The organism is Pseudomonas sp. B424 (assembly GCF_055408345.1).
Map to the genome: position 1 here is coordinate 230,687 of NZ_JBUZTL010000001.1, position 57,671 is coordinate 288,357.

At 59.8% G+C, this 57,671-nt stretch carries 52 protein-coding genes and 2 pseudogenes (1 of these 54 cut by a window edge); 28 read left to right on the plus strand and 26 right to left on the minus strand.

Features of this window, described 5'->3' with window-relative positions; genetic code table 11:
* Positions 1-92: 92 nt before the first annotated feature.
* The 3 genes from ACZRMS_RS00870 to selO all read left to right on the plus strand — a co-directional run bounded on the left by ACZRMS_RS00870 (position 93) and on the right by selO (position 6,807).
* Positions 93-1,835, plus strand: coding sequence for a potassium/proton antiporter (locus tag ACZRMS_RS00870; RefSeq protein ID WP_463993712.1), 1,743 nt, complete (start codon positions 93-95; stop codon positions 1,833-1,835).
* Positions 1,836-1,870: 35 nt separating this feature from the next.
* Entirely contained in the window at positions 1,871-5,218 is a 3,348-nt protein-coding gene (gene mscK, locus ACZRMS_RS00875) for a mechanosensitive channel MscK (protein WP_463993713.1), read from the plus strand.
* A gap of 125 nt (positions 5,219-5,343) precedes the next feature.
* The gene (gene selO / locus ACZRMS_RS00880) at positions 5,344-6,807 is read left to right on the plus strand and encodes a protein adenylyltransferase SelO (RefSeq protein ID WP_463993714.1); all 1,464 of its coding nucleotides are present in this window, start codon (positions 5,344-5,346) and stop codon (positions 6,805-6,807) included.
* A 209-nt stretch (positions 6,808-7,016) separates the two neighbouring features.
* Here selO and ACZRMS_RS00885 read toward each other — a convergent pair.
* Positions 7,017-7,148, minus strand: a pseudogene (locus ACZRMS_RS00885) (transcriptional regulator); the annotation flags it as partial.
* A gap of 385 nt (positions 7,149-7,533) precedes the next feature.
* Between ACZRMS_RS00885 and ACZRMS_RS00890 the strand changes: the two are divergent.
* Together ACZRMS_RS00890 and trxC are read left to right on the plus strand one after the other, a co-directional pair.
* Positions 7,534-9,330 carry an SLC13 family permease gene (locus tag ACZRMS_RS00890; protein WP_463993715.1) on the plus strand — a complete coding sequence of 599 codons (1,797 nt, stop codon included), beginning with the start codon at positions 7,534-7,536 and terminating at the stop codon, positions 9,328-9,330.
* A gap of 55 nt (positions 9,331-9,385) precedes the next feature.
* Positions 9,386-9,826 carry a thioredoxin TrxC gene (gene trxC / locus ACZRMS_RS00895; RefSeq protein WP_463993716.1) on the plus strand — a complete coding sequence of 147 codons (441 nt, stop codon included), beginning with the start codon at positions 9,386-9,388 and terminating at the stop codon, positions 9,824-9,826.
* Here the strand turns inward: trxC and ACZRMS_RS00900 are convergent.
* Positions 9,823-10,596 carry a ParA family protein gene (locus tag ACZRMS_RS00900; protein ID WP_463993717.1) on the minus strand — a complete coding sequence of 258 codons (774 nt, stop codon included), beginning with the start codon at positions 10,594-10,596 and terminating at the stop codon, positions 9,823-9,825. The genes trxC and ACZRMS_RS00900 overlap by 4 nt on opposite strands.
* Before the next feature lie 304 nt (positions 10,597-10,900).
* Here ACZRMS_RS00900 and ACZRMS_RS00905 point away from each other — a divergent pair, with 304 nt between their 5' ends.
* The 21 genes from ACZRMS_RS00905 (at position 10,901) to ACZRMS_RS01005 (ending at position 29,523) form a co-directional block, all read left to right on the plus strand.
* A complete protein-coding gene (locus ACZRMS_RS00905; RefSeq protein WP_463993718.1) occupies positions 10,901-11,620 on the plus strand; it encodes a beta-ketoacyl synthase chain length factor in 720 nt (239 codons plus the stop codon).
* Positions 11,596-12,408 (plus strand): lysophospholipid acyltransferase family protein, encoded by an 813-nt coding sequence (locus ACZRMS_RS00910; RefSeq protein WP_463993719.1) that lies wholly within the window; start codon positions 11,596-11,598, stop codon positions 12,406-12,408. Before ACZRMS_RS00905 ends, ACZRMS_RS00910 begins: the two co-directional genes overlap by 25 nt.
* Positions 12,383-12,643: a phosphopantetheine-binding protein gene (locus ACZRMS_RS00915; protein WP_019825325.1), complete on the plus strand. Its 261-nt coding sequence runs from the start codon at positions 12,383-12,385 to the stop codon at positions 12,641-12,643. The genes ACZRMS_RS00910 and ACZRMS_RS00915 overlap by 26 nt, the downstream gene beginning before the upstream one ends.
* A gap of 9 nt (positions 12,644-12,652) precedes the next feature.
* Entirely contained in the window at positions 12,653-12,907 is a 255-nt protein-coding gene (locus tag ACZRMS_RS00920; protein WP_133076715.1) for an acyl carrier protein, read from the plus strand.
* The gene (locus ACZRMS_RS00925) at positions 12,904-13,449 is read left to right on the plus strand and encodes a COG4648 family protein (protein WP_463993720.1); all 546 of its coding nucleotides are present in this window, start codon (positions 12,904-12,906) and stop codon (positions 13,447-13,449) included. Before ACZRMS_RS00920 ends, ACZRMS_RS00925 begins: the two co-directional genes overlap by 4 nt.
* Positions 13,446-15,116 carry an ApeI family dehydratase gene (locus tag ACZRMS_RS00930; protein ID WP_463993721.1) on the plus strand — a complete coding sequence of 557 codons (1,671 nt, stop codon included), beginning with the start codon at positions 13,446-13,448 and terminating at the stop codon, positions 15,114-15,116. Before ACZRMS_RS00925 ends, ACZRMS_RS00930 begins: the two co-directional genes overlap by 4 nt.
* 92 nt (positions 15,117-15,208) lie before the next feature.
* A complete protein-coding gene (locus ACZRMS_RS00935) occupies positions 15,209-15,943 on the plus strand; it encodes a glycosyltransferase family 2 protein (RefSeq protein ID WP_463993722.1) in 735 nt (244 codons plus the stop codon).
* Positions 15,940-16,878: an LpxL/LpxP family acyltransferase gene (locus tag ACZRMS_RS00940; protein WP_463993723.1), complete on the plus strand. Its 939-nt coding sequence runs from the start codon at positions 15,940-15,942 to the stop codon at positions 16,876-16,878. Before ACZRMS_RS00935 ends, ACZRMS_RS00940 begins: the two co-directional genes overlap by 4 nt.
* On the plus strand, positions 16,859-18,403 hold the full coding sequence (locus tag ACZRMS_RS00945; protein WP_463993724.1) for an HAL/PAL/TAL family ammonia-lyase: 1,545 nt from the start codon (positions 16,859-16,861) through the stop codon (positions 18,401-18,403). The genes ACZRMS_RS00940 and ACZRMS_RS00945 overlap by 20 nt, the downstream gene beginning before the upstream one ends.
* Entirely contained in the window at positions 18,396-18,821 is a 426-nt protein-coding gene (locus ACZRMS_RS00950) for an acyl-CoA thioesterase (RefSeq protein WP_463993725.1), read from the plus strand. Before ACZRMS_RS00945 ends, ACZRMS_RS00950 begins: the two co-directional genes overlap by 8 nt.
* Positions 18,818-19,501 carry an outer membrane lipoprotein carrier protein LolA gene (locus ACZRMS_RS00955; RefSeq protein WP_463993726.1) on the plus strand — a complete coding sequence of 228 codons (684 nt, stop codon included), beginning with the start codon at positions 18,818-18,820 and terminating at the stop codon, positions 19,499-19,501. Before ACZRMS_RS00950 ends, ACZRMS_RS00955 begins: the two co-directional genes overlap by 4 nt.
* On the plus strand, positions 19,491-21,803 hold the full coding sequence (locus ACZRMS_RS00960) for an MMPL family transporter (RefSeq protein ID WP_463993727.1): 2,313 nt from the start codon (positions 19,491-19,493) through the stop codon (positions 21,801-21,803). The genes ACZRMS_RS00955 and ACZRMS_RS00960 overlap by 11 nt, the downstream gene beginning before the upstream one ends.
* Complete coding sequence (locus ACZRMS_RS00965) at positions 21,800-22,963, plus strand: sodium:proton antiporter (protein ID WP_463993728.1); 1,164 nt, start codon at positions 21,800-21,802, stop codon at positions 22,961-22,963. The genes ACZRMS_RS00960 and ACZRMS_RS00965 overlap by 4 nt, the downstream gene beginning before the upstream one ends.
* A 2-nt stretch (positions 22,964-22,965) precedes the next feature.
* Positions 22,966-24,198 carry an NAD(P)/FAD-dependent oxidoreductase gene (locus tag ACZRMS_RS00970; RefSeq protein WP_463993937.1) on the plus strand — a complete coding sequence of 411 codons (1,233 nt, stop codon included), beginning with the start codon at positions 22,966-22,968 and terminating at the stop codon, positions 24,196-24,198.
* Positions 24,195-24,950 carry a class I SAM-dependent methyltransferase gene (locus ACZRMS_RS00975; RefSeq protein WP_463993729.1) on the plus strand — a complete coding sequence of 252 codons (756 nt, stop codon included), beginning with the start codon at positions 24,195-24,197 and terminating at the stop codon, positions 24,948-24,950. Before ACZRMS_RS00970 ends, ACZRMS_RS00975 begins: the two co-directional genes overlap by 4 nt.
* 53 nt (positions 24,951-25,003) lie before the next feature.
* The gene (locus tag ACZRMS_RS00980; protein ID WP_463993938.1) at positions 25,004-25,474 is read left to right on the plus strand and encodes a hypothetical protein; all 471 of its coding nucleotides are present in this window, start codon (positions 25,004-25,006) and stop codon (positions 25,472-25,474) included.
* The gene (locus tag ACZRMS_RS00985; protein ID WP_463993730.1) at positions 25,471-26,658 is read left to right on the plus strand and encodes a beta-ketoacyl-[acyl-carrier-protein] synthase family protein; all 1,188 of its coding nucleotides are present in this window, start codon (positions 25,471-25,473) and stop codon (positions 26,656-26,658) included. The genes ACZRMS_RS00980 and ACZRMS_RS00985 overlap by 4 nt, the downstream gene beginning before the upstream one ends.
* A complete protein-coding gene (locus ACZRMS_RS00990; RefSeq protein WP_463993731.1) occupies positions 26,655-27,122 on the plus strand; it encodes a hotdog family protein in 468 nt (155 codons plus the stop codon). Before ACZRMS_RS00985 ends, ACZRMS_RS00990 begins: the two co-directional genes overlap by 4 nt.
* Positions 27,115-27,843 carry a 3-oxoacyl-ACP reductase FabG gene (gene fabG / locus ACZRMS_RS00995; protein ID WP_463993732.1) on the plus strand — a complete coding sequence of 243 codons (729 nt, stop codon included), beginning with the start codon at positions 27,115-27,117 and terminating at the stop codon, positions 27,841-27,843. Before ACZRMS_RS00990 ends, fabG begins: the two co-directional genes overlap by 8 nt.
* Positions 27,843-29,069 (plus strand): beta-ketoacyl-ACP synthase, encoded by a 1,227-nt coding sequence (locus ACZRMS_RS01000; RefSeq protein WP_463993733.1) that lies wholly within the window; start codon positions 27,843-27,845, stop codon positions 29,067-29,069. Before fabG ends, ACZRMS_RS01000 begins: the two co-directional genes overlap by 1 nt.
* A gap of 13 nt (positions 29,070-29,082) precedes the next feature.
* Entirely contained in the window at positions 29,083-29,523 is a 441-nt protein-coding gene (locus ACZRMS_RS01005; protein ID WP_463993734.1) for a hypothetical protein, read from the plus strand.
* A gap of 73 nt (positions 29,524-29,596) precedes the next feature.
* On the opposite strand, the gene ACZRMS_RS01010 is transcribed toward ACZRMS_RS01005, so the two are convergent.
* Positions 29,597-29,803 carry a helix-turn-helix domain-containing transcriptional regulator gene (locus ACZRMS_RS01010; RefSeq protein WP_463993735.1) on the minus strand — a complete coding sequence of 69 codons (207 nt, stop codon included), beginning with the start codon at positions 29,801-29,803 and terminating at the stop codon, positions 29,597-29,599.
* 416 nt (positions 29,804-30,219) lie between these two features.
* Between ACZRMS_RS01010 and ACZRMS_RS01015 the strand changes: the two genes are divergently transcribed.
* Positions 30,220-30,402, plus strand: a complete 183-nt coding sequence (locus ACZRMS_RS01015; protein WP_463993736.1) for a DUF6124 family protein — start codon at positions 30,220-30,222, stop codon at positions 30,400-30,402.
* Between the two features lie 65 nt (positions 30,403-30,467).
* On the opposite strand, the gene ACZRMS_RS01020 is transcribed toward ACZRMS_RS01015, so the two are convergent.
* Together ACZRMS_RS01020 and ACZRMS_RS01025 are read right to left on the minus strand one after the other, a co-directional pair.
* Entirely contained in the window at positions 30,468-30,800 is a 333-nt protein-coding gene (locus tag ACZRMS_RS01020; RefSeq protein WP_463993737.1) for a YceK/YidQ family lipoprotein, read from the minus strand.
* A gap of 133 nt (positions 30,801-30,933) precedes the next feature.
* Positions 30,934-31,833, minus strand: coding sequence for a LysR family transcriptional regulator (locus ACZRMS_RS01025; protein WP_463993738.1), 900 nt, complete (start codon positions 31,831-31,833; stop codon positions 30,934-30,936).
* Between the two features lie 168 nt (positions 31,834-32,001).
* Between ACZRMS_RS01025 and ACZRMS_RS01030 the strand changes: the two genes are divergently transcribed.
* The gene (locus ACZRMS_RS01030) at positions 32,002-33,234 is read left to right on the plus strand and encodes an MFS transporter (protein ID WP_463993939.1); all 1,233 of its coding nucleotides are present in this window, start codon (positions 32,002-32,004) and stop codon (positions 33,232-33,234) included.
* 123 nt (positions 33,235-33,357) lie between these two features.
* Here ACZRMS_RS01030 and gspM read toward each other — a convergent pair whose 3' ends face one another.
* The 21 genes and pseudogenes from gspM to ACZRMS_RS01135 all read right to left on the minus strand — a co-directional run.
* Positions 33,358-33,801 (minus strand): type II secretion system protein GspM, encoded by a 444-nt coding sequence (gene gspM / locus ACZRMS_RS01035; RefSeq protein ID WP_463993739.1) that lies wholly within the window; start codon positions 33,799-33,801, stop codon positions 33,358-33,360.
* Positions 33,798-34,892 carry a type II secretion system protein GspL gene (gspL, locus tag ACZRMS_RS01040; RefSeq protein ID WP_463993740.1) on the minus strand — a complete coding sequence of 365 codons (1,095 nt, stop codon included), beginning with the start codon at positions 34,890-34,892 and terminating at the stop codon, positions 33,798-33,800. Before gspL ends, gspM begins: the two co-directional genes overlap by 4 nt.
* Complete coding sequence (locus tag ACZRMS_RS01045) at positions 34,889-35,746, minus strand: type II secretion system minor pseudopilin (protein ID WP_463993741.1); 858 nt, start codon at positions 35,744-35,746, stop codon at positions 34,889-34,891. Before ACZRMS_RS01045 ends, gspL begins: the two co-directional genes overlap by 4 nt.
* Positions 35,746-36,306: a type II secretion system minor pseudopilin GspJ gene (gene gspJ, locus ACZRMS_RS01050; protein WP_463993742.1), complete on the minus strand. Its 561-nt coding sequence runs from the start codon at positions 36,304-36,306 to the stop codon at positions 35,746-35,748. Before gspJ ends, ACZRMS_RS01045 begins: the two co-directional genes overlap by 1 nt.
* The gene (gspI, locus tag ACZRMS_RS01055) at positions 36,299-36,667 is read right to left on the minus strand and encodes a type II secretion system minor pseudopilin GspI (RefSeq protein WP_463993743.1); all 369 of its coding nucleotides are present in this window, start codon (positions 36,665-36,667) and stop codon (positions 36,299-36,301) included. Before gspI ends, gspJ begins: the two co-directional genes overlap by 8 nt.
* Positions 36,657-37,145 carry a type II secretion system minor pseudopilin GspH gene (gspH, locus tag ACZRMS_RS01060; protein WP_463993744.1) on the minus strand — a complete coding sequence of 163 codons (489 nt, stop codon included), beginning with the start codon at positions 37,143-37,145 and terminating at the stop codon, positions 36,657-36,659. The genes gspI and gspH overlap by 11 nt, the downstream gene beginning before the upstream one ends.
* A gap of 3 nt (positions 37,146-37,148) precedes the next feature.
* A complete protein-coding gene (gspG, locus tag ACZRMS_RS01065; protein ID WP_463993745.1) occupies positions 37,149-37,589 on the minus strand; it encodes a type II secretion system major pseudopilin GspG in 441 nt (146 codons plus the stop codon).
* A gap of 3 nt (positions 37,590-37,592) precedes the next feature.
* Entirely contained in the window at positions 37,593-38,804 is a 1,212-nt protein-coding gene (gene gspF, locus ACZRMS_RS01070; protein ID WP_463993746.1) for a type II secretion system inner membrane protein GspF, read from the minus strand.
* A 2-nt stretch (positions 38,805-38,806) separates the two neighbouring features.
* The gene (gspE, locus tag ACZRMS_RS01075) at positions 38,807-40,267 is read right to left on the minus strand and encodes a type II secretion system ATPase GspE (RefSeq protein ID WP_463993747.1); all 1,461 of its coding nucleotides are present in this window, start codon (positions 40,265-40,267) and stop codon (positions 38,807-38,809) included.
* Positions 40,264-42,174 (minus strand): type II secretion system secretin GspD, encoded by a 1,911-nt coding sequence (gspD, locus tag ACZRMS_RS01080; protein ID WP_463993748.1) that lies wholly within the window; start codon positions 42,172-42,174, stop codon positions 40,264-40,266. The genes gspE and gspD overlap by 4 nt, the downstream gene beginning before the upstream one ends.
* A complete protein-coding gene (locus ACZRMS_RS01085; RefSeq protein ID WP_463993749.1) occupies positions 42,171-42,713 on the minus strand; it encodes a type II secretion system protein N in 543 nt (180 codons plus the stop codon). The genes gspD and ACZRMS_RS01085 overlap by 4 nt, the downstream gene beginning before the upstream one ends.
* Positions 42,714-42,770: 57 nt before the next feature.
* Entirely contained in the window at positions 42,771-43,283 is a 513-nt protein-coding gene (locus ACZRMS_RS01090) for a cytochrome b (RefSeq protein WP_463993750.1), read from the minus strand.
* A gap of 72 nt (positions 43,284-43,355) precedes the next feature.
* Positions 43,356-44,828, minus strand: coding sequence for an N-acetylglucosamine-binding protein GbpA (gbpA, locus tag ACZRMS_RS01095; protein ID WP_463993751.1), 1,473 nt, complete (start codon positions 44,826-44,828; stop codon positions 43,356-43,358).
* A 398-nt stretch (positions 44,829-45,226) separates the two neighbouring features.
* Positions 45,227-46,294, minus strand: coding sequence for a uroporphyrinogen decarboxylase (gene hemE / locus ACZRMS_RS01100; RefSeq protein ID WP_463993752.1), 1,068 nt, complete (start codon positions 46,292-46,294; stop codon positions 45,227-45,229).
* 230 nt (positions 46,295-46,524) lie between these two features.
* Entirely contained in the window at positions 46,525-47,943 is a 1,419-nt protein-coding gene (locus ACZRMS_RS01105) for an FAD-dependent oxidoreductase (protein WP_048360434.1), read from the minus strand.
* Positions 47,944-47,976: 33 nt separating this feature from the next.
* Positions 47,977-52,425 carry a glutamate synthase large subunit gene (gene gltB, locus ACZRMS_RS01110; protein WP_463993753.1) on the minus strand — a complete coding sequence of 1,483 codons (4,449 nt, stop codon included), beginning with the start codon at positions 52,423-52,425 and terminating at the stop codon, positions 47,977-47,979.
* Positions 52,426-52,756: 331 nt separating this feature from the next.
* The gene (locus ACZRMS_RS01115; RefSeq protein WP_463993754.1) at positions 52,757-54,328 is read right to left on the minus strand and encodes an AAA family ATPase; all 1,572 of its coding nucleotides are present in this window, start codon (positions 54,326-54,328) and stop codon (positions 52,757-52,759) included.
* 10 nt (positions 54,329-54,338) lie between these two features.
* Entirely contained in the window at positions 54,339-55,439 is a 1,101-nt protein-coding gene (gene aroB, locus ACZRMS_RS01120) for a 3-dehydroquinate synthase (protein WP_463993755.1), read from the minus strand.
* A 223-nt stretch (positions 55,440-55,662) separates the two neighbouring features.
* On the minus strand, positions 55,663-56,181 hold the full coding sequence (gene aroK / locus ACZRMS_RS01125) for a shikimate kinase AroK (RefSeq protein ID WP_463993756.1): 519 nt from the start codon (positions 56,179-56,181) through the stop codon (positions 55,663-55,665).
* Positions 56,182-56,185: 4 nt separating this feature from the next.
* Positions 56,186-57,424: pseudogene (locus tag ACZRMS_RS01130) on the minus strand (type IV pilus secretin PilQ); the annotation flags it as partial.
* A 111-nt stretch (positions 57,425-57,535) separates the two neighbouring features.
* On the minus strand, positions 57,536-57,671 hold the end of the coding sequence (locus tag ACZRMS_RS01135; protein WP_463993757.1) for a pilus assembly protein PilP. It continues 392 nt past the right edge of the window; only the last 136 of its 528 coding nucleotides appear in the window; its start codon lies beyond the right edge, outside the window — the gene reads right to left on this strand; its stop codon occupies positions 57,536-57,538.

Sequence of the window (57,671 nt, forward strand, 5' to 3'; positions counted from 1 at the left end):
ACAGCCCGCCAATCGCGCAGGTTAGAATCGCTGGCACGCAGACTGCATGTTCCGTCTGCATCCTGTCTTTTGAGCTTCCTGGAGTACTGCCTTTGAATGCGACGACCATCAACAGCCTGTTCTTGATCGGCGCGTTGCTGGTAGGTGCGAGCATTCTGGTGAGTTCCCTGTCCTCGCGCCTGGGCATCCCGATTCTGGTCATCATCCTTGCGGTGGGCATGGCGGCGGGGGTCGATGGCGGCGGCATTATTTTTGACAACTACCCCACCGCCTACCTGGTAGGCAACCTGGCCCTGGCGGTAATTCTGCTCGACGGCGGCCTGCGCACGCGGGTCTCCAGCTTTCGCGTGGCATTATGGCCGGCGCTGTCCCTGGCCACGGTCGGGGTCATGATCACCACCGGGCTGACCGGATTGATGGCCGCCTGGCTGTTCAACCTCAACCTGATCCAGGGCCTGTTGATCGGTGCCATCGTCGGTTCCACCGATGCGGCAGCGGTGTTTTCGCTGCTCGGTGGCAAGGGCCTGAACGAACGGGTATCGGCCAGCCTTGAGATCGAGTCCGGTAGCAACGACCCGATGGCGGTGTTCCTCACCGTCACCCTGATCGACATGCTCGCCAGCGGCGAAACCGGCTTGCACTGGAGCCTGCTGCTCAATCTGCTGCGCGAATTCGGCATTGGCGGCGCGGTCGGTCTGGCCGGCGGCTGGTTGATGCTGCAAATGGTCAACCGCATCAACCTGGCCAACGGCCTGTATCCGATCCTGGTGATCGCAGGCGGTCTGGTGGTCTTTGCCCTGACCAACGCCCTGCACGGCAGCGGCTTCCTGGCGGTTTACCTGTGCGGCCTGGTGATCGGCAACAGCCCGATTCGCAGCCGTCACGGCATTTTGCACATGCTCGACGGCATGGCCTGGCTGGCACAAATCGGCATGTTTTTGGTGCTGGGCCTGCTGGTCACCCCACACGACTTGCTGCCCATCGCGATCCCGGCACTGGTATTGGCCCTGTGGATGATCCTGTTCGCCCGCCCGCTGTCAGTGATAGTGGGCCTGCTGCCCTTCAAGGCCTTCCACGGTCGCGAAAAGGCTTTTATTGCCTGGGTAGGCCTGCGCGGCGCGGTACCGATCATTCTGGCGGTTTTCCCGTTGATGGCCGGCCTGCCCAATGCACAACTGTATTTCAACCTGGCGTTCTTTATCGTGCTGGTGTCCCTGCTGGTGCAAGGCACCAGCCTGCCGTGGGTCGCCAAGTTACTGAAAGTCACGGTACCGCCGGACCTGGCGCCGATCTCCCGCGCAGCGCTGGAAGTCCACGTCACCAGCGAATGGGAACTCTTTGTGTATCGCCTCGACGCACAAAACTGGTGCATCGGCGCAGCCTTGCGTGAACTGAAAATGCCCGAAGGCACCCGCATCGCAGCCCTGTTCCGCGACCAGAAACTGCTCCATCCGTCGGGTAGTACCACCCTCGAAATCGGTGATTTGCTCTGCGTGATCGGCCACGAACACAACCTGCCTGCCCTGGGCAAACTGTTCAGCCAGCCACCGAGCCGTGGTCTGGACCTGCGTTTCTTCGGCGACTTTGTGCTCGAAGGCGACGCCCAGCTGGGCGCGGTCTCGGCGCTGTATGGCCTGAAGCTGGAGGGCATCGACCCCAATACCCCGCTCAGCAGCTTTATTGCACACAAGGTGGGCGGCGCACCGGTGGTCGGTGACCAGGTGGAGTGGAACAACACCATTTGGACTGTCGCCGTGATGGACGGGAACAAGATAGCCAAAGTGGGCGTCAGATTCCCCGAAGGAAGTGCACCGGGGCCCGGGCTGTTCCTCTAAACTCCAACTTTCCGTCTCTTGTCTGACCGGTATCTATGCCAACTCTGCGCACGTTCTTCGCAACAGTCCTGCTCGGCCTGAGCCTTTGTGTCGGCACGCTCCACGCTGCCGAACCACCCACCACCGAGGCCGTGCAGCAAAGTCTGGACAAAATTGCTGACCGCAAGCTTCCGGACGCTGACCAAAAAGCCTTGCAGTCGGTGCTCCAGCAGACCCTCACCCTGCTGGACAACAAGGCCGATTACGAACAGCGCCTGAACGACGTCAAGCAGCAGCTCGCCAATGCGCCGCGCCAGACCGTCGACAACCAGCGTGAGCTGTCACGGCTCAAGGCCAGCAAGGTCTTGCCCATGGCGCAGCGTTACAGCGACCTGTCTGTGCCGCAGCTGGAGCAAATGCTCGCAGAGCGCACGACACAACAGGGCGAACTGCAAAAAGCCCTGGCCATTGCCAACAGCCAGAGCATTGCCGCACAGACCCGGCCAGAGCGGGCTCAAGCCGAAATCAGCAACAGCCAGACGCGCATCCAGCAGATCAACAACATCCTGAAAACAGGGCGCGACAATGGCAAATTGCTCACCGCCGACCAGCGTAACCAGCTCAATGCCGAAGCCGCCTCACTCGCCGCGCTGATCGCCCTGCGCCGTCAGGAACTGGCCGGCAACAGCCTGCTGCAAGACCTCAGTGGCAGCCAGCACGACCTGCTGCTGGAAAAAACCACGCGCCAGGACAAGGAAATCCAGGAGCTGCAAACCCTGATCAACCAGAAGCGTCTGGCGCAGTCGCAGCAGACCGTGACCGAGCAATCGATCGAGGCGAAAAAATCCGGCAGCAGCAGCCTGCTGGCGACCGAAAGCGCGATCAACCTCAAGCTCTCCGACTACCTGTTGCGCAGCACTGACCGCCTCAACGAAGTTACCCAGCAAAACCTTGAAACCAAGCAGCAACTGGACAACGTCACCCAAAGTGATCAGGCGCTGGACGAGCAAATCAACGTGCTCAAGGGCAGTCTGCTGCTGTCCAAGATCCTCTACAAACAGAAACAGGCTCTGCCGCGTCTGCAAAAAATGGACAAAAACCTGGCAGACGAAATCGCCGATATCCGTCTGTACCAGTTTGAGATCAACCAGCAACGCGAGATGATCAGCAACCCGACAAGCTACGTCGACAACCTGCTTTCAACCCAGCCCCCCGATCAAGTCACCCCGCAACTGCGTAAAACCCTGCTTGAACTGGTCAACACCCGCAGCGACCTGCTGGACCGCTTGAACCGCGAATTAAGCGCGGTACTCAACGAATCCATCACGCTGCAACTGAACCAGAAGCAACTGCTCAGCACCGCCCAAAGCCTGCGCGCCACGCTGGACGAGCAGATGTTCTGGATCCCCAGCAACAAGCCGCTGGATCTGGAATGGCTGGAAACAGCCCCCAGCCAGCTTGAGCAACAAATCACCACCCTGCCCTGGGGCTCCAGCGTCACCGAGCTGGCAGAAGGCCTGGTGGAGCGGCCACTTTTGTTCCTGCCGTTCTTGCTGGTAGTTGTGGCCCTGCTCTGGAAGCGCAAATACCTCTACGGCAAATTGAACAAAATCCATCAGGACATTGGCCACTTCAAGCGCGACAGCCAATGGCACACGCCTCTGGCGATTCTGATCAACATTCTGCTGGCCATGCCCCTGTCGCTGGCCCTGGCACTGTGCGGGTATGCCCTGCAGACCGATGCCCGGGGCATGAACGTCAACACGGGCGCAGCCTTGATCCAAATGGCTGAAGCCTGGCTGGTGTTCTACACCGCATACCGGATCCTGGCGCCGGGTGGCGTAGCCGAACTGCATTTCCGCTGGGAGAAACCGCTGGTTGAGTTCCTGCAAAACTGGATTCGCAAGCTCGGCTTTGTGGTCCTGGCCCTGGTGGCCGTGGTTGCGTTTGCCGAGCAGCAACCTGCAGCGCTGGCAGACGATGTACTGGGCATCCTCGTGGTACTGAGCTGTTACGCCGCCATGGCCTGGCTGCTGTGCCGCCTGCTGCTCAACGATTTCGAGACCGCGACCAAAGCCTACCGCCTGCGCAAGTTGCTCGGTTTTGCCTTTGCCCTGCTGCCGCTGGCACTGTTTGTTGCCGTCTGTTTTGGCTACTACTACACCGCGCTCAAACTCAGCGACCGCCTGATCAACACCCTCTACCTGCTGATGTTCTGGCTGGTGGTAGAAGCGGCCTTTGTACGCGGCCTGGCGGTCGCGGCACGGCGCCTGGCCTATCAACGCGCACTGGCCAAGCGTCAGGCAGCCAAGGAAGCAGGCGAAGGCAACGACGCCATTATCGAAGAACCTACGCTGGACATCGAACAGGTCAACCAACAGTCGTTGCGCCTGATACGTCTGGCCTTGCTCGCGTGCTTTGTCGGCGTGCTGTATTGGGTGTGGGCTGACCTGATCTCGGTATTCTCCTACCTGGACAACATCACCCTGTACGAATACACCAGCGGCAGCGGTGCCAACATGAGCATGGTGCCCATCAGCATCGGCGACGTGATCGGTGCGCTGGTCATCATCGGCATCAGTATCGCGCTGGCGCGCAACCTGCCCGGGCTGCTGGAGGTTCTGGTGCTGTCGCGCCTTGATCTGGGCCAGGGCAGCGCCTACGCCACCACCACCTTGCTGACCTACGTGATCATCGGCATCGGCTTTGTCTCGACCCTGTCGACCCTCGGCGTGAGCTGGGACAAGCTGCAATGGCTGGTGGCCGCCCTCTCCGTGGGCCTGGGCTTCGGGATGCAGGAAATCTTCGCCAACTTCATCTCAGGGATCATGATCCTGTTCGAGCGCCCGGTACGTATTGGCGACACCATCACCATCGGCAACCTGTCGGGCACCGTAAGCAAGATCCGCATCCGTGCGACCACCATCACCGACTTTGACCGCAAGGACATCATTGTCCCGAACAAAACCTTCATCACCGGGCAACTGATCAACTGGTCACTGACCGACACCATCACCCGTGTCACCCTCAAGCTGGGCGTGGACTACGGTTCTGACCTGGACCTGGTGAAAAGCCTGCTGCTCAAGGCTGCTCAAGAAAACCCGCGAGTACTCAAAGACCCTGAGCCCCACGTGTACTTCCTCAATTTCGGCGCCAGCACCCTGGACCACGAACTGCGCATGCACGTACGCGACCTGGGCGACCGTAACCCGGTCATTGACGAAGTGAACCGCTTCATCAATCGCGAGTTCAAGAACCACCAGATCAACATCTCGTTCCAGCAGATGGAGGTGTACCTCAAGAACTTGCAGGGCCAGGAATACAAGCTTGTGCCCGTCGGACCGGAAGTCCCGCCAGAACCCGCGCAGCCGCCGCAAAAACCGCAGCTGGGCAAACTCGACTGATGCCCCCCCCTGCGGGAGCGGGCTTGCTCGCGATAGGATCAACGCGATGTATCTGAAATCCCGCGTCGTCTGCATCGCGAGCAAGCCCGCTCCCACATTAGAAATGCTTTTACTGGAGACGGTCATTGAAAGCCCTCGACGAACTGACCTTCGATAACCGTTTTGCCCGGCTGGGAGACGCGTTTTCCACCCACGTGCTGCCCGAGCCTGTCGATGCGCCGCGCGTGGTGGTTGCCAGCGACGCCGCCATGGCGTTGCTCGACCTCGACCCGGCCGTGGCCCAGGACCCGGTATTCGCCCAACTCTTTGGTGGCCACACCCTGTGGGCCGACGCCGAACCTCGTGCCATGGTCTATTCCGGCCATCAGTTCGGTTCCTACAACCCGCAACTGGGCGATGGCCGCGGGCTGTTGCTGGGCGAGGTCTATAACGACGCCGGCGAGCATTGGGACTTGCACCTCAAGGGCGCCGGCATGACGCCCTACTCGCGCATGGGCGATGGCCGTGCCGTGCTGCGCTCATCGATCCGCGAGTTTCTCGCCTCCGAGGCGCTACATGCGCTGGGCATCCCCAGCAGCCGTGCCCTGTGCGTGATCGGCTCCGACACCCCGGTGTGGCGCGAGACCCAGGAACGCGCCGCCATGGTCCTGCGCCTGGCGCCCAGCCATGTACGTTTCGGGCATTTCGAGTACTTCTACTACACCAAGCGTCCCGAGCAGCAAAAGCAGCTGGGCGAGCACGTGCTGGCAATGCACTTTGCCCAGTGCCTGGAACAGCCGGAACCGTATCTGGCGATGTTCCGCGAGATTGTTGAGCGTAACGCCGAGCTGATCGCCAAGTGGCAGGCCTACGGCTTTTGCCACGGTGTGATGAACACCGACAACATGTCGATTCTGGGCATCACTTTCGACTTTGGCCCGTTCGCCTTCCTCGACGACTTCGACGCCAACTTCATCTGCAACCACTCCGACCACGAAGGGCGTTACTCCTTCAGCAACCAGGTGCCCATCGGCCAGTGGAACCTGAGCGCACTGGCCCAGGCATTAACGCCGTTTATCAGCGTAGAAGCCCTGCGCGAAACCCTGGGGCTGTTTTTGCCGCTGTACCAGGCGCACTACACCGACCTGATGCGCCGCCGACTGGGCCTGACCACCGCCGAAGACGGTGATCAACATTTAATCGAAACACTGTTGCAGCGGATGCAAGGCAGCAGCATCGACTACACCCTGTTCTTCCGCCGCCTGGGGGACTTACCCGCAGAGCAGGCTGTAGCGCAGTTGCGTGACGAATTTGTCGACCTCAAGGGCTTCGATGAATGGGCTGCGCAGTACGTTGCCCGGGTCGCCCGCGAAGGCCTGGGTGATGAAAGCGCCCGCCGCGAGCGCATGCATGGGGTAAACCCGCTGTACATCCTGCGCAACTATTTGGCGCAAAAGGCCATTACTGCAGCTGAAGCCGGGGATTACAGCGAAGTGCAGCGCCTGCATAAGGTACTGACCCAGCCGTTTACCGAGCAAGCGGGCATGGAAAGCTATGCCCGGCGCCCGCCGGAATGGGGCAAGCATCTGGAAATCAGCTGTTCGTCGTGAGGCGCCTGCAGCCGCTGCCGCAAGCTGCGATGGGCTGCGCAGCGGCCGCGTTTTTTTGAAGGCCCTTCGACCCGTATCGAAGCCTTCGGCAGCGGCTAGAGTTTTGAGTCTGCCCCCTGTGGGAGCCGGGCTTGCCCGCGATAGCATCGCCTCAATCTGACAGTAAAACGCTGTTACCTGTATCGCCACCGCACTAGGCGCGTAAAGCCTCAGAGAAACATATCCACAGGCACTTTGAAGTGATCTGCCAGCCAGCGAATCTGACGCACGTTAAGTTGACGTTTGCCGCTGAGGATTTCGGATACCACCGACTGGGTGCCCACACCCGGCAAATTCGTTTTTCGGTTTGCGCAGCAGAGGCTCCACGAATGTCCAGTGCTCTGCTGCCTGTGCGATCAATGCATTCATTGTAGTTAGCCCTTCCATTTGCCCTTGTCATCGTCGCGGTGATCGAGCACATGACGGATGTAGAGGCGCTGAACCCGATAACGCCGCTCTGACCAATGGCGCTGTTGCTGTCTCGCTTCAAAGCCTGGATAAGGGCTGCACAAGCGGCTCAGCACGGTATGAGCAAATACGCCGCCTCGGCGCCCGCATAACCAAATCGCATATAAACCTGCGCAAACGGTCTTAGACGAACTAAGCCGCCCTGATTATGGTGACGCCCGCGCGGCGGCTCTGGCTTGCCCGATACCTCATACGAGATTCGTTGTTTAAGGAACACCCATGTCCTGGGACTCGCTGCCCCTGCTGTTTGTTGCCGCTTTGCTGGTGTGGTTGCTGGTGTCGTTCGTGCGCGAAAAATGGAGCGCCGATGTGGTCGCCGCCATTGCCGTCGCCGCCCTGCTGGTCACGCAAATCCTCACGCCCCACGAAGTGTTGAGCGTACTCAGCAACTCGGCCCCCGCCACGATTGCCTGCATGTTTGTGCTCTCGGCGGCGCTGGAGCGCACCGGCTGTATCGATGCGCTGGGCAACTGGCTGGGCAATCTGGTGGGCGACAAACCGCTGCGGGTTCTCGGCGGGCTGATGATTACCGCGCTGGTCATCTCGGCGTTCCTGAACAACACCCCCGTGGTGGCCATTTTGACGCCTGTGGCGATTGCACTGGCCAAGCGTGCCCACAGCTCACCGTCCAAATTGCTGATCCCGCTGTCTTACGCCACGGTACTGGGCGGAATGCTGACGATGATCGGCACCTCGACCAATATTCTGGTGGACGGGGTTGCACGCAAAGCAGGGCTCGCGCCCTTCGGCATGTTCGAGATCACCCAGGCCGGTCTGATGTTTGCCGCCGTGGGTTTTGTGTACCTGATGATCTTCAGCAACCGCCTGCTGCCGGACCGCGACAGCCTGTCCAAGCAACTGCGCCCGGAGCTGACGCGCACGTTCATGAGCGAATTGCTGGTACCCCACGACTCGCCCGTCATCGGCAAAACCCTGGCCGAAGCCGACCTGAATGGCGGCAGCGGTCTGCAAGTCCTGAAAATTTTCCGTGACGAGCAAGAGCTCTCCACGCCTGAGCCCACCACCCAACTGCGCAGCGGTGACCGTCTGGTGCTGCACGGACAAGTACAGAATGTGGTGGAACTGCGCGAAAGCGGCGTACTGGCCTTCAACCGTGGCGATGCGTTCGAAACCATCAGCAACCACGACGTAATCCTGGCTGAAGCCATCGTGGGCCGTAACTCCCGCTACAGCCACCGCCCCATGCGCGACCTCGACCTGACGGCGCGGTACGGCATTGCGGTGCTCGCGGTGCATCGCCAGGACGAGAACATTCAAGGCAACCTCGACGACCTGCATCTGCAATTTGGGGATGTGATTCTGGTTGAAGGCACGCCGACACAAATTCGTCGTTTCGCCGAAAATGGCGACCTGATCAGCCTCAATACCGTGCTGGAGCGCGCCTATCGCCGCGACAAGGCACCGATTGCGATTATTTCCACACTGGCGGTGATGATCCTCGCGGCGCTGGAGGTCATGCCCATCGAAGGGCTCGCGCTGATCGCCGCCGTGACGGTGGTCGCCACCCGCTGCCTGGATGTGCAGGACGCTTATAAAGCCGTGGACTGGAAAATTCTCAGCCTGATTTTCGGCATGCTGGCCATCAGTATTGCGATGGAAAAAGTCGGCCTGATCAATCTGGTGGTCAACCAGACCATGGCCGCGATCCCCAATGCCGGCCCGCTGCTGATGCTGGGGTTTATCTATTTGCTGACCAGCATCCTCACCGAGATCCTTTCCAACAATGCCGTGGCGGTATTGCTGACACCGATAGCCATTGGTGTAGCCCAACAGTTGGGCGTCGACCCGCGGCCCTTCGTCGTCGCCGTGATGTTCGCCGCCAGCGCCAGTTTCGCCACGCCGATCGGCTACCAGACCAACACTTTCGTGTATAACGCGGGCGGCTATAAGTTCAGCGACTTCATGCGCATCGGCATCCCGTTGAATGTACTGATGCTGATCGTGGCCATGCTGGTGATTCCGTGGATTTGGCCGCTGAGGTCAGTGGCGGGTTGAGCAATCATCTGCTGAACTGCACGCTCATGCGCAAACCCCTTGTGGAGAACTCCTGATGACCGAACCGCTGCTGATCCCCTGCCCCCACTGCAACGGCCTTAACCGTATCCCTGCCGGGCGTCTCGGCGAGCACCCCAAATGCGGGCGCTGCAAGAATGAAGTGCTGTTGGGCAAACCCTTCGATTTGAAACAGACCGACTACGCCAGCCAGATCAAGGGCGACCTGCCGCTGCTGGTGGACGTATGGGCCGAGTGGTGCGGGCCGTGCAAGGCCTTTGCCCCGGTGTTTGAACAAGCCGCCAGCCAACTGGCCGGCAAGTGCCGACTGGCCAAGCTCGACAGTGAAGCCAATCAGCAGTTGGCCGGGCAATTGGGCATTCGCTCGATCCCCAGCCTGATCCTGTTCAAAAACGGCCAGGAAGTCGCTCGCCAGAGTGGTGCCTTGCCTTTGCAGCAACTCACCGCCTGGCTGCGCAGCCAGGGCATCAGTGCTTAAGCGTTCTGATCCAGATAGTCGTGCAACTCTACAAACTGCTGGGTCAGCTTGTGTCGCGGGTCGAAGTGAATCAAAGGCTGACAGGCCTGATGCGACTCGCGCATGCGCACTGAGCTGCTGAGGTACATCGGCAGCACAGGCAACCCTTCCGCAATCAGCTCATCGAGCATCTGCTGGGGCAAGCTGGCCCGGGCCTGGAACTGATTGACCACGATGCCTTCAACCAGCAAGCCTTCGTTATGGTCTTCTCTCAGGTCATCGATTTCAGATAACAGACCATATAGCGCCTGACGCGAAAAACTGTCGCAATCAAATGGGATCAACACCCGATCACATGCGATCAACGCCGATACTGCATAAAAATTCAATGCGGGCGGGGTATCGACATAAATACGGTCATAGTCTTGGGCCAACTCATCAAACAGCTTTCGCAGCTTGTTGATCTTGTGCTTGGCCTCAAGTTTTGGCTGCAAATCGGCCAGTTCGCCCGTGGCGGTAACAACATGCAAGTTTTCGAAGGGTGTTTCGTAAATATCAACACGATTTTTCTTCGAGCCAACCCCGGCGGACAAGCTGTGTTTGAAGAAGTCGGCAATACCCATCGGGATATCGTCACCGGTCAGTCCGGTCAGGTATTGAGTCGAGTTGGCCTGAGCATCCAGATCCACCAACAACGTGCGATACCCTTCGCTGGCACTGACTGCAGCCAGGTTACACGCGATGCTGGACTTGCCCACACCGCCTTTTTGGTTGAACACCACGCGACGCATTTCAAAACCTCCGTGTACCAGTGAGTATCCGAGTGTAGATGCCCTTTACGCGGCTTAGCTACCTTGCTACGAAACGACTTACACCTATATTGCGTTTATCCACAAATGCGAACGAACATCTCTCCCTACCGCTACGCATTAAGCCTATTCTTTTCGGATAACAGGAAAACCATACTTAAAGTGTAAGCATTATTTGCTACGAACTAACTGCACCGGGATAATGCCGCCATTCTGTATTAGGTGCGGCGTCGATCGGCGCCCACTTTCGCATCAAGGAAGCCTGCAAGGGCGGGATGAAACTCCAGTGATCAATTTCAATATCGCCGCGTGGCGCGCTTGGGCTCCGGGCCTCGACAGCGTGGCCGATTGGCAGGCCTGGAGCCAGCACCCCCGCGTACTTGACGCCAGCAGTGCCGCTCCCGACGTCTCGTTTTTACCCGCCATGCAACGGCGTCGTCTCAGCCGCCTGGCGCGCATGGCCTTCAGCGTCGGCTGGCCACTGGCCAAAGGCTACGAAACGCTACCACTGGTGTTTGCCTCGCGCCACGGCGAAACCCCGCGCACGTTCGACATCCTCAGCGACCTCGCTGCCGGTCAGCCCTTGTCTCCTACACAGTTCAGCCTCTCGGTGCATAACGCGGTCATTGGGCTGTGGTCAATCATGCGCGGCGAGACCAGCGAAATGACCGCCCTTGCCGCCGCCGGTGATGGCCTGGAGCACGGTCTGATCGAGGCCTGCGCCTTGCTGAATGAAGGCGCGCCCGCTGTGCTGCTGATCATCACCGAAGAGCAACCACCACAAGCCTATGCGCAATGGATTGATGATGTGCCCTTCCCTTATGCCGTGGGCCTGCTGCTGACACCCGGCAAGCAATGGCAGATTTCCCTCGCAAGCAACGCAACAGGCATCGGGCAGGCCCCGTGGCCTCATAGCCTGAACTTGTTGCGCCACCTGTTTGATCAGCAGACGTCATTCCAGCACGTCTGGAAAAAACGCGTTTGGAACTGGCAACGCAACCCGTGAGCGCTCGCCGCGATGCCTATCTGTGGCGCCTGGTCGCCACGGCCATCAGCTTTGCACTCTTCGGCCTCGGGGGCCTGTGCCTGCGAGCGGTGATTTTCCCGGTGCTCAGTTGCCTGCCAGGGGACGCCGCTCGTCACCGCGAACGCGCACGTACGACCATCAGTCGGCTCTTCTGGCTGTTTATCCGCACAATGGCCCGCATGGGGGTGCTGACCTATGACGTGCAAGGTGCCGAACGGCTCGGTCGTCCGGGCCAGATGATCATTGCCAACCACCCGTCGCTTATCGACGTGGTTTTTTTGATCGGCCTGGTGAGAAACGCCAATTGCGTGGTCAAACAGAGCCTTTGGCAAAACCCGTTTACCCGAAGCCCTGTGCGTGCCGCGCAGTACATCAGCAATGATGGCAGCGTCGACATGCTCGATAACGCCTCAGATGCGTTGCAGCAAGGCCAGACCCTGATCATTTTCCCGGAAGGCACCCGCACGCAACCTGGCCTGGCACCCGCCTTTCATCGCGGCGCCGCCGCGATAGCATTGCGGGGTGCGAAGATCATCACGCCGGTGGTGATCAAGGTCAGCCCCACCACGCTGACCAAAGCCGAGCCCTGGTACCGCATACCCCATCGGCGCGTGCACTTCAGTTTTCGGGTGGGGGCCGATATAGATCCAGACACCTTTATCGCGCGTGGCCCGCCGCCTAAAGCCTCGCGCCTGCTCAATGACTTCGTGCATGACTACTTTATTAAGGAGCTCGCCACAGATGAGCGATCTGAAAAGCGACATTAAACAACTGATCATCGATGCCCTGGGCCTCGAAGACATCAGCGTCAGCGACATCGGCGACGAGCAAACCCTGTTTGGCGAAGGCCTGGGGCTGGACTCGGTCGACGCGCTTGAGCTGGGCCTGGCGATTCAAAAAACCTACGGCATCAAAATAGACGCCGACGCCAAAGACACCCGCAATCACTTTTCCAACGTGGCCAGCCTTGCGGCTTTTGTCACGGCCAAACAGGCAGCCTGAGACCGAACCATGCAAACCCGTGACGACATTTTCAATACCCTGCGCGACGCTCTGGTCGAACTTTTCGAACTGGAACCGGAGCGCGTCACCCTGGACGCCAACCTGTATCAGGACCTGGAAATCGACAGCATCGACGCCGTCGACCTGATCGACCACATCAAACGCAAAACCGGCAAAAGAATCGCTGCTGAAGAGTTCAAATCGGTACGCACCGTAAACGACGTGGTCGAGGCGGTTTACCGCCTGGTTCACGCTGACGCATGAGTCGACTGATTGGCCTTGGCCTGCTGCTGGCTGGCCTGCTGTACCCCTTCGCGGTGTATTTCGGCATGGCGCATTTCGCCCCGTGGCAGTTCGCATTGCTGCTTGGCAGCCTGTGGCTGGCCCGCGCCCTGACCGGCAAGCGACGCCCCGGCAGTGTGTGGATGGCGGCAGTCGCACTGGTGTTCTGCGGCTTGCTGGCGCTGTTCAACAGCCCGGCACTGTTGCGCTGGTACCCGGTACTGATCAGCACGTTCATGCTCTGCCTGTTCGGTCTGAGCCTGAAGTTCGGACCACCGATGATCGAACGCATGGCACGCTTGCGCGAGCCGGTGTTACCCGAGATCGCAATTGTTTACACGCGGCAGGTCACCAAAGTCTGGTGCCTGTTTTTTATGCTCAACGGGTTAGTCGCAGCCAGTCTGACGCTGTGGGCGCCGTTGAGTTGGTGGACGTTGTACAACGGCCTTATCGCCTACGGGCTGATGGGGCTGCTGTTTGCCATTGAATGGCTGATACGACAAAAGGTAAGAGGCCGGGCATGAACTGGATAAAACTTGAGCAGCTATTGCTCAAGGGACACGCAGAGCGCCGGGTCACGGTAGACCCCGCGCTGAACCACGACACTCTCTGTAAACAGGCCCTGCGCCTGGCTGGCGGGCTGCAACAGCGCGGCGTGAAGCACATTGCCGTGCACCTTGAAGACGCCGCCGAACTGGCCGTGGCTTTACTCGGTGCGTGGCGGGCCGGGGTCGGCGTGCTGTTGCCCGCCGACTTGCAAGCGCAAACCCGTCAGCGCTGGGATTCCCGGGTTGACCTGTGGATAACTCAAAGCGACGAATTGCAGGGTTTATACGCTGACGCACTGCCTGCTGCAGAGCTGGATCTGGACCTGTGCCAGCTCAGCCTGTGCACCTCGGGCTCCAGCGGCGAACCCAAGCGAATCGACAAAAACCTGCGCCAGATGACCAACGAAGTCCAGGCCCTGGAACAGTTGTGGGGCGCAGATTTGGGCGATGCCTGCATCATCGCCAGCGTGGCGGCACAGCATATTTATGGCTTGTTGTTCCGCGTGCTGTGGCCCTTGTGCGCAGGCCGCACCTTTGTGCGCAAGCAGTTGGCATACCCTGAAGACATGCAGCGCGCCAGCCGCGAGCACCCGTCATTCGCTTGGGTCGCCAGCCCGGCCCTGCTCAAGCGCATGACCGACAACCTCGACTGGCCCGCCTTAAGCCCGGTACGCCGGGTGTTTTCGTCGGGCGGTGCTTTGCCTGAAGAGGCGGCACAAGCGTTGTTCGAGCGCTTGGGCCAGTGGCCGACCGAAATCCTTGGCAGCTCGGAAACCGGTGGTATCGCATGGCGTCAGGGCCAACACCTGTGGCAACCCTTTGCCGATGTGCACCTGAGCCAGAGCGAAGACGGCGCCCTGATCATCGCCTCGGCGTACTTGCCCGCGGGCCATCTCGAACACACGGCTGATGCGGCCCGCATCGAGGCCGATGGCCGTTTCGAGTTGCTTGGGCGTCTGGATCGCATCGTCAAACTGGAAGAAAAACGCATCTCCCTGCCAATGCTGGAACACGCACTGGTGAACCACGACTGGGTGGCTGAAGCCCGCCTGGGCGTGGTCAATGAAAACCGCGCCTCGCTGGGCGCCTTGCTGGTGCTCAGTGACAGCGGCCTGTTTGCCTTGCGCGAACACGGCCGTCGCGCCCTGACCCAAACCCTGCGCCAGCACTTGAGCCAGCACTGCGAAGCGCTGGCCTTGCCGCGCCGCTGGCGTTTGCTGCGCCAGTTGCCGCTCAACAGCCAGGGCAAACTGCCACAGGCACAGGTCGATGCGTTGTTACTGGCCCCACGCCCCAAGTTGCCAGAAGTGCTGAGCCAGGCCCGAACCGATGAGCAATGGACACTCAACCTCTCTATCCCCCCGGATCTGGCGTACTTCAGTGGCCACTTTCCCAAAACCCCGGTACTGCCGGGCGTAGTGCAAGTGGAATGGGCAATGATGCTGAGCCAGCAACTGCTCGACCTGCCGCCGCGTTTTGCAGGGATGGAAGTGCTCAAATTCCAGCAACTGGTACGCCCCGGCGACACCGTCGAACTGACCCTGCGTTTTGACCCTGTCCGCAGCAAATTGCACTTCGCCTACCGCAACGCCACGGCGCCGTGCTCCAGTGGCCGCATCGTGCTGGAGCCAGCCCATGCATAACCCCATCATCTTCTGTGGGAGCGGGCTTGCTCGCGATGGCATCACCGCGTTGTTTCTGACACTCCGAAGCCTCTGCGACAGGGCCCGTCCCCATGCATAACCCTTGTGCCGTGATCCCGGTCTACAACCACGAAACGGCCGTGCCTGCCGTGGTTGACGCCCTGCTCGCCGCCGGTTTGCCTTGCGTGCTGGTCGACGACGCCAGCAGCCCCGCGTGCAGTGCCGTTCTCGAACAGCTTGCCGAGGGCGAGAACATCTTCCTCATCCGTCTTGCCATCAATCAGGGCAAGGGCGGCGCGGTCATGGCGGGCCTGCGTGAGGCGGCGAGACTGGGCTTTACCCACGCCCTGCAAGTGGATGCCGACGGCCAGCACGATCTGCGCGACGTGGCGACCTTCATCCAGGTTTCGCAACACAATCCCCAAGCGCTGATCTGCGGTTATCCACAGTACGACGCCAGCGTGCCCAAGGGCCGTTTGTATGCCCGTTACCTGACCCACGTGTGGGTGTGGATCAACAGCCTGTCACTGCAAATCCCGGATTCAATGTGCGGCTTTCGGGTGTATCCGCTGGCGCCGACACTGGCGTTGATCAACTCGGTCAAACTGGGCAAACGCATGGATTTCGACCCCGAAATCCTTGTGCGCCTGGCCTGGCGCAATCAGCCCATGCGCTGGCTGCCGACCAAGGTTCACTACCCTCAGGACGGCCTGTCGCACTTTCGCCTGTTCCACGACAACGTGCTGATCTCCTGTATGCACACCAAACTGTTTTTCGGCATGTTGTTGCGCTTGCCAGGCATCCTCTGGAGGCGCTGCAGAGCATGAGCGAACCTCAAAAACATTGGGCTGACCACAAGGAGCGCGGCAGTTTCCGGCTGATGAAGCTCACCGCGTTCGGCGTCAAACTGCTGGGTCGACGTCTGCTCAGCCCGGTGCTGTACGCCATCGTGCTGTACTTCTTTTTATTCGGTGGCCGCGCCCGGCGCAGCATCTGGCAATACCAGCAGCGACTGGCCGACTGGAGCGGGCAAAGCGACCTGCGCCCCACCCGCCGCAGGGTGTTCGGGCAGTTCATGGCGTTTGCCGATGCCCTGCTCGACAAGCTCGACGTGTGGAACGGCCGCCTCAAGATCGAAGACATCGAAATCGTCGACCCCGCCCTGCTGCGCAACCAGTTACGCGGTGAACGGGGGCAGATGCTGGTGGGTGCACACCTGGGCAACCTGGAAGTGTGTCGGGCACTGGCTGAACTGGGCGAACAGGTGACCATGAACGTGCTGGTACACACCAAGCATGCCGAACACTTCAATCGCCTGCTGGGCGAAGCCGGGGCCAGCCATTTGCGCCTGATCCAGGTCAGCGAACTCAACCCGGCCGTGATGCTGCAACTCAATCAGCGCCTGGAAGACGGCGAATGGCTGGCCATTGCCGGTGACCGCGTGCCGCTGCATGGCGGGCGTAATGTCGAGGTCGACTTCCTCGGTCACCCGGCGGCATTCCCGCAAGGCCCGTGGCTGCTGGCCGGGTTGCTCAAGTGCCCGGTCAATCTGATGTTTTGCCTCAAGCATGAAGGACGCTACCGGGTCATCCTCGAACCCTTCACCGATGCCGTGCTCTGGCGGCGCAGCGACCGCGAGCAGGTGATAGCCCACTGGGCCACCCGCTACGCTGAACGCCTGGGGCATTACTGCCTCCAGGCACCGCACCAATGGTTTAACTTTTACCCTTTCTGGAAGACCGATGACGACGCATCCGCATGAGCCAGTAACCTTCGGCCAAACCCCTTTGCGCATTGAAGACGTGCTGGCCCTGGCCAATCGTCATGCGCCTGCCCGCCTGCAGGATGACCCCGACTACCGCGAGCGCATCGCCAAGGGCGCACGCTTCCTCGACTCGCTGCTGGACAAGGAAGGCGTGATCTACGGCGTAACCACCGGTTACGGCGATTCGTGCGTGGTGGCGGTGCCGCTGGAGCATGTTGAAGCGCTGCCACGTCATCTCTATACCTTTCACGGCTGCGGGCTGGGCAAGCTGCTCGACGCCCAGGCCACCCGCGCCGTGCTGGCTGCGCGCTTGCAGTCGCTGTGCCACGGAGTTTCCGGGGTGCGTATCGAACTGCTCGAACGCCTGCAGGCGTTTATCGCCCACGACATCCTGCCGCTGATCCCGGAAGAAGGCTCGGTAGGCGCCAGCGGCGACCTGACACCGTTGTCGTATGTGGCCGCCACGCTGTCGGGTGAGCGCGAAGTCCTGTTCAAGGGCGAACGCCGCCTCGCAGCCGACGTGCACCGGGAACTTGGCTGGACACCGCTGGTACTGCGGCCCAAGGAAGCGCTGGCGCTGATGAACGGCACTGCGGTCATGACCGGCCTTGCGTGCCTGGCGTACGCCCGCGCCGATTACCTGCTCAAACTCGCCACCCGCATCACCGCGCTCAACGTGGTGGCGCTGCAAGGCAACCCCGAGCACTTTGACGAGCGCCTGTTTGCCGCCAAACCGCACCCGGGGCAAATGCAGGTGGCGGCGTGGATTCGCCAGGACCTGGCCATCGACGCCCCGACCGCGCCCTTGCATCGCCTGCAAGACCGCTACTCGCTGCGCTGCGCGCCCCACGTGCTGGGCGTATTGGCTGACAGCCTGAACTGGCTGCGTTCGTTCATCGAAATCGAGCTCAACAGCGCCAACGACAACCCGATCATTGATGCCGAAGAAGAGCGCGTGCTCCACGGCGGGCACTTCTACGGCGGGCATATAGCCTTTGCGATGGACAGCCTCAAGACCCTGGTGGCCAACGTTGCCGACCTGCTGGACCGCCAGCTCGCGCTGCTGGTGGACGTGCGCTACAACCACGGTTTGCCGAGCAACCTCTCGGGCGCAACCGCCGAGCGGGCCATGCTCAACCATGGTTTTAAAGCCGTACAGATCGGTACCAGCGCCTGGACTGCCGAAGCGTTGAAAAACACCATGCCGGCCAGCGTGTTCTCGCGCTCTACCGAGTGCCACAACCAGGACAAAGTCAGCATGGGCACCATCGCCGCCCGCGATGCGATCCGCGTGCTGGAACTGACCGAACAGGTCGCGGCTGCCACCTTGCTGGCAGCCAATCAGGGCGTGTGGCTGCGCAGCCGCGCCGAAGACGCCCGCCCGCTGCCACCGGCACTGGCACAGATGCACGCCGAACTGGCCAGGGACTTCCCGCCGGTGATCGAAGACCGCGCCCTCGAAGCCGAGCTGCGCCTGTGCCTGGCCCGTATCGCCCAACAACACTGGAGGCTGCATGCGTAGCAAAGGCGTTTTGCACGTTGATACCGAAGTATTGGTGCCGTTTTTCGACATCGACACCATGCACGTGGTGTGGCACGGCCATTACGTCAAATACCTCGAAGTGGCGCGTTGTGCGCTGCTCGACCATATCGGCCACAACTACACGCAGATGCTCGATGCGGGCTACGCGTGGCCCGTGATCGACATGCAACTGCGTTATGTACGCGGCGCGACGTTTGGCCAGCGCATAAGTGTGCGCGCCAGCCTGGTGGAGTGGGAGAACCGCCTGAAGGTCAATTATCTGATTACCGACCTGGCCACAGGCGAGCGGCTGACCCGGGCTGTCACTGTTCAGGTGGCGGTCGAGATCGCCAGCAAGGAGATGCAACTGGTGTCGCCCAAGTGCTTTACCGACGCTGTCGCGAGGATGCTGCCATGAACGCGATCATCTGTGGGAGCAGGCTTGCTCGCAATTGCATCACCGCGGTGTGGCAGAAGCTGCGCAGCGCCTGCATCGCGAGCAAGCCCGCTGCCACATTGGGGTGTGTGCTGTTGCTCGGATTCACTCCTCTGGCCCACGCCTTCGACCTGCAACAGCTCAGCGCGCAACTGGCCAGCCCCCAGGTGATTCACGGCGATTTCATCCAGGAAAAACACCTGCGTGCCCTGCCCAAACCCCTGACCAGCACCGGCACCTTTGTGCTGGCCAAAGACCACGGCCTGCTCTGGCAGCTCAAAACCCCACTGCAGCAGGATTACCGCATCACCTCCCAAGGCATCGCCCGCCGCGACGGCACGAGCTGGCAAATGCTCCCCGGCAAAAGCGCCGGCGCCGAACAGAACCGTTTGTTCCTCGCTGTGCTGCAAGGCGACAGCAGCGGCCTGCAACGGGATTTCGACCTGCAACTGCAAGGCGAACCCGAGCACTGGACGCTTACCCTGACCCCGCGGTCCCTGCTGCTCAAGCAAGTGTTCAAACAGATCAACATCGACGGCGGCCAATTGGTGCAGCGCATCGAACTGCAAGAAACCCAGGGCGACAGCACGCTGCTGAAGATGCAAAACAGCGTCAGCAACCTACCGTTGAGTGACATGGAGCAGCACGATTTTGCTCAGTGAACGCTGGTTGCCTCGTGGTTTCCTGATCCTGTTGATAGCCGTGCTCGCGCTCGCCGGCTGGCAATGGCGCAACGGCGCACCGCTGTCGGCCAACCTGATGGAACTGGTGCCCGGGAACTCGCCGGATGCACTGGAGCTGAGCGCCGAACAGCGCATGCAGGAACCCCTGAACCGCGAAATGCTGGTGCTGGTGGGCAGCGCCGATCGCCAGCAAGCCATCGCCGCGGCCGAGCAATTGGGCAAGCAGTGGCAGGCCAGCGGGCTGTTTGAAAAGGTGCAGTGGAACCTGCAGGCCGACCTCCCGGCCCTGCGCGAACAGCTGCTGCGCGGGCGACTGGCGATGCTGTCTGCAGCCGACCGCACGCAACTGGTCGAGCACCCCGACGCCTTTATCCAGCAACGCGTACAGGCGCTGTTTGATCCCTTCACCGGGTTCAGCCTGGTGCCCAGCCAGGACGACTGGCTGGGCCTGACCGGGCGCATCCAGAACAGCCAGCCGCAACGCGGCGCGGTGCAACTCGATATTGGCAGCGGCGCCCTCGTTGCCGATGCCGATGGCAAAAGCTGGGTGCTGCTGCGCGCCCGCACCCTGGGCAATGCATTCGACATGAAACTGCCGATGCGGGTTGCCGAGCTGCTTGAGCACAGCCGTGAGCTCGTCGCAAAAGACGATGTGCAACTGCTCGCCGCCAGCGGCTTGCTCTACGCAGCCAGCGGGCAACAGCAAGCCACCCGCGAAATCACCTGGGTCGGCGGCGGTGCCACGGTGGGGATTCTACTGCTGTTGCTGCTGGCGTTTCGGCGCTGGCGCGTACTGCTGGCCTTTGTGCCGGTGCTGGTAGGGATGCTGTTTGGCGCGGTGGCCTGCGTCGCGTTCTTTGGCAGCATGCACGTAATGACACTGGTGCTGGGCTCCAGCCTGATTGGCGTGGCGGTCGATTACCCGCTGCATTACCTGTCCAAAAGCTGGAGCCTGAAACCCTGGCGCAGCTGGCCCGCCTTGCGCTTGACCTTGCCCGGTTTAAGCCTGAGCCTGGCCACCAGTTGCATCGGTTATCTGGCCCTGGCCTTTACGCCGTTTCCGGCACTCACCCAAATCGCCATTTTCTCCGCCGCCGGCTTGGTGGGCGCCTATCTGAGCGCCGTATGCCTGCTGCCTGCGTTGCTCAAAGGCGTGGAATTGCGCCCAGCGCAATGGCCGCTGCGTGTCGCGCAAACCCTGCTGAATGTGCGCCAGGCGCTGCTGCAACGAATCCCTGCCCCGGCGCTGCTGGCGTTGTTATTGGCGTTTTGCGCCGCCGGCTTGTGGCAACTGACCAGCAAAAACGATATCCGCCAATGGGTCGGCGCCCCGCCGCAATTGATGGCCGATGCCCAGGCCATTGCCCGGATCACCGGCTATCAACCCACCAGCCAGTTTTTTCTGGTGCGCGCCGCCAACGAGCAGCAATTGCTGGAACGCCAAACCGCTCTTGGCGAGCGCCTCGAACAACTGATGCACATGGGCAAGTTGCAGGGGTATCTGGCGCTGAACCAATTGGTCAGCCTGCCCGGCGAGCAACAGCAACTGCGCGCCGCCCTCAATCAATTGCCACAACACTGGCAACCGCTGCTGGAGCTGGGCATACCCGAAACGGCACTGCAAAACGAGCTGGCGCAGCTTCAAACCTTGCCCGAGCAACATATCGACGACGCGCTGGCGGGCCCGTTGGCAGAACCCTGGCGCGCACTGTGGCTGGGCAAAAACGCCGAAGGTGTCGCAGCGATGGTCAGCCTGCAGGGATTGAGCAGCGCCGGTCTGCTGCGGGTGCAAGCACAGGGCCTGCCGGGCGTACAGCTGGTGGACCGCTTGGGCGACTTGAACAACGTGTTCGCCGCCACGCAAATCAGCGCCGCCGAATTGAAGCTGTTGTCCTGTGTCCTGATTGTGTTGTTGTTAATCGCGCCCTTTGGTTTTGGCGGTGCCCTGCGCATCGTTGCCCTGCCACTGCTGGCCGCGCTCTGCAGCCTGGCCAGCCTTGGCTGGCTGGGTCAGCCGCTGACGCTGTTCAGCCTGTTCGGCCTGCTGCTGGTGACGGCGATCAGCGTCGATTACGCGATCCTGATGCGCGAGCAAATCGGCGGCGCCGCCGTCAGCCTGCTCGGCACCTTGCTCGCGGCACTGACTACCTGGCTGTCGTTCGGCCTGCTGGCCGTGTCGAGCACGCCTGCGGTGAGCAACTTCGGCCTGTCGGTGAGCCTGGGGCTGGCGTTCAGCTTTATCCTCGCGCCCTGGGCCGGCAAACAGGAGCACCGCCCATGATGAGCGCCGTGTTCTGGCTGCTAGTCCTGGCCCTGTTTGCCGTGGCGACCCGCGTCGGCCGTTGCTTTGGCGTGATCCCGATAGTCAGCCAGTTGCTGCTGGCGTCCATCGTCTTGCCGCTGCTGATGCTGTTCTGGATCGAACCGCACTGGCAGCTCAGCGGCGCACAACTGATCGCGCCAGTGTGGCTAAAAAGCCTGTACAGCCTGAGTTTTGCGTTATTGCTGGGCACCATTTTGAGCGACGTGATTGATCTGCGCCTTGATCGTCAAAGCGTGAAAATCGCCCTGCCCAGCTTCGCCGTCCCCTTCGCCTGCGGGCTGGCCTGCGCCGTCTGGTTGCTGCCCGAACAACCCTGGTTGAGTTCACTGGCCGTGGGCCTGGTCTTTGCCATCACCGCGGTCCCGGTGCTGTACCTGTACTTGCGCCACATCGATTACCCGCCCGCCGCCACCCGTCGTCTGGTGCAAAGCGCGATCCTTATCGACCTGATGTGCTGGAGCCTGTTCGGCCTGGCCCAGGGCAGCCTCGACCTCAGCACGTTACTGCTGCCCATTGCCGCAGCCTTGCTGCCGCTGTTGTTGCGCGGGCTGCGGATTCATCAACCGTTGTGCTACAGCCTGTGCTTCTTCGCCTTGCTGGTGGTGGCCGAGCATTACCGCCTCAATGCGCTGATTTTCGGCGTTGGTTATTTGCTGTGCATGGCATGGCTCAAAATACCGCTGGTAATGCCATTGAGGGCCGCATGGCTGCAAGTGTTGCAAACCCGCCTTACGGTGCCGCTGATCCTCACCTTCGGCATTGTGCAGATCAATGTGCACAGCGCCCTGAACGAGATCAGCCTGCTGCAACTGGCCGCACTGTTGCTGCTGCCGATGGCCAGCAAACTGCTGGGTAACTGGCTCGGGTTGAGCTGGGCCACGCCGTCGTTCGCCGGCGCCAGCAAATGGCGCGAAAGCCTGCTGCTCAATATTCGCGGCTTGAGTGAAATTGTCTTTCTCAACCTGCTGCTGCAACAACAACTGATCAGCCCCGCGCTGTACTTCGCGTTGATGCTGATGGGCCTGATTGCCACGTTGTTACCGGCACTGGCCGGCATGAACAAAACCCCTTTGCAGTCTGCCGTACCCCCCGGCAAGGAGCCCTTGTGTCAGAACTAGATATGGAACGTCGTCAGGTTGTGGTGATTGGTGCCGGACCCTCCGGTGCAATTGCAGGCGCATTGCTCAAACGCAAAGGCCACGATGTATTGATAATCGAGCGCCAGCACTTCCCGCGCTTTTCCATTGGCGAGAGCCTGCTGTCGCACTGCCTGGATTTTATCGAAGAAGCCGGCATGCTCGACGCCGTGCAAGCCGCTGGCTTTCAGCTCAAGAACGGCGCCGCGTTTGCCTGGGGCGAACGCTATAGTGCCTTCGATTTTCGCGACACGTTCAGCAACGGCAAGCCGACGACGTTCCAGGTACAGCGTGCCGAGTTCGACAAACTGCTGGCCGACCAGGCGGCGCTGCAAGGTGTCGAAATCCGCTATGGCGAAACCGTGTCTGCAGTGGATATAGAGAGCAGCAACCCGATGCTCGATGTTATGCGTGAAGACGCCAGCACTTATCGGATCAAAGCCGACTTTATCCTCGATGCCAGCGGCTACGGCCGGGTACTCCCGCGCTTGCTCGACCTGGAGGCCCCATCGAATTTTCCGGTGCGTCAGGCCGTGTTTACCCATGTTGAAGACCGCATCAATTGCGAAGGTTTTGAACGGGAAAAAATCCTCATCACTACCCATCCAACCCAGCGTGATATCTGGTTCTGGACCATTCCTTTCAGCAATGGCCGCTGCTCGGTGGGCGTGGTCGCGGCGGCAGAACATTTTGCCGACCGCAGCGAAGACCTTGACCTGTGCCTGCGCAGTTTTATCGACGAAACTCCAGGCCTGCAAAAAGTGCTGGCCAATGCCGTGTGGGACACCCCGGCGCGCACCATCGGCGGCTACTCGGCGAACGTCAAAACCCTGCACGGCCCTGGCTTTGCGCTGCTGGGCAATGCAGCCGAGTTCCTTGATCCGGTATTCTCCTCGGGTGTCACCATCGCCATGCGCTCGGCCAGCATGGCCGCTGGCGTGCTGCACCGTCAGTTGCAAGGCGAGGCCGTGGACTGGCAAACCGAATTTGCCGAACCGCTTAAACGCGGGGTCGATACCTTCCGCTGTTACGTCGAAGGCTGGTACGCCGGCACCTTCCAGGACGTGATTTACCACCCGGACAGCTCGCCACAGATTCGCCGCATGATCTGTTCGATTCTGGCCGGCTATGCCTGGGACGAAACCAACCCGTTTGTCAGCGAGCCCAAACGCCGGTTGCGCATGCTGTCGGACATCTGCGCCACGGAGGCCCAATGAAACCCCTGAGCGATACCTACGTTGAAGAAACCCGCCTGGGGTTCTGGTTTTTGCGTAGCCACACCTGGCAGCACCATGTGCTGCGGGTGGCGATCAATGATCTGCGCAGCCTGTTCAGTGACCAGCCGCCCTCGGCGCCCGTGATTCTGGACGCCGGGTGCGGCCAGGGAAAATCGTTCCAGTACCTGCACAAAACCTTCGCCCCACGGCGCTTGATAGGGCTGGATGCCGACCCGCTGAGCCTGCAACTGAGCGGCGAGGAAGCCCGACGCCAGGGCATCGACATCGAACTGATCGGCAGCGACTGCGCCGAGCTCGATGTGGCCGATGCCAGTATCGACATCCTGTTCTGCCACCAGACCTTCCACCATCTGGTGCAGCAAGACCGGGCCCTGGCCGAGTTTTATCGGGTGCTCAAGCCGGGCGGTTACTTGCTGTTTGCCGAGTCCACCGAGGCTTACATCGACACCTGGGTGATTCGCTGGCTGTTCCGCCACCCCATGCATGTGCAGAAAAGTGCAGAGCAGTACCTGGAGATGATCCGCGATCAGGGCTTTGAGTTTGAAGCCCGGAACGTGTCGTACCCGTACCTGTGGTGGAGCCGCTCCAAGGATTTCGGCCTGCTGGAGCGTTTGGGTTTACGCCGTCCAAAGCCGGTGGGCCAGCGGGAAGAAACCTTGGTCAATGTGGTGGCGCGCAAGCCCCAATCCCCTGTGGGAGCGGGTTTACTCGCGACAGGATCGCTGCGGTGAATCAGTTGAACCGAGTTGCCTGCATCGCGAGCAAGCCCGCTCCCACACGGATAATGTTTGTGTGGTTGTTGATGTGCATGCTGCTCAGTAGCTGCACCAGCCTGCCGCTGCCCAGGCACACGCCCACCCTGACCTTGCCCATGCAATTGCATGTCCAGCGCGAACAGGCCGATCAGCGTCAGGACTGGTTACTGGTGATTCAGCAAGAAGAGACCGGGTTGCGCTGGTCGCTGATGGACCCCCTGGGGATTCCGCTGGCACGTCAGTTGTTGCATGACGACAACTGGCACGCCGACGGCCTCTTGCCACCCAACCCTGAGGCCCGCGAACTGTTTGCCGCGCTATTGTTTGCGCTCACGCCTGCGGCGGAACTGGCGGATAATTATCCACAGGCACAATCTGCGTCTGATCTGCGATTTATGGGGCAACGCTGGCAAGTACATTACCAGCAACCCCGGGGCTTTCGCATCGACATGAAAGACGACCTGCACTACAGAATCAGCCCGCTGGAGACCGCACCGTGACTGCTTACCTCAACTATCTTGGCGTGATCTGCTCGCTGGGCCGTGGCCCCGATGAAGTCGCGCGCAAGCTGTTTGCCGGTGACTGCTCAGGCATGCAGCGGCAAAGCGGCTGGGTGCCTGAGCGCTCACTGACCATCGGCGCGGTGCATGGCGAGCTGGCTGCGATACCGCCTGAACTCAACCAGCAAAGCAGCCGCAACAACCGGTTGCTGCTGGAAGCGGCGTTGCAGATTCAAGGTGACATCGAACAGGCGATTCAGACTTTCGGCCGCGATCGCATCGCCGTTGTGCTGGGCACCAGCACCTCAGGCATTGATGAAGCCAGCCGGGGCATCGCCCACTACTTACACAACCAGCAGTTCCCGAAGGATTACGACTATCAGCAACAAGAGCTGAGCGCACCGGCCACGTTTCTGGCCGACTGGCTGAACATCACGGGGCCGGCTTATGTGATTTCTACCGCCTGCACCTCCAGTGCCCGTGCCCTGATGAGTGCCCAGCGGCTGCTGGACATGAACCTGTGTGACGTGGTGCTGTGTGGCGGAGTAGACACGTTGTGCAAGCTTACGCTCAACGGTTTTTCAGCGCTGGAAGCCGTCTCGGATGAGCGCTGCAATCCGTTTTCGGCGAACCGTCACGGCATCAATATCGGCGAAGCGGCGGTTCTGTTTGTGATGAGCAAGCAAGCCACTGACGCTCACTCCATCGCCCTGCTTGGCGCGGGTGCCAGCAGCGATGCACATCATATTTCGGCCCCCGAGCCCACCGGCCGCGGCGCTGCTCAAGCGATGCACAAGGCCCTGAGCCGTGCGGGTTTGCAGCCCGGACAAATCGGCTACCTCAACCTGCATGGCACCGCCACCCAGCACAACGACGCGATGGAAAGCCATGCCGTGACCCAAGTGTTCCCGCGAGGCGTACCGTGCTCGTCCACCAAACCCATGACCGGCCACACCCTGGGTGCCGCCGGCGCACTGGAAGCTGCCTTTTGCTGGCTGAGCCTGACCCATGGCAACCTTCTGGCCCCACATATCTGGGACGGTCAGGGCGATCCGGCACTCCCGGCCTTGAACTGGGTCACGCCCGGCCAGACCCTCGCCGCCGCTCCACAACGCTGCCTGATGAGCAACTCGTTTGCTTTCGGTGGCAATAACGTCAGCCTGATTATCGGAGACGCCCCATGATTGCCTGGCCGCTCGCCGAATTGCTGCCCCACGCCGGCGACATGATCCTTATTGATCAGGTGCTGGCGTTTGATGAAGAACAGATTCAAACCCGCCTGCGCGTGCGCGCAGGCGGGTTGTTCAACCGTGAAGACGGCAGCCTGCCCGCGTGGGTCGGTATTGAACTGATGGCCCAGAGTGTGGCGGCTTACGCCGGTTGCCGCGCCCATCTGCAAGGCCGGCCCGTGGAACTGGGCTTTCTGCTCGGCACGCGCAAATTTGAATGCAACGTCGAACACTTCCCCCTGGACGTCGAGCTGCACATCCACGCGCTGCGCTCACTGGAAGATGACAACGGCATGGGTGTGTTCGAGTGTCACCTTACCGGCCCCGGCATTCATGCCAGCGCCCGCCTGAACGTGTTCCGTCCGCCCCAGGCTGAAAACTACCTAGCTCAAGCATCCCAGGAGACCCGCCATGACTGAGTCCATTTTGGTCACAGGCTCCAGCCGTGGCATCGGCCGCGCCATTGCCTTGCGTCTGGCCCGGGCCGGTTTTGATCTGGTGCTGCATTGCCGCAGTGGCCGCAGCGAAGCCGACGCGGTGATGGCCGAAGTTCAAGCCTTGGGCCGCAGCGCCCGGGTGCTGCAATTCGACGTGTCGGAACGGGCCCAGTGCAAAGCCATACTGGAAGCCGACGTTGAAGCCCACGGCGCCTATTACGGTGTGGTGCTCAACGCCGGACTGACCCGCGACGGGGCATTCCCGGCACTGAGTGAAGACGATTGGGACGTAGTGATGCGCACCAACCTCGACGGCTTTTACAACGTGCTGCACCCGGTGATGATGCCAATGATCCGCCGCCGCCAGGCCGGGCGCATTGTGTGTATCACCTCGGTATCGGGGCTGATCGGCAATCGCGGCCAGGTCAATTACAGCGCCTCCAAGGCGGGTCTGATCGGCGCCGCCAAAGCACTGGCGATTGAGCTCGGCAAACGCAAAATCACCGTCAACTGCGTGGCCCCGGGCCTGATCGACACCGCCATGCTCGACGAAAACGTACCTGTAGAAGAACTGATGAAAATGATCCCAGCCCAACGCATGGGTACCCCGGAAGAAGTCGCCGGCGCCGTTAATTTTTTGATGTCTGCCGAAGCGGGTTACATCACCCGTCAGGTGCTGGCCGTCAACGGAGGCCTGTGCTGATGAAACGTGTTGTCGTCACCGGCATGGCCGGTATCACCTCGCTGGGCAGCGACTGGGCCAGTATTGAAGCCAACTTTGTAGCCGGGCGCAGTGGCATCCGGCGTATGGACGAGTGGGATCGTTTCACCGAACTCAACACCCGGCTGGCCGGGCCCATTGATGATTTCGCGGTGCCCGCACACTGGACCCGCAAACAACTGCGCAGCATGGGCCGCGTCTCTCGGCTGGCCGTGGGCGCAGCGGAGCTTGCGTTGCAAGACGCCGGCTTACTGGGCAACCCGATCATTCGCGATGGCCGCATGGGTGTAGCCTGCGGCTCGTCCACCGGCAGCACCGACGAGATCAAGGCTTTCGGCAATATGCTGCTCAACTCGGTAGCCGACGGTCTGAATGCCAACAGCTACGTGCGCATGATGCCGCACACCACCGCCGCCAATATCAGCATTTTCTTTGGCCTTACCGGGCGCTTGATCCCCACGTCCAGCGCCTGCACCAGCGGCAGTCAGGGCATCGGGTATGCCTATGAAGCGATCAAGTTCGGGCGCCTGGAGCTGATGCTTGCGGGGGGCGCGGAAGAGCTGTGCCCCACCGAGGCCATGGTGTTCGATGCGCTGTACGCCACCAGCCTGAAAAACGATGCACCGCACACCAGCCCGCGCCCCTACGACAGGGGCCGCGATGGCCTGGTGATAGGTGAAGGCGGCGGCATGCTGGTACTTGAAGAGCTGGAACACGCACTGGCCCGTGGTGCCCATATCCACGCTGAAATCGTCGGCTTTGGCAGCAACGCCGACGGCCAGCACACCACCCGCCCGGAAGTCAGCACCATGCGCCGGGCAATGGAACTGGCACTGGAAGATGCAGGCATCCCGGCGCAGGCCATCGGCTATGTAAACGGCCACGGCACCGCCACTGAACAGGGTGACATCGCCGAAACCCTGGCCACCAGCGAGCTGTTCGGCAAGCACATGCCCATCAGCTCGCAAAAGAGCTTTCTGGGCCACACCCTGGGCGCCTGTGGCGCGCTGGAATCGTGGTTCAGCATCGAAATGATGAACCGTGACCGCTATGTACCCACGCACAATCTGGATCACATCGACCCGCGTTGCGGCGAACTGGATTACCTGCGTGATGAGTTCCGTGTCATGCACAACGATTATGTGATGAACAACAACTTTGCCTTTGGCGGGGTCAACACGTCGTTGATCTTTCGTCGCTGGGTTTAATGGAGCCAATGGAATGTCTTGCTTGCTGCGTATTACCCTGATTGCCCTGGCCCTGCTGGGCACCGTGTCCTGCACCAGCAAACCCATACTCAACCCGGACCGCACTCTGCATGCGTCGATCCACAGCGACCGTGCGCAAATGCAACAGGCCATCGTTAAAACACTGGTGGCCCGTGGCTGGACGGTGCAAAAAATCACCCCGCAGCTGGTGCAGGCGCAAATCACCGTGCGTGAGCAATACCACGCCGAAATCGACATTCCGTACAGCGCCAACCACTACCAAATCGTCTACCGCGACAGCAGCGGGCTGGACTACAAAGACGGCAAGATTCACAAGAACTACATTCGCTGGGTACGTCTGCTGGACATGGGCATCGTGCGTGACTTGAAAGACAACCAGAACGAACGTACCGCCAGGCAGCTGTCGGAAGCGGCGCTGATGAATCCGCAGTAACACTCGATTTTTGCGGTACCCCTGACATGACAAAGGCGCCTTTCGGCGCCTTATTTACAAACAGACTGGCTTGTCATCGCATTGCGTCTGTCTGGCTCTGCGGCGGCTGTTTGCCCAGGGGCCTCAGAGTCTCACGCGCCTTGGCAACCCGGCCAAGCGCTTTGGCAATGAAGGCGGGATCATCCCCGGCTTCGTCCATGCATGCGTCAAGGTAATGCCCAATATTTTCTTCCGTTTTAAGGGATTCGGTACTGTCCCAACGAGTGAAATTTTCAGTCACAAGTTTTCTCCTTGATCTCAACCATCCGCAAAAGGTAACCCCAAGGCTACACCTGAAGAATCAGCTCCCTACACTTCCCTTTCGCCAGAAAGGCCATTTTGTTAAATAAAATATTAGGGGCCAACCGCGAGAGCGATCTCTTTCATTTGCAGGACGATTCCTAGAGAATCCTTGGGCCTTGCGCCTGTCTCTTTCGATCGCTAGCCTCCGGTACGTCATCCCCCATGGGTGACCGGATGTGCAAGTCCGTTGGATATAGCGCTGCAACACCAGCCGGTTTATGGCGGCTGTGCGCGGGAGACTTTCGAGTCTGCCGAGTTCTATATCCTCGGTCTTGCACACCCGCGTACAGCTGCCACCCTCTTTGTGTGCAAGCAAATGGTGAAAGCTCCCAACTTGATATGGAAAAGCTAACCATGACTCACACACCCGAAGTAGAACAAGCCCTCGAACACACCGAAGAACTGCTGCGCTGCGCCATCGCGACGGCCTATGCGTCGGCCGATAACCTGCAAGGCCTGAACCGCGATGTGGCGCTGACGGTGGTGCATTTGATTCAGCAGGTCAAAACGTCTGTGGATAAGTTGTTGCCCAACTAAGGCGCGCATAAAACAAAGGCGCTGCCTTCGGTAGCGCCTGCGGGTATTGGGCATATATTCAGCGATTAACCCCTGATATCAATATTGCCATCCTCGCTCTGACGGTAAATCGTATACGGCAGGGCAAGTGTGTCGAGAATCGCGGAAGGGATGAAGTCCAGGATCTGCAAAGGAATAAACCCCAAGGTCACAACCTCGATGTGCTGGGGCGGACCGTGCAGAATGCATAGATTGTATGACACGCCGCTGTACACACGAGGGATGGACTCACAATAGGTTTTTTCTTGCTTGAGATTACGGCGGGTGACTTCATCACCCTTCAGCACGGTATTAACCGTGCCACACCCCAAGAGTAAGTAGCACCAGACGGCGAGCAATGCGTAACGTGCATTTTTCATAAGCATCCCCTTCAAAAGTAGGGAGCCAAATTAACGAAAAACTTGCGCTGTTAGCGAACGTCGTCCCCCCCACATTTGTAAGAAACCTATGCAGTAAGACTGCCATATCAACTGACAGTTATCAGGTAAACCTCTACAGCGCCTCCACCGTCTTGCGCGTAAGCAGCTGTGCAAACGCATTCGCCATCGGTGAGTTGTTGCCCTTGCGCTGCACCAGCCACACTGCCGTGTTGGCGTCCGGATCAAGCAACGGCCGATACACCACGCCCTTGATCCGCATGTGCTGGAACGACGCCGGCAACACTGAAACGCCCAGCCCCGCCGACACCAGACCGATGATGGTCATGGCCTCACCCGCTTCCTGCGAAAAGTGCGGGCTGAAACCCGCTTGCCGCGCCAGGCTCAGCAACTGCGCGTACAGCCCGCTGCCGTAACTGCGCGGAAAGAACACAAAAGGCTCATCTGCCAACGCCGCCAGCTGCAAGCCCTGCTCGCTGCCTTCTGCCAGCGGATGGTCGGCCCGGATCACCGCCACCAGCGGCTCGCGAAACAACTCCACTGTGCTCAATGAATCAGGCAGCGCCAGCGGCCGCATGATGCCGACCTCGATGGTTTCATCCACCAGCCCCTCAGCCACCTCGCGGCTGCTCATTTCCTTGAGGTTCAGGTGCACTGCCGGGAAGGCCTGGCGAAACGCAAAAATCGCCTGGGGAATGCTGGAGTTGAACGGCGCCGATGAAGTGAAACCAATCTTCAACTCACCCAGTTCACCCAACTGCGCACGACGGGCCACGTCCGCGGCCTTGTCGACCTGGGCAAGCACCAGACGGGCCTCTTCCAGAAACAGCCGCCCCGCTTCGCTCAGCTCAACCCGACGGTTGGTACGGTCAAACAGCCGCGCCCCCAGTTCCTGCTCCAGCGCCTGTATTTGCTGGCTTAACGGCGGTTGCGAGATGCCCAGCAACTGGGCGGCGCGGCCAAAGTGCAGCTCTTCGGCAACGGCGATGAAGTAGCGCAAATGGCGCAGTTCCATACAAACTCCATTAAGTCGTAAAACCTATTAAACAGGTCGAATAATATATTGGAAAGAATCGATAGCCACCTATATTCTTTTGCCATTGCCGCTCGGCTTTACGCTTTTCTGAGGTCCCCCGTGAAAACTGCTGTCGCCCCTCTCGCCCACGAAGTCCCGCCGACTGCACTGGATGATGTTGTCGCGCAACTGAATGACGTGTTTATCGAGAAAGGCACCCCGATGTTTATGCGCACGGTGCTGGCGCTGTTTTCAGGCGGTTTTGCTACCTTCGCCCTGCTGTATTGCGTACAACCGATGATGCCGGTGCTGTCCCATGAATACGGGATCAATGCCGCGCAGAGCAGTCTGATTCTTTCCGTCGCCACGGCGATGCTAGCCATTGGCCTTCTGATTACCGGGCCCATTTCCGATGCCTTCGGGCGCAAGCCGGTGATGGTCTTCGCGCTGTTTTCTGCCGCTGCCTTTACCATGCTCAGCGCGCTGATGCCGACCTGGGAAGGGGTACTGATTACCCGCGCGCTGGTGGGTCTGTCCCTCAGCGGCCTGGCGGCAGTGGCGATGACCTACTTGAGCGAAGAGATTCACCCACAACACATCGGCTTGGCGATGGGGCTTTATATCGGTGGCAATGCGATTGGCGGCATGAGTGGCCGCTTGATCAGCGGCGTGTTGATCGACTTTGTGAGCTGGCACACGGCAATGCTGGTGATCGGCGGCCTGGCGCTGGCAGCAGCGATGGTGTTCGTGAAAATCCTGCCCGAATCGCGCAACTTCCGCCCACGGGCCATGAACCCGCGCAGCCTGCTTGACGGCTTCACCATGCACTTTCGCGATGCCGGACTGCCGTGGCTGTTCCTTGAGGCTTTCCTGCTGATGGGCAGCTTTGTGACGCTGTTCAACTACATCGGTTATCGCCTGCTGGCCGATCCGTACAACATGAATCAGGCCGTGGTGGGGTTGCTGTCGATTGTCTACCTGTCCGGGATTTACAGCTCGGCGCAGATTGGCGCGCTGGCGGACAGGCTGGGCCGACGCAAAGTACTGTGGGCCGTGATTGTGCTGATGCTGGCCGGGATCGCGCTGACCATGCTGGAGCCCATCGCTTTCGTGGTGATAGGCATGTTGTTGTTCACGTTCGGCTTCTTTGGCGCGCACTCGGTGGCCAGCAGCTGGATCGGCCGCCGGGCCACGAAAGCCAAGGGGCAGGCGTCGTCGCTGTACCTGTTCAGCTACTACGCAGGCTCCAGCATCGCCGGCACCTTGGGCGGGGTGTTCTGGCACCTTGCGGGCTGGAACGGTATCGGCCTGTTTATCGGCGGTTTGCTGGTGATTGCGCTCCTGGTGGCACTGCACCTGGCCAGGTTGCCGGTGCTGCCGGGGAATGCGCAACGCGCATAAATGCCCACTCTCTGTAGCCGCTGGCGCAGGTTGCGATAAGGTCCGCAAGACCTTGCGGCGAACTCAAGAGCGCGACCGCTTCGCGTTCGAACGCAGCCTGCGACAGCGGCTACACGTTAAGCGTCAGTTGTTGATCTGTAGCCGGGCCTGGAGGCTGCTGTCGCGTTTTTCCAGGATCAGACTTGCGAAGCGCGCGCCTTCCTGTTCGATGCGGTTGAGCCAGCCCAGTACCGCTACGGCATCCCCGTTCAGGCTGATACGTACGCCACCGGTGTCCAACTCGAACTGCTCAACGTTTAGCCCAGAACCCGCAGCACTTTCGCTCAAGCGCGAGGCCAATGGCTGATCAGAAACCTTCGCTGCTGACGCTGGCCGGGCCCGCTGTATTTGATCCGCGAGTGCCACATTTTTAAAGTACAGCGCCTGGGCCCCCTCTAACCGCTGCTGCGCTGGCAGCCAAAGCCCGTAAACGCCGAACACCGCCAGCAAGAACACGGCCAGTACGGCGCACAGCTGACGGTCACGACGCGCCAGGTGTTGCCAGCGTTCACGTAAAACAGCGTTCATCGCACGTCCTCCAAAGTGAGTAATGCCTGCACCCGATTGCCCTGCTGGCTGGCGTTACCCAGGGTGATAGGCAGTGCGCTCTGCACACCGCGCGCGCGCAGTTGTTCAACTTCGGCAAAACTGCTGGCCGTGATGTTCAGTGCCCAGCCGACACCCGCGCGCCACTCCATGCGTTGCACTTCGACACTGCTGGCGCCAATCACCTGTTCGGTCAGTTGGAGCAGTCGCACCAGGTGGCCGGTGCCCGGGGTCGCGCCTTGTTGTTGCACTGCCTTGAGTTGCGCGGACAGGTCAACGATGCGGGCTTGCTCGGGGTAGAGGGCTTTGAAACGCTGCTCGCTGAGGGCGTACAAGCTCGCCGCTTCGCCTTCCAGAAAAGCGCTGCGCAGGTGGGTGAACCCCAGCGCCAGACTAAATACCAGCAACAGTGCAGCGCTGAGCCCGCGCCAGGGCAGGCGTGTGGAGGCTTGCCTGAACTCGCCTTGCAGCAGGTTAATCCCATGTGGGCTAAACGGGGCTCGCGCCTGTTCGGGTAGCCAGACCATTGCCTGAGGCAGCAACGTTTTGACCGCTTCAAGGCTTTGGGCCGATAGCGCCAGCCGTGCATCAAGGGCACCGCCGATCAGCCAGCGCCCGTCCCACCAGGCGCCATAAGCCTGATCGCGGGGTAACAGGTCGGCATCCGCATGGGCGCTGACAATGTTGAGCCCGCACTCGCGAAGCTGCTTGAGCACATCCTTGAGCCGCTGTTTGTGCGTTACCAGCAGGGGGTAGCGCGGTGGTGTCTGCACCGGCCCGACGGCGATATGCAAGTCATCCAGGTCGTCAGCCAGTTGATCTTCGACGCTGAATGCCAGGCTTTGAGCCGTGGGCCGACTTCTGCCCGGCCAGGGTTCGGTCAACAGCCAACTGCACATTTCCATCGGCAGGATCAGCTTTACCTCACGGCCTTTAAGTGCTGGCGCGGCTTCGCTCAGCGCGCTGCAATGGGGGGCGGTGTGGTCGTGCCACAGATAGACGCGTGCGTTGCAAAAGTCGATTTCGCCGTGGTGTGCGAAGTCTTTCGCGGTGAGATATAGCCAGCTGTTCATCGAGAAGGTTCGCTGTGTGTGGGCGCTTGAAAACGCCGCTGCAAGAGGTGCCATTGACCTGTAACCGGATCTCGGGCCACATCACTTTCAAGGCGCAAGCGACGCGCCCCCAAACGGACATCCGTGGTGATCCGAAACCAGCGGCTATTGACGCCCAACCCCTGGCTATTGACGCCCAGCCCGATCAGCGCCGGCGTGAAGGTGAAGTCCTGGACGCTGGCATAACCTTGCAGCCCACGCTCGCTCACAAGCCTGCGCGCCACGTCTGGCGTCACGCCTTCAAGAGTCGCCAACAACGTGGCAGGGGCGGTGTTGATGTTGAGCGCTGCGCCTGTGCCCAAGAGCGCGAGCCACGGCTGCATGTGCGTATACCACTGTGCATCGACGCCGGGGACTTGGCGCAATTGGCTGATGTCGCTCAGGCTCAGGCCTTGAAAGGCACTGGCGGGTATGGGAGGCAGTTCGAGCAGGGTTTGCAGGCGCAGCCAGCGTTGCGCCGTCACCTTATTGACCGGCTCTTTGCCGAGCAATGCGCTGATGTCAAAGCGCCCTGCCAGATCTTCGATCTGCACCTCGACCTGGCCATTGTCGATGCCCATTGTCGGCGTTCCCGTGGCCCAGGCTTGTTGGGCGGCTACGACGGCTTGCGGATCGACCAGCAGATCGCGCAAACGCAGGCGCCCCCAGGCTTCACCGGCGAAACTCAATTGGCGCAGTTGCAGTTGGTGAATCTGTTGAGCGCTGCTGTGCAGTGCCAATCGCTGGCTGCGAAGCATGCCTGCGGTGATCAGCAGCGCCAGGCTCATGACCAGCAGCACGGTAATCAGCGCAATGCCTTGCTGACCCCGACGCATTACTCACCCTCCGGTAACAGCAGCACCCGGCGCACGCGTTCGAAGCGTCCGACCGAAAACTGAATTTCCAGCGCTCTGGGCGTGGTGTTTGGGGCGGCTTTGCCGTTGGGCCAATCGCTGCGCCAGCCGCTGTCGGGATCAAACAAACGCCAACTCAAGTCGCGTACATCGCTGAGCAGTTTTTGTTTTTGCAGCACGGGCAAGTCCCGGCCCTGGCTGTAGCGCCAAAGCACACCGTTTTCGAGCCGGTAGCTGATGTCTTGCAGTTCGCTGCGCGGTTGGCCCAGCGGGTTGCGCCAGTTGCCACGGCGCAGGGTCAGTTGATCGGGTAGCAGCTGGATCCCCGGCTGCTTGGCCGAGGTCTGAACCTGCAGTACATCACGCTCGATCAACCCTACTGCCCGTTGCAAGCTGCGCAGGGCCTGTTCATGGGCACTGCTGTTGCGCTCGGCGCGCACGATGGTGTCAAACAGGCGCCAGCAACCTATGCCCAGCAACGCGAAAATAGCGATGGCAATCACCAGTTCGAGCAGGGTGAAGCCCGCCTGCGGCTTAGTCATGTGTGGCCGCTATCCAGTGGGTCAGCGACTGCCGGGCATGCTCGCTGCCCACCGGGCTGACACTCAGTTCAACGCGCAGCAGCCCCGTGCCGGGTTCGGCCACGATACGTTGGCTCAGGCGCCAATCACGCTGTGCAAAACTCACATCAAGGGTTCGTTGCCCCTGCGGCGGGGGCTGGGTTTGCAGTTGCAATTCGCTGAGGTGGTTGTCGGCCAGCCACGCGCCGAATAGTCGAGCCTCGACCCGCGCGCTCTGCCCCAGCACATACTGGCTAGCAGACATGAGCGCCGCCGCCAACGTGGCGAAAACGGCGAGCGCGACCATGATTTCCAACAGGGTGAAGCCCTTTTCATACTTCATGGCCAGCCTCAGGCACGTCGATCACGGCATCGCCAAGGCCATCGCTGACAATGCTGCGCCAGCGCTGCGGCGGGCTGTCAAAGTGCAGGCTGAATACAGTGCTTTCATCGCTGCTCAGCCACAACAACTGCGGCGTGCCCGCGCCGGCGATCAGTGGCTGATCTTGCCCCTCCAGGGTCAGCGCGAGGAGCAACCCGTCAGGCAGCGATACCCGTGGCTCGAGCGCCTGCCATTGCTCACCGTCGAAGCGCATCAGTTGGTAGGCCGCTGGCTCCAGCCGCAGGCCATATTCCTGGCCTTCCAGTACGGCCTTTTCGCGCACGCCGTGCATCAGGCCGAGCAACGCGCCTGCTTCCTGGCGCGCGTGCCGGGGGTTGTTGTCGCCCAGGCTGATATGCACCATCGAGACGAGTACGCCGATGAGCACAATGACCACCATCAACTCGATCAAGGTAAAACCCGCCGTACTCTGGCGCATGCCTTAATTGCTCCAGTTGCCGATGTCTGCGCCATAGCCTTCACCGCCGGCGACTCCGTCCGAGCCCAAGGAGAACAGGTCGTAACCGGCCGAGTGGGTGCCCGGATTCAGGTATTGATAGGGTGTGCCCCACGGGTCCAGCGGCATGTTTTTCAGATAGCCCTGGGGGTTCCAGTTTTTCGCCACGGGGGGGCCGGCCGGCCGGGTGGTCAGGGCTTCCAGGCCCTGCTGGGTGGAGGGGTAGTTGAAGGTGTCGAGCCGGTACATTTCCAGGGCGGTGGATATCGCCTGGATGTCGGTGCGCGCGGCGGTGACTTTGGCTTGATCCGGGCGGCTCATAAACTGCGGCACCACGATGGCGCCCAGCACACCAATAATCACCACTACCACCATGATTTCGATCAGGGTGAAGCCGCGTTGCGTGGATTTCGAGGAGGTTTTCATCGGTCAATTCACCAGTTGATTGAGGCTAAGAATCGGCAACAAAATGGCCATGACGATCAGCATGACAACGCCGCCCATCAGCACCAGCATGATCGGTTCGAACAAGCTCACCACCAGCGCAATACGCGCCGCGAGGGTTTTTTCCTGCTGCTCGGCGGCCCGTGCCAGCATGCTGTCCAGCTCGCCGGCGCGTTCGCCGCTGGCGATCAGGTGCAGCATCATCGGGGGGATATCGCCGCTGCGTTCCAGGCCCCGGGCCAGGGTGCCGCCTTCGCGTACGGTACGGGCGACATCGTGCATGCGCTGACGGATGGCCAGGTTGGCAATCACCACAGCCGAGATTTCCAGAGCATCTACCAGGGGGACGGCGCTCTTGCCCAAAATCGCCAAGGTGCTGGCAAACCGCGCAGCTTCCATCGCTCGCAGTACGCCGCCTACCAGCACCAGGTCAAGCAACAGCGCATGCCAGCGCAGCCTTAGCCGGGGTTGACGCAAGGCCCAGCGCGCGGCGCTGGCGCCTGCGAGCAACAGCAGCAGAAGGAGCCAGCCGTAGCTGCGCAAACCGCTGCTGATGGCGATCATGGCCTGGGTCAGCACGGGTAATGGCTGGCCGCTGTCGATAAAAATCTTCACCACGTCCGGCACCACGTAACCGAGCAAGAAGCCGACGATGGCCACCGAGGCGAACATCAGGATCATCGGATAGACCAGTGCCAGTTGAATTTTCTGGCGCGAGGTCTGACGGGCTTCGGTGTAGTCGGCCAGTTGCTCCAGCACATGACCCAGATGGCCACTACGCTCGCCGGCGGCGACCGTGGCGCGGAACAGTTCAGGGAACGCCCGGGGAAACGCCGCCAGTGCCGTGGCCAGCGCGTGCCCCTCGATCACTCGGCTGCGCACGGCGGCCAACAAGTTGCTCACCGCGCGTTTTTCACTTTGCGCCGCCACCGCGCCCAAGGCTTCTTCAAGGGGTAAACCGGCATGAATCAGGGTCGACAGCTGGCGCGTGAGCAGGGCCAGGTCGGTGCCCCCTATCCGCGTCCCCGACTGCGCGTGACGCCCGGCCTGGCGACTGTTTTTGGCCCCGCTCAAGCGAGTAATACGCAGGCCCCGCTCGCGCAGGAGCTGGCGTGCATGACGGGCACTCTCCGCCTCTTGCAGCCCTCGACAGCAGCGGCCATTGGCGTCCTGAGCCCGGTACTCAAAGGCTGGCATGCTCAGTCCTCCTGGGTAACGCGCAGCAATTCGTCGAGACTGGTCAGGCCTTCAAGTACCAGGCGCTGACCGTCCTGAAACAAACTGGCTGATCGTTGGCGCGCTTCCCGGGCCAGGTCCGGCTCACTGGCACCCTGGTGGATCAAGCCGGCCAGGGTCGGGGTGATGCTGATCAGTTCGTAGATCCCGGTGCGCCCGCGGTAGCCTTGCTGGCAGAGACTGCAGCCCTGGGCACGAAACAGGGTTGCAGTGGCATGGGCGTCGAGCCCGAGCCGAGCGCAGGTGGACAGGTCGGCGGGGTACGGCGCTTTGCAGTCGGCGCACAACGTGCGCAGCAGGCGCTGAGCCAATACACCGACCAGCGAGGACGCCAACAGGTAGGCGTCGACGCCCATGTCCACCAGCCGGGTGACCGCGCCGATGGCGCTGTTGGTGTGCAGGGTCGACAGCACAAGGTGCCCGGTCAGTGAGGCCTGCACGGCGATTTCGGCGGTTTCGTGATCGCGGATTTCGCCGACCATGACCACGTCCGGGTCCTGGCGCAAAATCGCTCGCAAACCACGGGCGAATGTCATGTCGGCCTTGGTGTTGACCGGCGTTTGACCGATACCCGGCAAGTGATATTCCACCGGGTCTTCGACGGTCAAAATGTTGCGGGTTTGGTGGTTGAGATGGCTGAGCGCGGCATACAGACTGGTGGTTTTGCCCGAGCCCGTGGGGCCGGTTACCAGGAAAATCCCGTGGGGCCGCGCCAGGATCTGTTCAAAGCGACCCAGGGTGTCGGCGGGCATGCCCAGGCATTTGAGGTCCAGGCGCCCGGCCTGCTTGTCGAGCAAACGCATGACCACGCGCTCGCCGTGGGCCGAGGGCAAGGTTGAAACCCTCACATCCACTTCATGCCCGGCCAGCCGCAGGCTGATGCGGCCATCCTGGGGCACGCGTTTTTCAGCGATATCCAGCCTGGCCATGACCTTGATCCGCGACACCAGCAAGTTGGCCAGTTCGCGCTTGGGCCTGAGCACTTCGCGCAATTGACCGTCGATGCGCATGCGCACCGACAGGTAATGCTCGAAGGTTTCAAGGTGTACGTCCGAGGCTTTCTCGCGCATGGCTTCGCGCAATAAGGCGTTGATCAGGCGAATGATCGGGGCGTCACCTTCTTGCTCCAGCAGGTCTGCGGTTTGCGGCACTTGCTCGGCCAGGCTCATCAGGTCGAGTTCGTCGTCCAGCCCTTGGGCCACCTGCTCGGCGGCGCTTTGCCCGGCGCTGTAGCTGCGCGCCAGATAGTCGCTGAAATGCGTATCCGACAGCCCCTGCACCACGACTGCATGCCCTGCGCAGCGCTGCGATTCAGCCAGTGCGGCCAAGGGTGTATCCGCGCGAATCCACAAGGTTGCCGGGGTGGTGGTAGCGTCCAGCAACACCCCTAAGCGTCGAGCGAAGCCGAAAGGCAAGCGTGTCATGGGCGAGCTGCTTTGGGCTGGAGCAGGTCGACCGTGGACGGGTCTTGCATGCTGCCTTCGAACATTTGCTGTGGATCGACGGGTAACGACAACGAGTTGTTACCTTTGGCGGCAGGCTGACGAAGGTTGCGCAATGCGTTGTAACGGCTTTCGCTGATCTCGCGAATATCGTGTTTGCTGCGCACAATGGTCGGGCGCAAAAAAACCATCAAATTGGTTTTGGTATGAGTGTCTTTGTTCCAGCGAAACAAGGCGCCCAAATACGGAATGCTGCGCAGTAACGGCACACCGCTTTGCTGGGTGCGGATGCTGTCTTTGATCAATCCGCCTATCACGATGATTTCACCGTCTTCGGCCAAAATGGTGCTTTTTAAAGAGCGCTTGTTGGTGATCAGGTCAGTCGAGTCGACGCCTTGCAACGTAGGCGCTATCTCGGAGTTCTCCTGCTCGACTTCCAGGCGCAGCGAGCTGCCTTCGTTGATGTGCGGCTTGATTTTGAGACTGATGCCGATGTCTTGGCGGGTAAACGTGGTGTAGGGGTTGTTTAAACCGTAACCGTCACCGGGCTGAGTACTGGTTTTCAATGGCACGTTTTGCCCCACCAGAATTTGCGCCTCCTGATTGTCCAGGGTTAACAGGCTCGGTGTAGACAGCACGTTGTTGTTGGTATCGCTGGCCAAGGCCGATATCAGTGCGTTGAAGCGATCACCGCCCAGTTGCAGCACTGCCCCTTCAGGCAGTTTGGCTTCGCTACCGGACAGCGCACCGATTTGAATATTGGTGCCAGGGAAGTTAACCCCGCCTTTGGCCCCCCCGGTGTTCATACCCCATTGCACGCCAAGGGCTTCGACAATATCGCCGGAGATTTCGACAATCGCAGCGTGGATCAACACCTGCGAGCGCGGCTGATCGAGCTGGCGCACGATGTTTTCCAGGGTTCGAACTTGCGCGGGATCTGCCATCAGGACCAAGGCGTTTTGACTGGTATCGGCCGCCACCAAGACCTCGCGGGCCGAGACTTTTTGAGTCGCACCGGCCAAGGCGGTTTCTTGTTTCATGCCTTGGCCTACCGACGTGAGCACATCGGCCAGTTGCTTGGCATCACTGTGGCGCAGACGAATAACCCGTGAGTTTTCTTGCTGGGCATTGGCCGGTGTGTCGAGCGAGCGGGCCAGTGTGCTCAGTCGCTTGCGCACCGCGTCACTGCCCAGAATCACCAGACGGCTGCTCGACGTGTCCGCTATCACCTGGCTGCTCGCCCCGGTGGTTTTTTTGTCGAGCGACTGTTCCATGACTGCGGCAATATCGCTGGCCAGGCCATGCTTGAGCTTGACCACCGAGTGCCCATAACGCGTGCCGGCATCCAGCTGGCGAACGATTTCGCTAATGCGCCGCGTATTGGCGACGGTATCGGTGATGATCAGCGCATTGGCCGAGGCTGAAGGCCCCACATAACCATTGCTGGACACCAGTGGTCGCAACAGGCCCGCCAGGTCGGCGGCAACGCTGGTATTGAGTTCGATGACCCGGGTGACGAATGCTTGAGCCGGGGCGGACTGCGCATCGACATGGCTTGCTTGGGTTTTGGCTTCGCCCGCAGGAATGATCAATAAACGATCGCCTTGGTCGATGATGGAGAATCCCTGAGCATCCAGCACTGAGTAAAACAGTCGACGCACACCTTCACGATCCAGTTCCTGCTCGGAGATAACCGTGATCCGGCCCTGCACCCGAGGGTCGAGCACCACGGTTGTACCGAGCACGGCGGACATTTCCTGCACCACATCACGCAGTTGCGCATCTTTCATCGCCAAGCGCCAATACTGCCCGCTGGCCAGCGCTGAATGTGCAAACAACACTGCGCAGGCCATTAGATAGCTGATGCAAAACACACGTGAACTGATCATTGCGTCTCTCGAGGGTTTACGGCACGGGGCCGCAGATGAAGGGAAGTGGCAGGCGGGCCGGTGTGGGTGGCCGCCGCCGGGATCAGATGCTGGCTCGCGGGCTTGAGGGTCAGGCGCTCTTCACGGCCATTACGCCAAAGCACCACGTAGCTGGCCTCGATACGGCGTAAAGCGCTGCCACCCGGCAAGCGTTCACCTACCGCGTAAAACCGAGCGCCCTCGGCGTCAGCCAATAGGGCTTGGGACACGCCCTGGCTCGACACAATACTGGCCTGCAACTGCAAGGCTTCAGTGCTAGCTACCCAGGCGTCCTGAACACCCAGACCAAGCACAGTGGCAATGGCCTGGGGTTGAAAAAGCTCGGGGCTACGCGCAGGCACCGCACTGATAGGCGCAAACGCGGGCACTGCCCGCAGAGACTCGCGATACACCTGCTCTTGCCACGCCAAATAGCCGGCATAACCCAAGGGCGATGTCAGCGAAACCCATGCCAGTGCTGATGGCCAATAGCGATTCTTCACGAATCTCGGATTGTTCAAAACCGTCTCATCTGGATGCCTTTGCCGTCCCGGTAAACCCTATTGTTCGGTTACGTTTCACGAGAACATGCGTTTGATAATGGGGCGGCCCGAACAGTGGTGTTTGATTACCGCCGCCACATGCACGGTGACCAACAATGCCAATACCGCGCTGGCCAGCCGATGAATGCGCGCAAAAAATTCATGGGTCTCACGGGTGTTTAACGGTTGAGGAACACTGGCAACATTAAAAAAACTGATCGGCTTGTCCATCATCAACACACCAGAAATCAAAACCGTTACAACGATCAGATACATCATCGTATGAATAAAAAAAACCAACCATGGCGTAAGATTTTTAACGTCTATAACAGCCGGACTACCGCGACCAAAGGACACATAAAGCCTGAGCATAAAAACAGGTATGAGCAGCACACTCAACGAAACATTAATATTGCCAATAACTTGTTTATACCTGGCCGCTTCACTGACAAGCGCCACATAAAAACCCGACACAACCAACCAAATAATCAACAGCGCAGAAAGTGCATGCAGTACTTTTTGCAATATTGAATAGTTAATAGTGTTCATCGACGACAATTCCCTGACTGCTTATAAAACCGAACTGTCCATAACGAACAGTTCGGTGTTACTCAGGAATGCTTACTTCTCAATCCACGCCATGTTCCAGTGCGAGCCGGTACCCGGTTCGAACTGAGTGGCCGTAGGCGAGTATTGTGCGCAGTAACCCGAAACCGGCCACGGCTTGCATTCGTACACAAGGCCGGTTTTTGGCTGCAACACTGTGGTGCCCGCTTTGTAAGCATTGAAGCCTTCCGGGTAGATCGCGTCGTACTCCAGACCACCGCCTTCACCGGTCAAGTTCAGGGTTTTCAAGTCCTGGAAGTTTTCACGACCATCTGCACTGCTGGCAATCAACTTCAGAGAATGAGCACCCGGCGCGCTGCTGACCGCCACGCTCAATGGCGCGGTCGTCGCATTGATGGTCTGCTTGGTGTAACCCACTTGTTTGTTACGTTCGTTGTAAACAGTGGCTTCAACCGTGATGTTTTTATTGGTCATCAGGGTGAGGCTGACGTTGCCCTGACCTTTGTCCAATACGTACTCGGCGGCGACATCATGCACATGCATGTAGGCCGACGGGTCCGGAACCATGCTGGTCTGCATCTGGTAATTGGTTACGCCGGTTTGAGCCTTGGCGTAGAAGGTGTTGGCGCCTTTGATCGGTTCAATGGTGCCTTCTTCGTTGCGAACACCGGCACGTACTGACTTGTCTGCCGCGTTAACGGTTTGTGCCAACTTGTAGGACCAGTTTTCCGGCAGGCCTTCTTCCGCCGAGTCGATACCGATCGAGAAGCTGTATTCAGCACTTTCAGCGCTGCCGGTAAAGGCCCGGGCCTTGACGGTATCGCCTGGCAGCAATGGGTGAGTCGGCGTCAGCGCACCCACCTTGGTCCAGCCATCAGGCGTTGGCCCCTCAGCGGTAATATTGACATCAACCACGTCGTAGAAAGCTGCCGCGGTATCATCGACCGTCCAGGCACCCAATATCACGTGTTGGCCAGTACGGTCAGACGGAATCACACAGGCGTGCTTTTTGGCTGCCGGGCCATTGCCGCCCGCTGCACCGTCAATCGGCACACCGCCGCCGCCTTCAGCGCTACAAAACGGGGTCAGGTCAAAGTCATCACGGGTGAGCGGCCGATTAGGGTTCCAATCGGTTTTGGTGATGAAGTATTCCCATTTGGTACTTTTATGGGCCGCCGTGTAGAACCAGCTGAATTCGGTGTTGCGGTCCTTGATTTCGGTCAGATGCCAGCGCGTTGCAGATTGGGCGTCCAGAGCCGAAAACATGGCATTGCCACCGCTCGGGATCTTGCCATCGGCAGGTCCAAATGCTGGGAAGCCTTTAGGCGCTTCACCCACTGTTTGCGGCTCATACTCAGCCGGCCCGCAGTTGGTATTAAGGGCCAGCCTGCAGGCATACGCCCTCGAAGGCGGCTCGTTCATATAGCCATGTGCCGCCACCTGCTGCGGCGCCAACATAGTAGCCATCAGTGCCACCGAAGATGCACACCTCATCGAAGTCCAAGACTTAGAAAGTGCAAATTTCATACATAACTCCTTAACTTATTATTATTGAGCGGTTGGTACCGCCCACTGCGTTCGATACAGCCATTTAAAATACTGTTCACAGCATTACAAAGAGAGGTACATACTTTATTACTAACATCCGCAATGAAACTTATGGTTACACTTGTGCAGCAGACCAAAACCAACTACCACACCAAGTACTACCCCCGCACCAGCCCCTTTTTTGTTTATTAACGTAAAGAAATGTCGAGCGAATTCTACGGACAGCAAAAGACATGTATGTAGGAAAAATCTGCAACGTGAGGCGGATAAATCTTCTTAATTTAAAGTTTGTCTAAATCAAACCCATAGACGGACTGACATAACTTATGTGCATAAAAAAACCCGGCATTTGCCGGGTTTTTTAAAAGGGTTTGACCTTACTCGTGATATTGCCCCGAGAACTCGTGTACCGCACTGATGAAGGCGCCAGCATGCTCAGGTTTCACTTCCGGGGTGATGCCATGGCCCAGGTTGAACACGTGGCCCGAACCGTTGCCGTAGCTGGCCAGGATGCGCTTGACCTCGGTGCGGATCGCTTCCGGGTTGGCGTACAGCACGGTTGGGTCCATGTTGCCTTGCAGCGCCACTTTGCTGCCAACGCGACGGCGGGCTTCGCCCAGGTCGCAGGTCCAGTCCAGACCCAGCGCATCAGCGCCAACATCGGCAATGCTTTCGAGCCACAGACCGCCGTTCTTGGTGAACAGGATCACCGGCACCTTGCGGCCTTCATGTTCGCGGATCAGGCCGCTGACGATTTTGCGCATGTAAGCCAGGGAGAATTCCTGATACGCCGCCGACGACAGGTTGCCGCCCCAGGTATCGAAGATCTGTACCGCCTGGGCACCGGCCAGGATCTGACCGTTGAGGTAGGACGTCACCGACTGCGCCAGCTTGTCGAGCAGCAGGTGCATGGCTTGCGGGGTGTCATAGAGCATGGCCTTGGTTTTGCGGAAGTCCTTGGACGAGCCGCCTTCGACCATGTAGGTGGCCAGGGTCCACGGGCTGCCGGAGAAGCCAATCAGCGGTACGCGGCCGTTAAGCTCGCGGCGAATGGTGCTGACCGCGCTCATCACATAACCGAGATCTTTTTGCGGATCAGGAATAGGCAGCGCTTCGATGTCAGCCAAGGTGCTGACCACTTTTTTGAAGCGCGGACCTTCGCCGGTTTCGAAATACAGGCCCTGGCCCATCGCATCAGGGATGGTCAGGATATCGGAGAACAAGATGGCCGCATCCAGCTGCGGGAAGCGGTCCAGAGGCTGCATGGTGACTTCACAGGCGAATTCGGCGTTCTTGCACAGGCTCATGAAATCGCCGGCCTTGGCGCGGCTGGCACGGTACTCCGGCAGATAGCGGCCGGCCTGACGCATCATCCAGACAGGCGTTACGTCTACGGGTTGCTTGAGCAAAGCGCGAAGGAAACGGTCATTCTTGAGAACAGTCATGTCAGCATCCGGAAAAAAAGTGAGGGCATTTTCTCAGAGACGGACGCAAAAGGCACGGCAAGTGCCGTGCCTTTTATCTATCGGGGCGATTTGACGCGGTGTAACGCGGTATTTGGCAACACCGTGAAACAACTGTGGGAGCGGGCTTGCTCGCGATACAGATAACTCGATTGATCAGCAGACCGAGTTGATCCCATCGCGGGCAAGCCTGCTCCCACAGGGGGATTGGGCTAGACGCCCAGGTAATCCATGATCCCTTCAGCCGCAGTACGGCCTTCGAAGATCGCGGTCACCACCAGGTCAGAACCGCGCACCATGTCACCACCGGCAAAAATCTTCGGGTGGCTGGTCTGGTGCTTGAACTGCGACTGTTCAGGCGCAATCACGCGGCCCTGGCTGTCGGTCTGGATCTCGAACTGGTCGAACCACGAAGCCGGGCTCGGGCGGAAACCAAACGCGATGATCACGGCGTCTGCCGGAACGATCTCTTCGGAACCCGGAATAGGTTCCGGGCTGCGACGGCCACGGGCATCCGGCTCGCCGAGACGGGTCTCGACCACCTTCACGCCTTGAACCTTGCCTTCACCCACAATGGCAATTGGCTGACGGTTGTAGAGGAACTTCACACCTTCTTCCTTGGCGTTCTTCACCTCTTTGCGCGAACCGGGCATGTTGGCCTCGTCACGACGATAAGCACAGGTCACCGATTTGGCGCCCTGACGAATCGAAGTGCGGTTGCAGTCCATGGCCGTATCGCCGCCACCCAGTACCACTATTTTTTTGCCTTTCATGTCGACGAAGTCTTCCGGCGACTTTTCAAAGCCAAGGTTGCGGTTGACGTTGGCGATCAGGAAATCCAGCGCATCGTGCACGCCCGGCAGGTCTTCACCGGCAAAACCGCCTTTCATGTAGGTGTAGGTGCCCATGCCCATGAACACGGCGTCGTACTCGGCCAGCAGCTGTTCCATGCTGATGTCCTTGCCGATTTCGGTATTGAGACGGAACTCGATACCCATGCCGGTAAACACTTCGCGGCGGTGGCTCAGTACGGTTTTTTCGAGTTTGAATTCCGGGATGCCGAAGGTCAGCAGACCGCCGATTTCCGGGTTCTTGTCGAAGACCACCGGGGTCACGCCGCCACGCACCAGCACGTCGGCACAGCCCAGGCCCGCAGGGCCGGCACCGATGATTGCCACACGCTTGCCGGTCGGTACGACTTTGGACATGTCCGGGCGCCAGCCCATGGCGAAGGCGGTGTCGGTGATGTACTTCTCCACCGAACCGATGGTCACGGCGCCGAAACCGTCGTTCAGGGTGCAGGCACCCTCGCACAGACGGTCTTGCGGGCACACCCGGCCACACACTTCGGGCAGGGTGTTGGTCTGGTGCGACAGTTCGGCGGCGGCGAGGATGTTGCCCTCGGCCACCAGCTTGAGCCAGTTGGGAATGAAGTTATGCACCGGGCATTTCCATTCACAGTACGGGTTGCCACACCCCAGGCAGCGGTGGGCCTGCTCGGCCGACTGCTGGGGTTTGAAGGGTTCGTAGATTTCCACGAACTCTTTTTTGCGTTGACGTAACAGTTTCTTCTTCGGATCTTTGCGCCCGACATCGATGAACTGGAAGTCGTTACTCAGACGTTCAGCCATGGTTAAAACCTCATCAAACTTTTCAGGCGCATATCACTGCGGGTTGGCACGGATGCTGGAAAGCAGCGATTTCAAGCTGGCAGCCTTGGGCTTGACCATCCAGAAACGACGCAGGTAATCATCGAGGTTTTCCGAGAGGTTGCGACCCCACTCGCTGTTGGTTTCCTCAACGTATTCGTCCAGCACGTGTTGCAGATGGTTGCGATATGCCTCCATCGCTTCGCCGCTGATCCGCTGAATTTCCACCAGTTCGTGGTTCACCCGGTCGACGAAGGTGTTGTCCTGATCCAGCACGTAGGCAAAACCGCCCGTCATGCCTGAGCCGAAGTTGTAACCGGTTTTGCCCAATACGCAGACGAAACCGCCAGTCATGTATTCACAGCAGTGATCGCCTGTGCCTTCAACCACGGTGTGAGCACCGGAGTTGCGCACCGCGAAACGCTCACCAGCCGTGCCCGCTGCAAACAGCTTGCCGCCGGTTGCGCCGTACAGGCAGGTGTTGCCGACAATGGCGCTGTCCTGGGTTTTGTAGACGCTGCCTGCGGGCGGCACTATCACCAGCTTGCCGCCGGTCATGCCTTTGCCTACGTAGTCGTTGGCATCACCTTGCAGGTACATGTTTAAACCACCGGCGTTCCATACACCAAAGCTCTGACCTGCAGTGCCTTTGAAGCGGAAGGTGATCGGGGCTTTGGCCATGCCCTGGTTGCCGTGAGCGCGGGCGATTTCACCCGAGATACGGGCACCGATCGAGCGATCGCAGTTGCAGATATCGAGATCGAACTCGGCACCGCTCATGTCGTTGATGGCTGAAGTGGCCAGATCGACCATCTTCTCGGCCAGCAGGCCTTTGTCGAACGGCGGGTTGCGTTCCACCTGGCAGAACTGTGGTTTTTCCGCCGGGATATGGTCGCTGCCCAGCAGTGGCGTCAGGTCCAGGTTGTGCTGCTTGGCAGTCTCGCCCTGCAGGATTTCCAGCAGGTCGGTACGACCGATCAGCTCTTCCAGGGTGCGCACACCCAGTTTGGCCAGCCACTCGCGGGTCTCTTCAGCCACGTAGGTGAAGAAGTTGATCACCATGTCGACGGTGCCGATGTAGTGGTTCTTGCGCAGCGACTCATTCTGGGTCGCAACGCCGGTGGCGCAGTTGTTCAGATGGCAAATACGCAGGTATTTGCAACCCAGGGCGATCATCGGCGCGGTGCCGAAGCCGAAGCTTTCTGCGCCCAGAATGGCTGCCTTGATCACGTCCAGGCCGGTTTTCAGGCCGCCGTCGGTCTGTACCCGCACTTTGCCGCGCAGATCGTTACCGCGCAGGGTCTGGTGGGTTTCCGCCAGGCCCAGCTCCCAAGGTGCGCCCGCGTATTTGATGGAGGTCAGCGGGGATGCGCCGGTGCCGCCGTCATAACCGGAGATGGTGATCAGGTCGGCATAGGCCTTGGCCACGCCAGCGGCGATGGTGCCTACACCCGCCTCTGCTACCAGCTTCACCGAGACCAGGGCTTTAGGGTTGACTTGTTTCAAGTCAAAAATCAGCTGCGACAAGTCTTCGATGGAATAGATGTCGTGGTGCGGCGGTGGTGAAATCAGGGTCACGCCGGGTACTGCGTAACGCAGCTTGGCGATCAGGCCGTTCACTTTGCCGCCTGGCAGTTGCCCGCCCTCACCCGGTTTGGCGCCTTGGGCCACCTTGATTTGCAGCACTTCGGCGTTGACCAGATATTCCGGGGTCACACCGAAACGACCAGTGGCCACTTGCTTGATTTTCGAGCTTTTGATGGTGCCGTAGCGTGCAGGGTCTTCGCCACCTTCACCGGAGTTGGAGCGAGCGCCCAAGCGGTTCATGGCTTCGGCCAAGGCCTCGTGGGCTTCTGGCGACAGGGCACCCAGCGAGATACCGGCCGAATCGAAGCGCTTGAGGATCGAGTCCAGGGGTTCGATTTCGTCGATGGACAGCGGCGTATCGAGGGTCTTGACCTTGAGCAGGTCGCGGATCATCGACACCGGGCGCTTGTCGACCAGGGAGGTGTATTCCTTGAACTTGCTGTAGTCGCCCTGCTGCACAGCAGCTTGCAGAGTGGCGACCACATCCGGGTTGTAGGCGTGGTATTCGCCACCGTGGACGTACTTGAGCAGACCACCTTGCTGGATCGGCTTGCGCGCGCTCCAGGCTTCGGCCGCCAACAGCTTTTGCTCGGCTTCCAGGTCGATGAAGCGTGCACCCTTGATGCGGCTTGGTACGCCACGGAAACTCAGGTCGCAGATTTCTTCGGACAGGCCGATGGCTTCGAACAGCTGCGCACCACGGTACGAAGCAATGGTCGAGATGCCCATTTTCGACAGGATCTTGAGCAAGCCCTTGGTGATGCCTTTGCGGTAGTTCTTGAACACCTCATAGAGGTCGCCCAGCACTTCACCGGTACGGATCAAATCACCCAGGACTTCGTACGCCAGGAACGGGTACACCGCCGAGGCACCGAAACCGATCAGCACCGCAAAGTGATGCGGGTCCCGGGCGGTCGCGGTTTCGACCAGGATGTTGCTGTCGCAACGCAGGCCTTTTTCGGTCAGGCGGTGATGCACAGCGCCCACAGCCAACGAGGCGTGGACCGGCAGCTTGCCCGGCGCGATATGACGGTCGCTCAGAACGATCTGGGTACGGCCAGCACGAGCAGCTTCTTCGGCCTGATCGGCAATGTTGCGGACTGCCGCTTCAAGACCGACGCTTTCGTCGTAGTTGAGGTCGATGATCTGACGCTCAAAACCCGGCAGGTCGAGGTTCATCAGCGAACGCCATTTGGCTGGCGAGATCACTGGCGAACTGAGGATCACGCGGGAGGCATGCTCTGGTGATTCCTGGAAAATGTTGCGTTCGGCACCGAGGCAGATCTCGAGCGACATGACGATGGCTTCACGCAGCGGGTCGATCGGCGGGTTGGTGACCTGCGCGAACTGCTGGCGGAAGTAATCGTACGGCGTGCGCACACGCTGGGACAGCACGGCCATTGGCGTGTCGTCACCCATCGAGCCCACAGCTTCGTAGCCTTGTTCGCCCAGTGGGCGCAACACCTGATCGCGCTCTTCAAACGTGACCTGGTACATCTTCATGTATTGCTTGAGTTGATCGACGTCGTAAAACGCCGAACCGTGGTCGTGGTCGTCAATGGTTGCCTGAATGCGCAGGGCATTCTTGCGCAGCCACTGCTTGTACGGGTGGCGCGACTTCAAGCGGTTGTCGATGGAATCGGTGTCCAGCACCTGACCGGTTTCGGTGTCGACGGCCAGGATCTGACCCGGGCCCACACGGCCTTTGGCGATCACTTCTTCAGGCTTGTAGTCCCATACGCCGATTTCCGAGGCGATGGTGATATAGCCATTGGTGGTGGTCACCCAACGCGCAGGGCGCAGGCCGTTGCGGTCGAGCAGGCAGACTGCGTAACGACCGTCGGTCATTACCACGCCGGCCGGGCCGTCCCACGGTTCCATGTGCATGGAGTTGTACTCATAGAACGCCCGAAGGTCGGGGTCCATGGTTTCAACGTTTTGCCATGCAGGTGGAATCAGCATGCGCACGCCGCGGAACAGGTCGATGCCGCCGGTGACCATCAGTTCCAGCATGTTGTCCATGCTGGAGGAGTCCGATCCCACGCGGTTGACCAGCGGGCCGAGTTCGTCGAGGTCGCCGATCAGGTCGTTGGCAAACTTGGTGCGACGGGCCTGGGCCCAGTTGCGGTTGCCGGTAATGGTATTGATCTCGCCGTTGTGGGCAAGAAAGCGGAATGGCTGAGCCAGCGGCCATTTCGGCAAGGTATTGGTGGAGAAGCGCTGGTGGAACACGCAAATCGCGGTTTGCAGACGCTCATCGCTCAGGTCCGGATAGAAGGCGGTAAGGTCCGCCGGCATCATCAGGCCTTTATAAATGATGGTCTTGTGGGAAAAACTGCAGATGTAGTGATCGGTGTCAGCCGCGTTGCTCACCGAAGAACGGCGGCGGGCGCTGAACAGTTTGATTGCCATGTCCTGATCGCTCAGGCCAGCGCCTGCGATAAACACTTGCTCGATCTGCGGCAAACGCTCCAGAGCCAGACGGCCCAGTACGCTGGTATCAATCGGGACCTTGCGCCAGCCCACCAGTTGCAGGCCGGCCGCGAGGATTTCGCGATTCATGTTGTTGCGGGCCGCTTCGGCCTTGATCGGGTCCTGGTTGAAAAACACCATGCCGACCGCGTATTGCTTGGGTAGATCAGCACCGAACTGTTCTTTGGCAGTTGCACGCAAGAACAGATCAGGCTTTTGGATCAGCAGGCCACAACCGTCACCGGTCTTGCCGTCTGCGTTGATCCCACCGCGGTGGGTCATGCAGGTCAGGGCTTCAATGGCGGTTTGCAATAGGGTATGACTGGGCTCGCCCTGCATATGGGCAATCAGGCCGAAACCACAGTTATCCTTGAACTCATCGGGGTGGTACAGACCTGCTTTCATAGACACTTTCTCACCAGGCTGCCCCAAAAAGGGGCAAATTTCTTTTAATTCAACCACTTGCTTCCCGCGCTGAACGTACGCCAGCTTGGCAGGAGCAAAAGGGTGGTCATTCTACACACCGCCGTAAAGGCCCACAAATTAAGCGGCGACTAACCGTAAATTCATGTCGCATTTATGAAGGTTTAAAGCGATTGGTCGTGCTAGTCAAAACATTTTTGATGTTGACCGCCACACGGCGCAGACACCACAAGGCATGCGGCTTAATAAGCCGCATGCTCAAGCAGGATGTTTGATGGACTAGAACGGCGACCTGGGTAAGGTCGCCGGATCATCAGCGAGCTGTAGCCAGCTCTTTTTGGACGCTGGCGACAGTGCGAGGCCAAGGTTTACCAGCCTGTGTCTTGGCTGGCAAGTTCTTGATTGCTGCAGTTGCTGCAGCATGGCTTGGGAAGTTGCCGTAGGTCACAACGAACAGAGGCTTGCCGTTCAAGGTTTTCTTGAAGTAACGAGCATCACCGCCCAGTTCTTTAGCGACACTTTGCGCAGACGCTTCAGAACTGGTGCCGACGATCTGCACGACATAATTGTTGGCTGGCTGGCTGGAATACCAGCTACCGCCCGGGGCCGCCTTGGCCAGGGTGACCGGCTTCTCGACCGGCTTGACCGCAGGTTTGGCTGCCGGGGCTGGAGCAGGCTTGGCGACCGGTGCTGGCGCTGGCTTGGCCACCGCCACGGTTGGCGCAGGGGTTGGTCGCGGCGTCGCTACTGGCGCTGGGCCCGATGGCACGCCAACCGGCGGCGCAGTGGTGGTCACGGTCGGTGGCTGAGCAACGCCGCCATCGACTGCCGGCACACCGCCATCGTCGCCTTCTGCAATACCGCCAGCCGCTTCAGCCAACGGGCCTCGCATAACCGGCTGTGACTGCCCGACCAGAGGCAATGGCATCGGCTGCGAAGAACCGGCGAAATCAACCGACGGCTGGGCACCACCATTCGGCGAGGCCTGACCCAATTGAGTCTGCTCGGTACCCGGCGTGGCAGGCGCCTTGCTGCGACCCGGAATCAAAAAGGCAGCGGCAACAGCCACTACCACTACGGCACCAATGGCCAATACGTGTTTCTTAGGCATCTTGAACCCCATACTTGGACGCTTGACCGCGGAGCGGCTGGCAATCATGGCTTCGATCATTGCATCGCGGGCGACCTGGTTGATAGTGCCAGGCCAGCCTTCGGAGCTCTCGTGTATATCTGAGATCTGCTGAGCGCTAAAGAGTTCGATCCCGGCCCCGGCACCTTCGAGGCGCTGGGCCAGATATTCGCGGGTTTCATCCAGGGTGTACGGCTGCAATTCAATGACATGGAAGCGCTCTTCATCAGCGCTTAGCTGCTCAAGCCCGTCGATCATCGATGGTTCGCCGAACAGGAACACATGCGGACGGCCTTCGGGCGCACCCGCTGCCAGCGCCAGCAACGCTTCCAGCGCAGACTCGTCGAGCTGCTCGGCATCATCGACCAGCAAGTAGACTTCCTGCCCTGTGAGCGCCAACTGCACCACTTGCTTGAGAATCGAACCCACATCGGGGCGCTCGACGTTCAGCGTTTGTGCCACCTGACGCAAGATGCCAGCGGCATCGCCAGCGCCCCGCGCCGAGACGACGACACTCTGCACCGACTGCTTGTTGGTGCTCGCGACCAACGCCTGGCGCAGCAAGGTTTTGCCGCTGCCCTCAGGCCCGGCAACCACTAAAAGCAACTGGCTGTAGCGGGCAAGGTGGTGCAACTGGCCAAGCACCGGCTTGCGCTGGGCTGGGAAAAACTTGAAGCCCGGAACCCGTGGTGCAAAGGGATCATGGTTGAGCTGGAAGTGACCGAGGAACGCCTCGTCGGCATGCAAACTAGTCATCGGGATCTTATTAACCTTTAAGCTGAGCCAGTGCGCGGTAATCCGCACCCAGCGTGGCTTGTAGAACCTCTTGTGGATAATCGTCAGTCACTGTGGCTTCACCGATGCGACGTAACAGCACCAGTCGCATACGACCGTCGATCACTTTTTTATCAACTGCCATGTGTTGCATAAAGTCGGCCGGGGTCATTTCGGCGGGCGGCACCACTGGCAAGCCGGCGCGCTGAAATACCCGAATGCCGCGGTCACGCTCTGCATCGCTGATCCAGCCCAGACGGGCGGACATTTCCAGCGCCATCACGGTACCCGCTGCCACGGCCTCGCCATGCAACCATACGCCGTAACCCATATGGGTTTCGATGGCATGGCCAAAGGTATGCCCGAGGTTGAGGGTGGCACGCACGCCTGCCTCGCGCTCATCGGCGCCGACCACTTCAGCCTTGGCGGCGCACGAACGTTGAATCGCGGCAGTCAGGGCGACCTGATCCAGCTCACGCAGCGCATCCATGTTGTCTTCAAGCCAGGTCAGGAACGGCTCGTCGCAAATCAGGCCGTACTTGATGACTTCAGCCAGCCCTGCAGACAGCTCGCGGGCCGGGAGGGTGTTAAGGGTCGTGGTATCAATCAACACCAGGTTGGGCTGATAGAAAGCACCGACCATGTTTTTGCCCAGCGGGTGGTTGATGCCGGTTTTACCGCCCACCGACGAATCGACCTGGGACAGCAAGGTAGTCGGCACTTGAATGAAATCGACACCACGCTGATAGCAGGCCGCTGCAAAACCGGCCATGTCGCCGATCACACCGCCACCCAAGGCGATAACGGTCGTGCGGCGGTCATGTCGCGCGGTGAGCAGGCCGTCAAAAATCAGTTGCAGGGTTTCCCAGGTCTTGAACGATTCGCCATCGGGCAGAATGATCGGTACTACCGAGAACTGCGCGAGGCTGCGGGTCAGACGTTCAAGATAGAGTGGCGCGACCGTGGTATTGGTCACTATGGCCACTTGGCGGCCGGCAATGTGCGGGGCCAGCAACTCAGGCTGATCCAACAAACCTTCGCCAATATGAATCGGATAGCTACGCTCGCCTAGATCAACCTTCACTGTCTGCATGAATCCCCGCGTTGAAGCAGGACGCCAGCGCCCTGCTTCGCAATTATCAAGTGATGGCATACCGTAAACGGGCATGCTCGGCGCCGAGAATAGCGCATTTCGTATCGCACTTTAATGGTCCAGCGCAGTGGCTTTGTAGTCGCTGTCGAGGTACGCGGCTGCGATCGACGACGAAGCCGTCGTAAAGTCGGGCACTGATCGCAGCTTCAATGCCCGGGTGCGGCTACCGGGGTGGCAGTTGCGCCAGACGCTCGAGAATATCCAGAACAACCATGCGCGGCGGCCGCTCATCGGTTTCGACGACAAGGTCGGCGATTTCCCGATAAAGCGGATCGCGGATCGCCAAAAGGTCACGCAGGATTTTTTCCGGGTTCGCATTGCGCAGCAAAGGTCTGTTGCGGTCGCGCGAGGTACGTGCAACCTGCTGCTCAATAGATGCATGCAGGTACACCACCCGCCCGCCATTGCGCAGCGCCAGCCGGTTCTCAGGGCGCATGACCGCACCACCTCCGGTCGCCAGGACAATGCCATTCTCATGGCACAGCTCGACAATCATGGCCGTTTCGCGATCGCGGAAACCCGGCTCACCTTCTTTATCGAAGATCCACGGGATATTGGCACCCGTGCGCACTTCAATTTCCTTATCGGAATCTTTGAACGGCAGGTGCAACTCTTTGGCCAGCAAACGTCCGATGGTGCTTTTTCCAGCCCCCATTGGCCCAACAAGAATCAAATTTCGCACAGAATCAATGACTCACAGCAATCGCCTGGTTGTTCATGATACGCGGAGTCAGGAACACCAGCAGTTCGGATTTTTTTTCCATGACAACGTCTCTATGGAAAAGTCGGCCAACATACGGCAGATCGCCTAAAAATGGCACTTTATCTACCACTTTGCTTTGAGAATTTGAGAACACGCCTCCGATTACGATGGTTTCGGTGTCTTTGACCAGCACCTTGGCCCTGACCTCATTCTTTTTGATGGGCGGCACATCATTGACCATGCTCATGTAGTCGGGCTCGTCCTTGGTCACTACAACTTCCATGATGATGCTGTTGTCCGGGGTAATTTGCGGGGTCACTTCCAGCGACAGCGAAGCTTCCTTGAATCTCACCGAGGTCGCGCCACTGCCGCTGGTCTCCTGATAGGGAATCTGGGTGCCTTTGAGGATTTTGGCGGTTTCTTTGTCCGAAGTGACAACTTTGGGCTGGGAGATGATTTCACCGTTACCGGTTTTCTCCATGGCCGTCAGCTCCAGGTCCAGCAAGGTATTGTTGGTGATAAAAGCGATGCCCAACCCCGAGTTGACGCGTGACAACCCCATGTCCACAAAGGGTGCGCTAACCTTCTCGGGATCTGGCGCGAACGCTGCCGGCCCGCCCATACCGCCCGCATTCCAACCTGACGTATTACGCAAGGCGCCGCCCCAGCGCACTCCAAGACTTTTTTCAAAATCCACACCGGCTTCGACAATACGCGCCTCTATCATCACCTGACGCACCGGCACATCCAGTTGCGCCACTATGCGCCGTAGCTCTTCAAGCTGCTTACCGGGCTGCAAGACAATGATGCTATTGGTGCGCTCATCCACAGAAATCGAGCCTCGCTCGTCCATACCCGCCACTGACTGGAACAAGCTGGCGATATCTGCCGCCTTGGCGTAATTGACCTGCACCAGCTCTCGACGCATGGGGGCCAAATCCGCCAGTTGATTGTGCGCCTCAAGCTCATGGCGTTCACGCGAGGCTATCTCGTCAGAGGGCGCGATCGACAGCACATTGCCCGCAAGACGCTTGCCCAGCCCCTTGCTTTCAAGCACCAGATCCAGCGCCTGGTCCCACGGTACATCCTGCAGGTTAAGCGTCACGTTACCCTGCACTGCATCGCTGACAACGAGGTTGAACCCGGTGAAATCAGCCAGCAGTTGCAACGCCGCACGCACTTCAACATCCTGAAAGTTCAGCGACATTTTCTCGCCCACATACAGCGGGCTTGCGACTGATGATGGAGCGAACGCCTGAGTTGACTGCGAATTCAGCGCACTCCATAGCGCCAGTACGCAGACCGGTAAAATCCTTTTCATGGTGTATATCCGTTAAGACTGCTGTTTTAAAGGGATCGTCAGGGACCTCTCCAGCCAACCGCCCTGACCATCAGAAATCACTTCAAACACTTCAACATGCGCCTCCCCTATCGAAGCGACCTGGCCATTATTGCGGCCCAGGTAATCA

Coding starts and splice junctions, on each gene's coding strand:
- ACZRMS_RS00955 (WP_463993726.1), top strand. CDS start 18,818: ATGAACGCGATCATCTGTGGGAGCAGGCTTGCTCGCAATTGCATCACC.
- ACZRMS_RS01115 (WP_463993754.1), bottom strand. CDS start 54,328: ATGACTAGTTTGCATGCCGACGAGGCGTTCCTCGGTCACTTCCAGCTC.
- ACZRMS_RS00925 (WP_463993720.1), top strand. CDS start 12,904: ATGAGTCGACTGATTGGCCTTGGCCTGCTGCTGGCTGGCCTGCTGTAC.
- hemE (WP_463993752.1), bottom strand. CDS start 46,294: ATGACTGTTCTCAAGAATGACCGTTTCCTTCGCGCTTTGCTCAAGCAA.
- ACZRMS_RS01090 (WP_463993750.1), bottom strand. CDS start 43,283: ATGAACACTATTAACTATTCAATATTGCAAAAAGTACTGCATGCACTT.
- ACZRMS_RS00935 (WP_463993722.1), top strand. CDS start 15,209: ATGCATAACCCTTGTGCCGTGATCCCGGTCTACAACCACGAAACGGCC.
- ACZRMS_RS00965 (WP_463993728.1), top strand. CDS start 21,800: ATGATGAGCGCCGTGTTCTGGCTGCTAGTCCTGGCCCTGTTTGCCGTG.
- ACZRMS_RS01000 (WP_463993733.1), top strand. CDS start 27,843: ATGAAACGTGTTGTCGTCACCGGCATGGCCGGTATCACCTCGCTGGGC.
- ACZRMS_RS00990 (WP_463993731.1), top strand. CDS start 26,655: ATGATTGCCTGGCCGCTCGCCGAATTGCTGCCCCACGCCGGCGACATG.
- fabG (WP_463993732.1), top strand. CDS start 27,115: ATGACTGAGTCCATTTTGGTCACAGGCTCCAGCCGTGGCATCGGCCGC.
- trxC (WP_463993716.1), top strand. CDS start 9,386: ATGACCGAACCGCTGCTGATCCCCTGCCCCCACTGCAACGGCCTTAAC.
- ACZRMS_RS01105 (WP_048360434.1), bottom strand. CDS start 47,943: ATGGCTGAACGTCTGAGTAACGACTTCCAGTTCATCGATGTCGGGCGC.
- ACZRMS_RS01020 (WP_463993737.1), bottom strand. CDS start 30,800: ATGAAAAATGCACGTTACGCATTGCTCGCCGTCTGGTGCTACTTACTC.
- gspD (WP_463993748.1), bottom strand. CDS start 42,174: ATGATCAGTTCACGTGTGTTTTGCATCAGCTATCTAATGGCCTGCGCA.
- ACZRMS_RS00900 (WP_463993717.1), bottom strand. CDS start 10,596: ATGCGTCGCGTGGTGTTCAACCAAAAAGGCGGTGTGGGCAAGTCCAGC.
- gspI (WP_463993743.1), bottom strand. CDS start 36,667: ATGAAGTATGAAAAGGGCTTCACCCTGTTGGAAATCATGGTCGCGCTC.
- gspM (WP_463993739.1), bottom strand. CDS start 33,801: ATGAACGCTGTTTTACGTGAACGCTGGCAACACCTGGCGCGTCGTGAC.
- ACZRMS_RS00945 (WP_463993724.1), top strand. CDS start 16,859: ATGACGACGCATCCGCATGAGCCAGTAACCTTCGGCCAAACCCCTTTG.
- gspH (WP_463993744.1), bottom strand. CDS start 37,145: ATGCGCCAGAGTACGGCGGGTTTTACCTTGATCGAGTTGATGGTGGTC.
- gspE (WP_463993747.1), bottom strand. CDS start 40,267: ATGACACGCTTGCCTTTCGGCTTCGCTCGACGCTTAGGGGTGTTGCTG.
- ACZRMS_RS00915 (WP_019825325.1), top strand. CDS start 12,383: ATGAGCGATCTGAAAAGCGACATTAAACAACTGATCATCGATGCCCTG.
- ACZRMS_RS00890 (WP_463993715.1), top strand. CDS start 7,534: ATGTCCTGGGACTCGCTGCCCCTGCTGTTTGTTGCCGCTTTGCTGGTG.
- gspL (WP_463993740.1), bottom strand. CDS start 34,892: ATGAACAGCTGGCTATATCTCACCGCGAAAGACTTCGCACACCACGGC.
- ACZRMS_RS01005 (WP_463993734.1), top strand. CDS start 29,083: ATGTCTTGCTTGCTGCGTATTACCCTGATTGCCCTGGCCCTGCTGGGC.
- ACZRMS_RS00940 (WP_463993723.1), top strand. CDS start 15,940: ATGAGCGAACCTCAAAAACATTGGGCTGACCACAAGGAGCGCGGCAGT.
- ACZRMS_RS01045 (WP_463993741.1), bottom strand. CDS start 35,746: ATGCGTCGGGGTCAGCAAGGCATTGCGCTGATTACCGTGCTGCTGGTC.
- ACZRMS_RS00980 (WP_463993938.1), top strand. CDS start 25,004: ATGTTTGTGTGGTTGTTGATGTGCATGCTGCTCAGTAGCTGCACCAGC.
- ACZRMS_RS00920 (WP_133076715.1), top strand. CDS start 12,653: ATGCAAACCCGTGACGACATTTTCAATACCCTGCGCGACGCTCTGGTC.
- ACZRMS_RS00950 (WP_463993725.1), top strand. CDS start 18,396: ATGCGTAGCAAAGGCGTTTTGCACGTTGATACCGAAGTATTGGTGCCG.
- ACZRMS_RS00930 (WP_463993721.1), top strand. CDS start 13,446: ATGAACTGGATAAAACTTGAGCAGCTATTGCTCAAGGGACACGCAGAG.
- gspJ (WP_463993742.1), bottom strand. CDS start 36,306: ATGACTAAGCCGCAGGCGGGCTTCACCCTGCTCGAACTGGTGATTGCC.
- ACZRMS_RS01025 (WP_463993738.1), bottom strand. CDS start 31,833: ATGGAACTGCGCCATTTGCGCTACTTCATCGCCGTTGCCGAAGAGCTG.
- gltB (WP_463993753.1), bottom strand. CDS start 52,425: ATGAAAGCAGGTCTGTACCACCCCGATGAGTTCAAGGATAACTGTGGT.
- gbpA (WP_463993751.1), bottom strand. CDS start 44,828: ATGAAATTTGCACTTTCTAAGTCTTGGACTTCGATGAGGTGTGCATCT.
- mscK (WP_463993713.1), top strand. CDS start 1,871: ATGCCAACTCTGCGCACGTTCTTCGCAACAGTCCTGCTCGGCCTGAGC.
- gspF (WP_463993746.1), bottom strand. CDS start 38,804: ATGCCAGCCTTTGAGTACCGGGCTCAGGACGCCAATGGCCGCTGCTGT.
- gspG (WP_463993745.1), bottom strand. CDS start 37,589: ATGAAAACCTCCTCGAAATCCACGCAACGCGGCTTCACCCTGATCGAA.
- ACZRMS_RS00975 (WP_463993729.1), top strand. CDS start 24,195: ATGAAACCCCTGAGCGATACCTACGTTGAAGAAACCCGCCTGGGGTTC.
- ACZRMS_RS00970 (WP_463993937.1), top strand. CDS start 22,966: ATGGAACGTCGTCAGGTTGTGGTGATTGGTGCCGGACCCTCCGGTGCA.
- aroB (WP_463993755.1), bottom strand. CDS start 55,439: ATGCAGACAGTGAAGGTTGATCTAGGCGAGCGTAGCTATCCGATTCAT.
- ACZRMS_RS01015 (WP_463993736.1), top strand. CDS start 30,220: ATGACTCACACACCCGAAGTAGAACAAGCCCTCGAACACACCGAAGAA.